General features: G+C 72.0%; 46 protein-coding genes and 2 pseudogenes (1 of these 48 cut by a window edge). 29 read left to right on the forward strand and 19 right to left on the reverse strand.

The annotated features are described in order from the left end of the window. Window positions 1–37 precede the first annotated feature (37 nt). From mshD to pstB, 11 genes are all read left to right on the forward strand, one after another. Complete coding sequence (gene mshD, locus EAO73_RS32260) at window positions 38–883, forward strand: mycothiol synthase (protein ID WP_224756564.1); 846 nt, start codon at window positions 38–40, stop codon at window positions 881–883. 90 nt (window positions 884–973) lie between these two features. Next, window positions 974–1,384: a GntR family transcriptional regulator gene (locus tag EAO73_RS32265; protein ID WP_147975030.1), complete on the forward strand. Its 411-nt coding sequence runs from the start codon at window positions 974–976 to the stop codon at window positions 1,382–1,384. After that, window positions 1,381–2,271, forward strand: a complete 891-nt coding sequence (locus EAO73_RS32270) for an ATP-binding cassette domain-containing protein (protein WP_147975031.1) — start codon at window positions 1,381–1,383, stop codon at window positions 2,269–2,271. Before EAO73_RS32265 ends, EAO73_RS32270 begins: the two co-directional genes overlap by 4 nt. Beyond that, window positions 2,268–3,218, forward strand: coding sequence for an ABC transporter permease (locus tag EAO73_RS32275; protein WP_147975032.1), 951 nt, complete (start codon window positions 2,268–2,270; stop codon window positions 3,216–3,218). The genes EAO73_RS32270 and EAO73_RS32275 overlap by 4 nt, the downstream gene beginning before the upstream one ends. 252 nt (window positions 3,219–3,470) lie before the next feature. Next, a complete protein-coding gene (locus EAO73_RS32280) occupies window positions 3,471–5,726 on the forward strand; it encodes an RNA degradosome polyphosphate kinase (RefSeq protein WP_147975033.1) in 2,256 nt (751 codons plus the stop codon). Then, complete coding sequence (locus EAO73_RS32285) at window positions 5,692–6,732, forward strand: CHAD domain-containing protein (protein ID WP_147975034.1); 1,041 nt, start codon at window positions 5,692–5,694, stop codon at window positions 6,730–6,732. Before EAO73_RS32280 ends, EAO73_RS32285 begins: the two co-directional genes overlap by 35 nt. Beyond that, window positions 6,729–7,142: an NUDIX hydrolase gene (locus tag EAO73_RS32290; protein WP_147975035.1), complete on the forward strand. Its 414-nt coding sequence runs from the start codon at window positions 6,729–6,731 to the stop codon at window positions 7,140–7,142. The genes EAO73_RS32285 and EAO73_RS32290 overlap by 4 nt, the downstream gene beginning before the upstream one ends. Window positions 7,143–7,342: 200 nt before the next feature. Further along, window positions 7,343–8,476: a phosphate ABC transporter substrate-binding protein PstS gene (gene pstS / locus EAO73_RS32295; RefSeq protein WP_147975036.1), complete on the forward strand. Its 1,134-nt coding sequence runs from the start codon at window positions 7,343–7,345 to the stop codon at window positions 8,474–8,476. A gap of 141 nt (window positions 8,477–8,617) precedes the next feature. Beyond that, window positions 8,618–9,604 (forward strand): phosphate ABC transporter permease subunit PstC, encoded by a 987-nt coding sequence (pstC, locus tag EAO73_RS32300; protein WP_147975037.1) that lies wholly within the window; start codon window positions 8,618–8,620, stop codon window positions 9,602–9,604. Then, window positions 9,601–10,686: a phosphate ABC transporter permease PstA gene (gene pstA, locus EAO73_RS32305; RefSeq protein ID WP_147975038.1), complete on the forward strand. Its 1,086-nt coding sequence runs from the start codon at window positions 9,601–9,603 to the stop codon at window positions 10,684–10,686. The genes pstC and pstA overlap by 4 nt, the downstream gene beginning before the upstream one ends. 27 nt (window positions 10,687–10,713) lie before the next feature. Further along, entirely contained in the window at window positions 10,714–11,490 is a 777-nt protein-coding gene (gene pstB / locus EAO73_RS32310) for a phosphate ABC transporter ATP-binding protein PstB (RefSeq protein WP_147975039.1), read from the forward strand. A gap of 119 nt (window positions 11,491–11,609) precedes the next feature. On the opposite strand, the gene EAO73_RS32315 is transcribed toward pstB, so the two are convergent. Together EAO73_RS32315 and EAO73_RS32320 are read right to left on the reverse strand one after the other, a co-directional pair. Then, window positions 11,610–12,608 carry an inorganic phosphate transporter gene (locus tag EAO73_RS32315; RefSeq protein WP_147975040.1) on the reverse strand — a complete coding sequence of 333 codons (999 nt, stop codon included), beginning with the start codon at window positions 12,606–12,608 and terminating at the stop codon, window positions 11,610–11,612. 5 nt (window positions 12,609–12,613) lie between these two features. Beyond that, entirely contained in the window at window positions 12,614–13,234 is a 621-nt protein-coding gene (locus tag EAO73_RS32320; RefSeq protein ID WP_147975041.1) for a DUF47 domain-containing protein, read from the reverse strand. A 200-nt stretch (window positions 13,235–13,434) separates the two neighbouring features. Here EAO73_RS32320 and EAO73_RS32325 point away from each other — a divergent pair, with 200 nt between their 5' ends. Next, window positions 13,435–13,812: a metal-sensitive transcriptional regulator gene (locus EAO73_RS32325; protein WP_147975042.1), complete on the forward strand. Its 378-nt coding sequence runs from the start codon at window positions 13,435–13,437 to the stop codon at window positions 13,810–13,812. 13 nt (window positions 13,813–13,825) lie between these two features. Here EAO73_RS32325 and EAO73_RS32330 read toward each other — a convergent pair whose 3' ends face one another. Together EAO73_RS32330 and EAO73_RS32335 are read right to left on the reverse strand one after the other, a co-directional pair. Then, window positions 13,826–14,020, reverse strand: a complete 195-nt coding sequence (locus tag EAO73_RS32330) for a hypothetical protein (RefSeq protein WP_147975043.1) — start codon at window positions 14,018–14,020, stop codon at window positions 13,826–13,828. Between the two features lie 161 nt (window positions 14,021–14,181). Beyond that, window positions 14,182–15,042, reverse strand: a complete 861-nt coding sequence (locus EAO73_RS32335) for a hypothetical protein (protein ID WP_147975044.1) — start codon at window positions 15,040–15,042, stop codon at window positions 14,182–14,184. Between the two features lie 180 nt (window positions 15,043–15,222). Here EAO73_RS32335 and EAO73_RS36200 point away from each other — a divergent pair, with 180 nt between their 5' ends. Further along, the gene (locus EAO73_RS36200) at window positions 15,223–15,396 is read left to right on the forward strand and encodes a hypothetical protein (protein WP_191134301.1); all 174 of its coding nucleotides are present in this window, start codon (window positions 15,223–15,225) and stop codon (window positions 15,394–15,396) included. A gap of 172 nt (window positions 15,397–15,568) precedes the next feature. Here EAO73_RS36200 and EAO73_RS32340 read toward each other — a convergent pair whose 3' ends face one another. From EAO73_RS32340 to EAO73_RS32365, 6 genes and pseudogenes are all read right to left on the reverse strand, one after another. Further along, window positions 15,569–16,300, reverse strand: a complete 732-nt coding sequence (locus EAO73_RS32340; protein WP_147975045.1) for a phosphatase PAP2 family protein — start codon at window positions 16,298–16,300, stop codon at window positions 15,569–15,571. Between the two features lie 240 nt (window positions 16,301–16,540). Further along, window positions 16,541–17,584 (reverse strand): annotated as a pseudogene (locus EAO73_RS32345) (NlpC/P60 family protein). A 92-nt stretch (window positions 17,585–17,676) separates the two neighbouring features. Beyond that, complete coding sequence (locus tag EAO73_RS32350) at window positions 17,677–18,132, reverse strand: hypothetical protein (RefSeq protein WP_191134303.1); 456 nt, start codon at window positions 18,130–18,132, stop codon at window positions 17,677–17,679. 98 nt (window positions 18,133–18,230) lie between these two features. Then, entirely contained in the window at window positions 18,231–20,045 is a 1,815-nt protein-coding gene (locus tag EAO73_RS32355) for an alpha/beta hydrolase (RefSeq protein WP_147975047.1), read from the reverse strand. Next, window positions 20,042–20,431, reverse strand: coding sequence for a hypothetical protein (locus EAO73_RS32360; RefSeq protein WP_224756536.1), 390 nt, complete (start codon window positions 20,429–20,431; stop codon window positions 20,042–20,044). Before EAO73_RS32360 ends, EAO73_RS32355 begins: the two co-directional genes overlap by 4 nt. A 165-nt stretch (window positions 20,432–20,596) precedes the next feature. Continuing rightward, the gene (locus EAO73_RS32365; protein WP_224756537.1) at window positions 20,597–22,315 is read right to left on the reverse strand and encodes a hypothetical protein; all 1,719 of its coding nucleotides are present in this window, start codon (window positions 22,313–22,315) and stop codon (window positions 20,597–20,599) included. Between the two features lie 172 nt (window positions 22,316–22,487). On the opposite strand from EAO73_RS32365, the gene EAO73_RS32370 reads away from it, so the two are divergent. Beyond that, entirely contained in the window at window positions 22,488–23,654 is a 1,167-nt protein-coding gene (locus EAO73_RS32370; protein WP_147975048.1) for a low temperature requirement protein A, read from the forward strand. A gap of 10 nt (window positions 23,655–23,664) precedes the next feature. Here EAO73_RS32370 and EAO73_RS32375 read toward each other — a convergent pair whose 3' ends face one another. Further along, complete coding sequence (locus tag EAO73_RS32375; RefSeq protein WP_147975049.1) at window positions 23,665–24,828, reverse strand: hypothetical protein; 1,164 nt, start codon at window positions 24,826–24,828, stop codon at window positions 23,665–23,667. 295 nt (window positions 24,829–25,123) lie between these two features. Between EAO73_RS32375 and EAO73_RS32380 the strand changes: the two genes are divergently transcribed. From EAO73_RS32380 to EAO73_RS32415, 8 genes are all read left to right on the forward strand, one after another. Beyond that, entirely contained in the window at window positions 25,124–25,909 is a 786-nt protein-coding gene (locus EAO73_RS32380; protein ID WP_147975050.1) for a DUF4232 domain-containing protein, read from the forward strand. A gap of 90 nt (window positions 25,910–25,999) precedes the next feature. Beyond that, window positions 26,000–26,434 (forward strand): DUF6892 domain-containing protein, encoded by a 435-nt coding sequence (locus EAO73_RS32385; protein ID WP_147975051.1) that lies wholly within the window; start codon window positions 26,000–26,002, stop codon window positions 26,432–26,434. 76 nt (window positions 26,435–26,510) lie between these two features. Next, window positions 26,511–27,176 (forward strand): DUF402 domain-containing protein, encoded by a 666-nt coding sequence (locus EAO73_RS32390; RefSeq protein WP_147975052.1) that lies wholly within the window; start codon window positions 26,511–26,513, stop codon window positions 27,174–27,176. Between the two features lie 279 nt (window positions 27,177–27,455). Further along, window positions 27,456–27,764, forward strand: coding sequence for a hypothetical protein (locus EAO73_RS32395; RefSeq protein ID WP_018101695.1), 309 nt, complete (start codon window positions 27,456–27,458; stop codon window positions 27,762–27,764). A 178-nt stretch (window positions 27,765–27,942) separates the two neighbouring features. After that, a complete protein-coding gene (locus EAO73_RS32400; protein WP_147975053.1) occupies window positions 27,943–28,803 on the forward strand; it encodes a hypothetical protein in 861 nt (286 codons plus the stop codon). A gap of 28 nt (window positions 28,804–28,831) precedes the next feature. Continuing rightward, a complete protein-coding gene (locus tag EAO73_RS32405) occupies window positions 28,832–30,154 on the forward strand; it encodes a hypothetical protein (protein ID WP_147975054.1) in 1,323 nt (440 codons plus the stop codon). Next, window positions 30,151–31,701, forward strand: coding sequence for an SCO6880 family protein (locus EAO73_RS32410; protein ID WP_147975055.1), 1,551 nt, complete (start codon window positions 30,151–30,153; stop codon window positions 31,699–31,701). Before EAO73_RS32405 ends, EAO73_RS32410 begins: the two co-directional genes overlap by 4 nt. Before the next feature lie 39 nt (window positions 31,702–31,740). Beyond that, on the forward strand, window positions 31,741–33,159 hold the full coding sequence (locus EAO73_RS32415; RefSeq protein WP_147975056.1) for an ATP-binding protein: 1,419 nt from the start codon (window positions 31,741–31,743) through the stop codon (window positions 33,157–33,159). 583 nt (window positions 33,160–33,742) lie between these two features. Here EAO73_RS32415 and EAO73_RS37455 read toward each other — a convergent pair. Together EAO73_RS37455 and EAO73_RS32430 are read right to left on the reverse strand one after the other, a co-directional pair. Beyond that, window positions 33,743–33,922 (reverse strand): annotated as a pseudogene (locus EAO73_RS37455) (ATP/GTP-binding protein); the annotation flags it as partial. A gap of 594 nt (window positions 33,923–34,516) precedes the next feature. After that, on the reverse strand, window positions 34,517–35,071 hold the full coding sequence (locus EAO73_RS32430; protein ID WP_147975057.1) for a MarR family winged helix-turn-helix transcriptional regulator: 555 nt from the start codon (window positions 35,069–35,071) through the stop codon (window positions 34,517–34,519). A 156-nt stretch (window positions 35,072–35,227) separates the two neighbouring features. On the opposite strand from EAO73_RS32430, the gene EAO73_RS32435 reads away from it, so the two are divergent. Beyond that, on the forward strand, window positions 35,228–36,523 hold the full coding sequence (locus EAO73_RS32435; protein WP_147975427.1) for an MFS transporter: 1,296 nt from the start codon (window positions 35,228–35,230) through the stop codon (window positions 36,521–36,523). Between the two features lie 9 nt (window positions 36,524–36,532). On the opposite strand, the gene EAO73_RS32440 is transcribed toward EAO73_RS32435, so the two are convergent. Continuing rightward, complete coding sequence (locus tag EAO73_RS32440) at window positions 36,533–38,194, reverse strand: SpoIIE family protein phosphatase (RefSeq protein ID WP_147975058.1); 1,662 nt, start codon at window positions 38,192–38,194, stop codon at window positions 36,533–36,535. A 180-nt stretch (window positions 38,195–38,374) separates the two neighbouring features. Beyond that, the gene (locus EAO73_RS32445) at window positions 38,375–39,691 is read right to left on the reverse strand and encodes an NAD(P)/FAD-dependent oxidoreductase (protein WP_263576321.1); all 1,317 of its coding nucleotides are present in this window, start codon (window positions 39,689–39,691) and stop codon (window positions 38,375–38,377) included. 418 nt (window positions 39,692–40,109) lie between these two features. On the opposite strand from EAO73_RS32445, the gene EAO73_RS32450 reads away from it, so the two are divergent. Together EAO73_RS32450 and EAO73_RS32455 are read left to right on the forward strand one after the other, a co-directional pair. Next, complete coding sequence (locus EAO73_RS32450) at window positions 40,110–40,967, forward strand: TetR/AcrR family transcriptional regulator (protein WP_191134304.1); 858 nt, start codon at window positions 40,110–40,112, stop codon at window positions 40,965–40,967. A 221-nt stretch (window positions 40,968–41,188) separates the two neighbouring features. Next, window positions 41,189–43,048 (forward strand): sigma-70 family RNA polymerase sigma factor, encoded by a 1,860-nt coding sequence (locus EAO73_RS32455; protein ID WP_191134328.1) that lies wholly within the window; start codon window positions 41,189–41,191, stop codon window positions 43,046–43,048. A 51-nt stretch (window positions 43,049–43,099) separates the two neighbouring features. On the opposite strand, the gene EAO73_RS32460 is transcribed toward EAO73_RS32455, so the two are convergent. Both EAO73_RS32460 and EAO73_RS32465 read right to left on the reverse strand, forming a co-directional pair. Beyond that, window positions 43,100–46,561 (reverse strand): AfsR/SARP family transcriptional regulator, encoded by a 3,462-nt coding sequence (locus EAO73_RS32460; protein ID WP_147975060.1) that lies wholly within the window; start codon window positions 46,559–46,561, stop codon window positions 43,100–43,102. A 141-nt stretch (window positions 46,562–46,702) separates the two neighbouring features. Further along, the gene (locus tag EAO73_RS32465; protein ID WP_147975061.1) at window positions 46,703–48,814 is read right to left on the reverse strand and encodes an asparagine synthase-related protein; all 2,112 of its coding nucleotides are present in this window, start codon (window positions 48,812–48,814) and stop codon (window positions 46,703–46,705) included. A gap of 1,174 nt (window positions 48,815–49,988) precedes the next feature. On the opposite strand from EAO73_RS32465, the gene EAO73_RS32470 reads away from it, so the two are divergent. The 4 genes from EAO73_RS32470 (at window position 49,989) to EAO73_RS32485 (ending at window position 55,547) form a co-directional block, all read left to right on the forward strand. Further along, on the forward strand, window positions 49,989–51,563 hold the full coding sequence (locus EAO73_RS32470) for a sporulation protein (RefSeq protein ID WP_147975062.1): 1,575 nt from the start codon (window positions 49,989–49,991) through the stop codon (window positions 51,561–51,563). A gap of 91 nt (window positions 51,564–51,654) precedes the next feature. Continuing rightward, window positions 51,655–52,905, forward strand: a complete 1,251-nt coding sequence (lhgO, locus tag EAO73_RS32475) for an L-2-hydroxyglutarate oxidase (RefSeq protein WP_147975063.1) — start codon at window positions 51,655–51,657, stop codon at window positions 52,903–52,905. 72 nt (window positions 52,906–52,977) lie between these two features. Then, the gene (gene trmB / locus EAO73_RS32480; protein ID WP_147975064.1) at window positions 52,978–53,820 is read left to right on the forward strand and encodes a tRNA (guanosine(46)-N7)-methyltransferase TrmB; all 843 of its coding nucleotides are present in this window, start codon (window positions 52,978–52,980) and stop codon (window positions 53,818–53,820) included. Window positions 53,821–53,936: 116 nt separating this feature from the next. After that, window positions 53,937–55,547, forward strand: coding sequence for a PrsW family intramembrane metalloprotease (locus tag EAO73_RS32485; RefSeq protein ID WP_224756538.1), 1,611 nt, complete (start codon window positions 53,937–53,939; stop codon window positions 55,545–55,547). 62 nt (window positions 55,548–55,609) lie between these two features. On the opposite strand, the gene EAO73_RS32490 is transcribed toward EAO73_RS32485, so the two are convergent. Both EAO73_RS32490 and EAO73_RS32495 read right to left on the reverse strand, forming a co-directional pair. Then, a complete protein-coding gene (locus tag EAO73_RS32490) occupies window positions 55,610–56,554 on the reverse strand; it encodes an aldo/keto reductase (RefSeq protein WP_147975065.1) in 945 nt (314 codons plus the stop codon). A 182-nt stretch (window positions 56,555–56,736) separates the two neighbouring features. Beyond that, window positions 56,737–57,671, reverse strand: the 3' portion of a protein-coding gene (locus EAO73_RS32495) for a M23 family metallopeptidase (protein ID WP_147975066.1). Its footprint extends 235 nt past the window's final position; 935 of the gene's 1,170 nt are visible here — the last part of the coding sequence; its start codon lies off the right edge, out of view; it ends in the stop codon at window positions 56,737–56,739.

Raw genomic sequence — 57,671 nt, forward strand, 5'->3', positions numbered from 1 at the left:
GTGCGGCCCCGAGCGCGCGGCCGTGTCCGTGGCCCCGGTGCGCGGGGTGGACGACCAGCTCGGCGGCCGGTGCCTCCACGGGGTCGGTGTCCTCCAGCTGCGGGGCGGGGAGCGGGAGGGCGTACGGCACTTCCTGCTGTCCGCCGGGGGCGTGCTCGCCGGGTACGCGCAGCTGGAGGACACCGACCCCGTGGAGGCACCGGCCGCCGAGCTGGTCGTCCACCCCGCGCACCGGGGCCACGGACACGGCCGCGCGCTCGGGGCCGCACTGCTCGCCGCCACCGGGAAGCGGCTGCGGGTCTGGGCGCACGGCGGGAAGGCCGCCGCGCGCCACCTCGCCCAGGTGCTCGGCCTCTCCCTGTTCCGTGAACTGCGCCAGCTGCGCCGCCCGTTGAGCCCCCTGAACCTCGCGGAGCCGGCCCTTCCCCCGGGCGTCACCGTGCGCACCTTCGTCCCGGGCGAGGACGACGCCGCCTGGCTCGCGGTGAACAGCGCGGCCTTCGCCCACCACCCCGAGCAGGGGTCGCTGACCCAGCGCGACCTGGACGACCGAAAGGCCGAGCCCTGGTTCGACCCGAAGGGCTTCTTCCTGGCCGAGCGCGAGGACGGCGCGGGCAGCACGGAGCTGATCGGCTTCCACTGGACGAAGGTGCACGCCGATGAACAACTCGGCGAGGTGTACGTGGTCGGCATCCGGCCCGACGCCCAGGGCGGCGGGCTCGGCAAGGCCCTCACCGCGATCGGCCTGCGCCATCTGGCCGCCGAGGGCCTGCCGACCGCGATGCTCTACGTCGACGCGGACAACCCGGCCGCCCTCGCCGTGTACGAGCGGATGGGCTTCGTGACGCACGAGGTCGACCTGATGTACCGCACGGAGTCCTGACCTCCCCTCAACCCGGCCCGGGGCGGCGTCGCTTGACGCCGCCCCTTCCTTACGTCACCCTTTCACTACTCAATTAGTGAAAGGGTGAAGATGGCAGAGTCCGCGGCAGTCGAGTTCCGCATCGACCGGCGCAGCGGCGTCGCCACGTATCTCCAGATCGTCCAGCAGACCAAACAGGCCCTGCGCCTGGGCCTGTTGGAGCCGGGTGACCGGCTGCCCACCGCCCGGGAGGTGGTGGAGGCGACCGCGATCAACCCGAACACCGTGCTCAAGGCGTACCGCGAGCTGGAACGCGAAGGGCTCGTCGAGGGCCGTCGCGGCCTCGGCACCTTCGTCACCGGGACGCTCGGCGGCGCGGCGGCCGCCGACGACTCCCCGCTGCGCGCCGAACTGGCCGGCTGGGCGGGCCGGGCACGGGCCGCCGGTCTGGACCGGGACGACGTGAGCGCGCTCTTCACCGCCGTACTGGACAGCACCTTCGAGGGGGACCAGGACCGATGACAGGAACAGCGCTGGAGGCCGACGGCCTCGGCATGAGATACCGGAGCAGGCGGGGCGGCTGGGCGCTGCGCGACTGCGCGTTCCGGCTCCCGGCCGGCGCGGTCTGCGCGCTCGTCGGCCCCAACGGCGCCGGCAAGTCCACCCTGCTCGCCCTGGCGGCGGGCCTCCTGCGGCCGGCCGAGGGCACGATCCGGGTCCTGGGCTCGGCGCCCGGCGAGACCCGTGCCCGAATGGCGTACGTGGCCCAGGACAAGCCGCTGTACCCGGGGCTGACGGTCGCCGGGACGCTGTGGGCGGGGGCCGAACTGAACCCCGGCAGCTGGGACCGGGACGCCGCCGAACGCATCGCCGGACCGCTGCCGTCCGACGCGAAGGTCCGCGAGCTGTCCGGCGGGCAGCGCACCCGCCTCGCCCTGGCCCTCGCGCTCGGCAAGCGGGCCGAACTCCTGCTGCTCGACGAGCCGATGGCCGACCTCGACCCGCTCGCCCGCCACCAGCTCATGGGCGTCCTGATGGCCGAGGCCGCCGAGCACCGGACCACCATCGTGATGTCCTCGCACATCCTCGGCGAACTGGAGGGCGCCTGCGACCACCTGCTCCTCGTCGACGGCGGCCGCGTCCGCCTCGGCGGCGAGACGGACGACCTCATCGCCGCCCACGCCGTCCTCACGGGCCCGGTCCGCGACCTGGCCCCGCACACGGTGGTCGAATCCCGCACCACGGGTCGCACCCTGACCGCGCTGGTCCGCCCGGAGGGCGCGGTCGACCCGGTCTGGGACCGGGCCGAACCCTCCCTGGAGGAACTGCTGCTGGCCCACCTCCGCTCCCCGGAGGCCCCCACGCTGCTCACCCCGAGCACGACGACCCGTCAGGCGGTGGCGGCATGAGCGCGCTCGCCCTGCGCGCCCCGGCGCGCGTCGTCGCACGCATGCAGCGCCGCTCCCTGTGGGCGGGCGGCATACTCGTGGTCCTGGGCATCGCCTTCGTGATCGGACTGCGGATCTGGGTCGCCTCCGGGCACGAGAACTGCCCGGACGGCGACACCACGCGCTGCGGCGACGGCACCTATCTGCCCACCTACGCCCGCAGCGCGACCCAGACCTACCTGTCGGGCGGGGGGACCGCCCTCCTGGTGCTCTCCGTGCTCATCGGGGTATTCGTCGCGGGCCCGCTGATCGCCCGTGAACTGGAGAGCGGCACAGTCCGCTTCGCCTGGGCCCAGTCGGTCTCGCCCGCCCGCTGGCTCGCGGCACGGCTCGCCCTGCCGGCCGTCCTGGCGACCGCCGGCGTGACCGTGCTGGTGCTCGTCTACCGGTGGGGCCGGTCGGGCGTCCTCGGTGACACCCCCTACGAACTCCACTGGTCCCGGAGCGGCGTCTACCCCGCCCTCGGCCCGGTCGCCCTCGCCTACGCCCTGTTCGCCGTGGCCCTCGGAGCGCTGTGCGCCGTCCTCGTACGCCGCACACTCCCGGCCATGGCCCTCACGGCCGTGGTCCTGGGCACGGTCATGTACGGCTTCGGCAAGCGGCGCTACGAGCTCTGGCCCACCACCCGGGGCCTCGGCCACAACCCGTGGCCCAGCGGCAACGCGTGGCCCATCGAATCGGGCATGCTCACCGCCTCGGGCAAGGAGCTGTACTGGAAGGACTGCTTCGCCAGGGGCACCGCGGGTCCGGACTGCCTGAAGGACCAGGGCGGGGTCACCAGCTTCGTCGACTACCACCAGGCCTCCCATTTCTGGCCCCTCCAGCTCATGGAGACCGGCATCCTCCTCGTCCTCGCCGCAGCCGCCACCGCCGTCGCCTTCCGGGTGCTGCGCCGCTACCACGCCTGAGGCGTTTCCAAACCCGTCCGGGGCCCCGGCCCCGGGCGGGACCGCCACACACGGCCACCCACCGCTTCCCGCACGTCATGTCGTCGTAACCGGGCATTCAGACGGCCTTGCGACCCTCGCAGGATGCAGCCAGCTGTGCCGACCCCCCGCAACGGGCGAAATCCCGGCAGAATGCGCCCCGACCGCGCCCTCCCCGCGATCTCGTCCTCCTCCGACGCGCCCCCGGAGCGCTCCGGGCGGAACAATGGGCTCATGAGCCAGCAGCCCAGCTCCGAGGTCCCGGTCCAGCCCGCCGCCCAGCCGTCCGTCGGCGCCCTCGCCGCACACCGGCCGCATGCCGTCGCCTCCCCCTCCTCGCGGGAGGCGGGTCTGTCCACCGCGGCGGATCTCGATCCCGACATCGACGCGGACGCCGACGCGTACGAGCCCGACGTGGACGGGGACGAGCTGCCTCAGGGCCGCTTCCTGGACCGGGAACGCAGCTGGCTGGCGTTCAACGAACGGGTGCTGGAACTCGCCGAGGACCCCACCACACCCCTGCTGGAGCGGGCCAACTTCCTGGCGATCTTCGCCTCGAACCTGGACGAGTTCTTCATGGTCCGGGTCGCCGGCCTCAAGCGCCGCATCGCGACCGGGGTCGCCACCCGGTCCGCGTCCGGCCTCCAGCCCCGCGAGGTGCTGGACCTGATCTGGACCCGCTCACGCGAACTCATGGCCCGGCACGCCGCCTGCTACCAGCAGGACGTCGCCCCCGCCCTGTCCGACGAGGGCATCCAGCTGATCCGCTGGCCGGAGCTGACCGAGAAGGAACAGGCCCGCCTGTTCACCTTCTTCCGCCAGCGCGTCTTCCCCGTCCTCACCCCCCTCGCCGTGGACCCGGCGCACCCCTTCCCGTACATCTCCGGCCTCTCGCTCAACCTCGCCGTCGTCGTACGCAACCCGGTCAGCGGCCACCGCCACTTCGCCCGGGTCAAGGTGCCCCCGCTGCTGACCCGCTTCCTGGAGGCGTCGCCGCAGCGCTACGTCCCCATAGAGGACGTCATCGCGGCCCACCTGGAGGAGCTGTTCCCGGGCATGGAGGTGCTGGCGCACCACATGTTCCGGGTCACCAGGAACGAGGACCTGGAGGTCGAGGAGGACGACGCCGAGAACCTCCTCCAGGCCCTGGAGAAGGAGCTCATGCGGCGCCGCTTCGGCCCGCCGGTCCGCCTGGAGGTCGAGGAGTCCATCGACCCGTACGTGCTGGACCTGCTGGTCCGCGAGCTGAAGGTGTCCGACGCCGAGGTCTACCCGCTGCCGGGCCCGCTCGACCTCACCGGCCTCTTCGGCATAGCGTCGCTGGACCGGCCCGAGCTGAAGTACCCCAAGTTCATCGCCGGCACCCACCGCGACCTCGCCGAGGTGGAGTCCGCGTCCGCGCCGGACATCTTCGCCGCCGTACGCGAGCGGGACGTGCTGCTGCACCACCCGTACGACTCCTTCTCCACCTCCGTCCAGGCCTTCCTGGAGCAGGCGGCCGGCGACCCGGACGTCCTCGCGATCAAGCAGACGCTGTACCGGACCTCCGGCGACTCACCGATAGTGGACGCCCTCATCGACGCCGCCGAGTCCGGCAAGCAGGTCCTCGTCCTCGTCGAGATCAAGGCCCGCTTCGACGAGCAGGCCAACATCAAGTGGGCGCGCAAGCTGGAGGAGGCGGGCTGCCACGTCGTCTACGGGCTCGTCGGCCTGAAGACGCACTGCAAGCTCTCCCTCGTCGTCCGCCAGGAGGGCGACACCCTGCGCCGCTACTCGCACGTCGGCACCGGCAACTACCACCCGAAGACCGCCCGGCTCTACGAGGACCTGGGCCTGCTCACCGCAGACCCCCAGGTCGGCGCCGACCTCTCCGACCTCTTCAACCGGCTCTCCGGCTACTCCCGCCGCGAGACCTACCGCCGCCTGCTCGTCGCCCCCAAGTCGCTGCGCGACGGCCTGGCCGCCCGCATCACCAAGGAGGTGACGCACCACCGGGCCGGCCGCCCCGCCTACGTACGGATCAAGGTCAACTCGATGGTCGACGAGGCGATCATCGACGCCTGCTACCGGGCCTCGCAGGCCGGCGTCCCGGTCGACATCTGGGTCCGCGGCATCTGCGCGATCCGGCCCGGCGTCACCGGCCTCTCCGAGAACGTCCGGGTCCGCTCGGTCCTCGGCCGCTTCCTCGAACACTCCCGGGTCTTCGCCTTCGGCAACGGCGGCGAACCCGAGGTCTGGTTCGGCAGCGCCGACATGATGCACCGCAACCTCGACCGCCGCATCGAGGCCCTGGTCCGGGTCACCGACCCCGCCCACCGCGCCGCGCTCAGCCGCCTCCTGGAGACCGGCATGGCCGACACCACCTCCTCCTGGCACCTGGGCCCCGACGGCGAGTGGACCCGGCACTCCGTGGACGCGGACGGCCGGCCCCTGCGGCACGTACAGGAAATGCTCATTGACGCCCGGAGGCGCCGGCGTGCGACGCCCTGACCACCCGACCCGGACCACCGCCCCGGCCCACGCCCCCGGCATCACCGGCGTGAGCGCGGGGACGGTACTCGGCCCGTACCTGCGCACCCAGGCCGCGGACTTCCTGCGGAGCCTGCGCCTGCACCGCGAGAACACCGCCCCCACGGACGCCGGCTCCCGCGCCGCCGACCAGGCCGCCACCGCGCTGCGCCGCTCCTCCCGCCGGATCGGCTCCGCCCTGCGCACCTTCCGCACCGCGCTCGACCCGCTCTGGGCCGAGCAGCTGCGCACCGAGCTGACCTGGCTGTCCGGCACGCTGGCCCGCGAGCACGCGTACGCGGACCGGCTGGCCCGGCTCCTCGAAGCGCTGCACGGCCTGTCCGGCGACCCCGTGCTCCCGGCCGCCCGCACCTCCGGGGACTCCGCCGACAAGAGCCGCCCCGTCCTCGGCGTCGGCGCCGCCCGCGCCGGCGCGCTGCTGGAACGGCAGCTGACCCTCGCCCGGACCCGCGCCCACTCCGCCGCGCTCCAGGCCCTCGGCTCCGCCCGCTTCCACGCGGTGGCCGACGCGGTCGCGCTGCTCGCCTCCGAGGTCCCGCTCGCCCCCGCCGCCACCGGCCCCGCCCGCGAACTGCTGGGCGAGCCCGCGGACCGGGCGGAGCAGCGGCTGCTCGGTGCGGTGGCCGCGCTGCCCCCGGACGAGGCGGCGGAGCCGTACAACGAGGCGCGCGACGCGCCCTGGCACCAGGCCCGGCTGCTGCTGCGGCTGCACCGGTACGCCCACGAGGTGGTGCACGGCGCCCCCGACCCGGTCCTGGCCGCCCCGGTCCACGCCCTCGATCTGCACCGGGACGCGGCGGAGGCGGCCGGCGCGGCCGCCACGGCCGCCCGCACCCCGAGGATCGCGCCGGCGACGGCGTACGCCCTCGGTGTGCTGCACGCCGACCAGCGCCACGAGGTGGAGGCGGCGCGCGCCGTCTTCCGCGCGAGCTGGCCGTACGCGACGACGGGCGCGGCCCGGCCGTGAGCGGCACGGTGCGGGCGGCGGGCTGCGTGCTGTGGCGCCGGCCGCCCGCGTCCGCCGGGGGCGTGGAGCTGTGCCTCGTGCACCGGCCGCGTTACGACGACTGGTCGTTCCCCAAGGGCAAGCTGAAGCGCGGCGAGTCCCTGCGGGAGGCGGCGGTCCGCGAGGTCCTGGAGGAGACGGGCCACCACTGTGTGCCGGGCCCCGTGCTGCCCATGGTCCGGTACGACGCGCACGGCCGCCCGAAGGAGGTCACGTACTGGTCCGCCGAGGCCACGACGGGCTCCTTCACCCCGAACGACGAGGTCGACGCGGTGCTGTGGCTCCCGCCGACGGCCGCCCGCGCCCGCCTGACCCAGCCGCGCGACCGCGAGGTCCTGGACGCCGCGGTGGGGACGCTGCCGGAGGCCTAGGCCCGCCCCGGCACCCCCGGCCTCCACGGCACCCCAAGGGCCCCGCACGGTTCACCCCCCGTTCACCCACCCCCGTAAACCACGTCACCTGATCTGCCTAATTTCAGACCTACCGGGTGCAGCGATCAGCCACTGCACCACCCGCGTCGCACGCCGCCCGCAACAGCAGCCGCGGCGGCTCCTGGAAGGAACACCCGAAAGTGAAGCTTCAGCGCAAGAACCGGCTTCGTGCCACCGCGCTCGGTGCCCTCGCCGTCTCCGGCGCCCTGGTCCTCACGGCGTGCGGTTCGGACGACAACAGCGGCGACACCTCCGCCACCGGCGGCAAGACGAAGGCCGCGTCCAACGTCAAGTGCGACGGTGCCAAGGGCCAGCTGCGCGCCTCCGGCTCCAGCGCGCAGAAGAACGCCATGGACCTCTGGGTCAAGGAGTACATGGCCGCCTGCTCCGGCGTGGAGATCAACTACAACTCCTCCTCGTCCGGCGAGGGCATCGTCGCCTTCAACCAGGGCACCGTCGGCTTCGCCGGCTCCGACTCGGCGCTGAAGCCCGAGGAGGTCGCCGACTCCAAGAAGATCTGCAAGACCGGCCAGGGCATCAACCTCCCGATGGTCGGCGGCCCGATCGCGGTCGGCTTCCACCTCGAAGGCGTCGACAGCCTGACCCTGGACGCCCCGACCCTCGCCAAGATCTTCGACACGAAGATCAAGAAGTGGAACGACGAGGCGATCGCCAAGCTCAACCCCGACGCCAAGCTCCCGGACAAGGCGATCCAGCCCTTCCACCGCTCCGAGGACTCCGGCACCACGCAGAACCTCGGCAAGTACCTGGGCGCCGCGGCCCCGTCCGACTGGAAGTACGAGGCCGAGAAGAAGTGGCCCGCCCCCGGCGGCCAGGCCGCGTCCGGCTCCTCCGGCGTCGCCACCCAGGTCAAGCAGGTCGACGGCGCCATCGGCTACTTCGAGCTGTCCTACGCCACCTCGCAGCAGATCTCCACGGTCGACATCGACACCGGCGGCTCCGCCCCGGTCAAGGCGTCCTCCGAGAACGCCTCCAAGGCCATCGCCGCCGCCAAGGTCAAGGGCACCGGCAAGGACCTGGCGCTCGACCTCGACTACACCACCAAGGCCGACGGCGCCTACCCGCTGGTCCTGGTCACGTACGAGGTCGTCTGCGACACCGGCAACAAGGCCGACACCCTCGGCACCGTCAAGTCCTTCCTGACCTACACCGCCTCGGCGGACGGCCAGAAGCTCCTCACCGAGGCCGGCTACGCGCCGATCCCCGAGGAGATCAACGCCAAGGTCCGCGAGACCGTCGCCGGCCTCTCGTAACCAGCGACACACGCCCGACCAGCGACACACGACGCAACCGGCGGCCGGTCCGGAACACCCCTCCGGACCGGCCCGCCCCCAGCCCCTCCGGTGCACCGCCGCCAGGGGAGCCCCGGCTCCCCCACACAGACCGGAAAGACCATGGCTTCCACCACACAACAGATACCGACCCCACCGGCCGGGCGAATCCGCCCCCGGTCCACGGGCCGCGCAGGCGACCGCATCTTCCTCGGCCTCTCCCGCGGCTCCGGCATCCTGCTCCTGGTGATCATGGCGTCCATCGCCGTGTTCCTCACCTACCGCGCCGCGATCGCCATCTCCAAGGACGAGGGCAACTTCCTCACCACCTTCGACTGGAACCCGGCCGGTGACCCGCCCGTCTTCGGCATCGCCGTCCTGCTCTTCGGGACCGTCGTCAGCTCCGTCATCGCGATGGTCATCGCGGTCCCGGTCGCCGTCGGCATCGCCCTGTTCATCTCGCACTACGCCCCGCGCAAGCTGGCCGGCGTCATCGCGTACGTCATCGACCTGCTCGCCGCGGTCCCCAGCATCGTCTACGGCATCTGGGGCGCCCTCGTCCTCGTGCCGTACCTGGAGGGGCTGAACCTCTGGCTCGACCAGTTCTTCGGCTGGACCTACGTCTTCGAGAAGACCGAGATCGGCGTCGCCCGCTCGCTGTTCACCGTCGGCATCCTGCTCGCGGTCATGATCCTGCCGATCGTGACCAGCGTCAGCCGCGAGGTCTTCCTCCAGGTCCCCCGGATGAACGAGGAGGCCGCACTCGCCCTCGGCGCGACGCGCTGGGAGGTCATCCGCCTCTCGGTGCTGCCCTTCGGCCGCTCCGGCGTGATCTCCGCCTCGATGCTGGGCCTCGGCCGCGCGCTCGGCGAGACCATGGCCGTCGCCACGGTCCTGTCGCCGAACTTCCTGATCTCGCTGCACGTGCTCAACCCGGGCGGCGGGACGTTCGCCCAGAACATCGCCGCGAAGTTCGGCGAGGCCGACGCGTTCGGGCGGGACGCCCTGATCGCCTCCGGCCTGGTCCTCTTCGTCCTCACCCTGCTGGTCAACGGCGCCGCGCGGCTCATCATCGCCCGCCGCAAGGAGTACTCGGGGGCCAACGCATGAGCCACGCGACCACCACCGGCGTCCAGGAACGCCCGACGCCCGCACCGTCCGCGCCGACGGGCACCCTCAGCAGCCGCTCGCTGCCCCGCCTCGCCCCGCTCGGCTTCGCCGTCGCCGCGATCGCCCTGGGCGTCGGCCTGAGCCTCGCCGCCGGCTGGCAGAGCCGTGTGCAGTGGGGCCTGGTCTCCGCGCTGTTCTTCCTGGTGATCTCGTACGTCACCACCAGCGTCGTCGAGAACCAGCGCCAGGCCAGGGACCGCCTCGCCACCAGCCTGGTGTGGGTCTGCTTCCTGCTCGCCGTCGTCCCGCTCGCCTCGCTGCTCTGGACCACCATCAGCCGCGGCTCGGAGCGCCTGGACGGCTACTTCCTGACCCACTCCATGGCCGGCGTCCTCGGCCCCGAGGCCAGCGGCGGTGTCTACCACGCGCTGATCGGCACCCTGGAACAGGTCGGCATCGCCACCCTGATCTCCGCCCCGCTCGGCCTGCTCACCGCCGTCTACCTGGTGGAGTACGGCAAGGGCGCGCTGGCCAGGTCCGTCACCTTCTTCGTCGACGTGATGACCGGCATCCCGTCCATCGTGGCCGGCCTCTTCATCCTCTCGATCATGCTGATCGCGGGACTGGAGCCGTCGGGCCTGATGGGCGCGCTCGCCCTGACCATCCTGATGATCCCGGTCGTGGTCCGCTCCACCGAGGAGATGCTCAAGCTCGTACCGAACGAGCTGCGCGAGGCATCGCTCGCCCTCGGCATCCCGAAGTGGCGCACCATCCTGAAGGTGGTCCTGCCGACCGCGATCGGCGGCATCGCGACGGGCGTCATGCTCGCCGTCGCCCGCATCGCCGGCGAGACCGCGCCGATCATCCTGCTGGTCTTCGGCAGTCAGCTGATCAACACCAACCCCTTCGAAGGCGCCCAGTCGTCACTGCCGTTCTACATCTACGAGCAGTACAAGATCGGTGAGGCCGCGTCCTACGACCGCGCCTGGGCAGCGGCCCTGGTCCTGATCGCCTTCGTCATGATCCTCAATCTGGTGGCCCGCGGCATCGCCCGCTGGAAGGCCCCCAAGGCCGGGCGCTAGGCCCGCCGGAAAGCAGCAGTGATTCAGATGGCCAAGCGCATTGACGTCAGCGGACTGTCGGCCTACTACGGCAGCCACAAGGCGATCGACGACATCTCCATGACCGTGGAACCCCGCTCGGTGACGGCCTTCATCGGCCCCTCCGGCTGCGGCAAGTCCACCTTCCTGCGCACCCTGAACCGGATGCACGAGGTCACCCCCGGCGGCCGCGTCGAGGGCAAGGTGCTCCTGGACGACGAGAACCTGTACGGCACCAACGTCGACCCGGTCACCGTGCGCCGCACGGTCGGCATGGTCTTCCAGCGCCCGAACCCGTTCCCCACCATGTCGATCTTCGACAACGTGGCGGCGGGCCTGCGCCTCAACGGCTCGTACCGCAAGAGCGCGCTGAACGACATCGTCGAGAAGTCGCTGCGCGGCGCGAACCTCTGGAACGAGGTCAAGGACCGGCTGAACAAGCCCGGCTCCGGCCTCTCCGGCGGCCAGCAGCAGCGCCTGTGCATCGCGCGCGCCATCGCGGTCGAGCCGGACGTGCTGCTGATGGACGAGCCGTGCTCCGCCCTCGACCCGATCTCCACCCTCGCCATCGAGGACCTGGTCGGGGAGCTGAAGGAGCGGTTCACGATCGTCATCGTGACGCACAACATGCAGCAGGCGGCCCGCGTCTCGGACCGCACCGCGTTCTTCAACCTGGCGGCGGTCGGCAAGCCCGGCAAGCTCATCGAGATCGACGAGACGGAGCGCATCTTCTCCAACCCGTCGGTCCAGGCCACCGAGGACTACATCTCCGGCCGCTTCGGCTGATCCGTCCCGGCCCCCCGTACGGCCTTGGGGTGCTGCATGGCGGTGCCACCACAAGGCGAGAAGGGTCCGCCCCGCACTCCCGAGGGAGTGCGGGGCGGACCCACGTACAGCGGCCGGCGTCAGCCGAACAGCAGGTAGACAACCCCGTAGCTCCCGGCGGCGACCAGCGCAGCCGCCGGCATCGTGATGAACCAGCCGAGGATGATGTTCTTCGCGACACCCCAGCGCACCGCGTTCACCCGCTTCGTGGCGCCCACACCCATGATCGCCGAGGTGATCACGTGCGTGGTCGAGATCGGCGCGTGGAAGAGGAACGCCGAGCCGAACATGATCGACGCACCCGTGGTCTCGGCGGCGAAGCCCTGCGGCGGGTCCAGCTCGATGATCTTCCGGCCGAGCGTACGCATGATGCGCCAGCCGCCCGCGTACGTACCGAGCGACAGCATCAGCGCGCAGACGAGCTTCACCCAGACCGGGATCGGGTCGCTCGGGGACTCCACGTCGGCGATGACCAGCGCCATCACCACGATGCCCATCGTCTTCTGCGCGTCCTGGAGGCCGTGACCCAGCGCCATGCCCGCGGCCGACACCGTCTGCGCGATGCGGAAACCGCGCTTGGCCTTGTGCGGGTTGGCCTTCCGGAACATCCACATGATGGCGACCATCACCAGATAACCGACCACCAGGCCGATCACCGGCGACAGGAACATCGGAATGACGATCTTGTCGAGCACCCCGTCCCAGTGCACCATCGTCCCGCCGGCCAGCGCCGCGCCGACCATGCCGCCGAACAGCGCGTGCGAGGACGACGAGGGCAGGCCGAAGTACCAGGTGACAAGGTTCCAGATGACCGCCCCGACCAGCGCCGCGAAGAGGATGCCCATCCCCTTGTTGCCCTCGGGCGTCGCGATCAGGCCCTCACTGACGGTCTTGGCGACCCCGCTGCCGAGGAACGCGCCCGCGAGGTTCATCACCGCCGCCATCGCCAGCGCCGCACGCGGGGTCAGTGCCCGGGTGGAGACCGACGTGGCGATGGCGTTCGCCGAGTCGTGGAAGCCGTTGGTGTACGTGAAGCCGAGCGCGACGCCGATGGTCACGATCAGTACGAAGGTGTCCACGTGGTTCAGGACTCCTTGACCGCGATGGTCTCCACCGTGTTCGCGACGTGCTCGAACGCGTCGGCAGCCTCTTCCAGCACGTCCACGATCTGCTTCAGCTTCAGCACCTCTATGGCGTCGTACTTGCCGTTGAAGAGGTGGGCGAGCAGCTTGCGGTGGATCTGGTCGGCCTGGTTCTCCAGACGGTTGACCTCGATCCAGTACTCGGTGAGGTTGTCCATGGTGCGCAGACCCGGCATAGCCTCGGCGGTCAGCTCGGCCGCCCGCGCCAGCACCTCGATCTGCTGCTCCACACCCTTGGGAAGCTTCTCGATCTGGTACAGCACGACCAGGTCGACGGCCTCCTCCATGAAGTCCATGATGTCGTCGAGCGACGACGCGAGGTTGTAAATGTCCTCGCGGTCGAACGGCGTAATGAAGGAGGAGTTCAGCTGGTGGAAGATCGCGTGGGTGGCATCGTCCCCCGCGTGCTCCGCTGCCCGCATGCGCTCCGCGATCTCGACTCGGGAGGCAGAATCCGCCCCGAGCAGTTCCATCAGGAGTTTCGAGCCCGTGACGATGTTGTCCGCGGATGCGGAGAACATGTCGTAGAAGCTCGTCTCCCTGGGGGTCAGACGAAAGCGCACGTGGGGTCCTCGGGGTGCTTTGGATTCGGTCAGGCTGATGCTAGGCGCATCATCCGGCCACGGCTAACCGGCATTCTTCAGTGTCGCGCATCAGGCACAGTGATCAGCACGGGACCCCGGTCACGTTTCAGCTGAATTCGTTAGGATATACCCACCAGGGGTATTCAAACGGCAGGGTAAAGGGAAAACGGGAGGCAGCAATGACGACCACCGAGGCCACGGGGACACAGCACGCACCGGAGGCGGCGCCCGGCGCGGCCCCCGTCGAAGCGATCGTGACCGACCACGACCGCGGAATACACGGCTACCACCACCAGAAGACCGAGCACCTCAAACGCCTGCGCCGCATCGAGGGCCAGATCCGCGGCCTCCAGCGCATGGTCGACGAGGACGTCTACTGCATCGACATACTCACCCAGGTCTCGGCGTCCACCAAGGCGCTCCAGTCCTTCGCGCTCCAGCTCCTGGAGGAGCACCTGCGCCACTGCGTCGCCGACGCGGCCGTCAAGGGCGGCGACGAGATCGACGCGAAGGTCGAGGAGGCCACCAAGGCCATCGCCCGCCTGCTGCGCACCTGATCCCCCGCACCCGTCAGCCCTGGCGGTGCCCCTGCCGGGGGACGGTGGTGCGGTCGGTGCCCGCCTTCACGTCGAGCACCTCGTCGATACGGTCCGCGCTGAGCCGTTCCCCGATCGCCGCCGACGCCGCGATCATCAGTTCCCCGCACAGCTCGATCTCGGCGAGCGCCACATGGTCCGATACGGTCGGGGCGCCGAGCGTCACCACGTCACTCACCTCTCACTGCCGTCACCGGCTTTCCAGGGTAGAGAGCCCGATACGTGCCGCGCATGGCACGGACGGACCATTTCGCCGCCACCGGAGGGCTAGGGCGCGTCCGCGAAGTCCCGTCGTACGCCCGGGGAGACGCGGGGCCCGTGCGATTCATCTCACGCCCGCCCCTGCTCGATCTCACCGGTGTAGATGTCCCGCTCGTCCGGCAGCCGTACGGTGACCGGCACGCCGAACCCGTACAGGAGCGTCGTCGACACGACCTCCGCCGCCGGGCCCTCGTTGGCGAAGCTGAACCGGTGGCGCACCTTGCGCAGCCGGCCCTGCTCGTCCAGATACGCGTCGAACGGCACGGCCCGGCTGCGGAACCCTTTCGCCGCCGCCGCCAGCGACGCCCGCGCACCGGGCGCCGCCAGCCGCGCCGCCCGCCCGATGTCCGCGGTGCCCCGGTAGTGCCGTACGGCCACCCCGGCCACATCCGTCTCGCCCACGTACGTCACGGCCCCCGCGCCGCGCAGCAGTTCGGCGGCGGCCATCGGGTCGGTCACCCCGCCGGTGACCAGATTGCCGTCCTCCAGCGCCGTCGTGTCGATCCGCACCCACTTGTCCGCGGGCACCCCGGCGCCCCGGTTCATCATGTACAGCGCGCCCGGGGCCAGCAGCTCCGTGATCGGCCGGTGCTCCTCCTCGCCCGCCGCGTCCGGCGGCAGCACGACCTTCAGCCGGCCGGACCCGGCGCGGAAGTCGTACGCCCCCGTGCCCCTGATCGTGACCCTGGTGCCGCCGGCCGCCGTCTCCATCGACGTGCTCACCTCGGCGCTCGCGACACCCTCACCGGCGAGCACCGCCGCCGCCCGCCGCACCACCTCGACGGCCCCGTCCCGGGCGTCCGCGGCGGCGGCCGCCCGGTCGACGCCACCGCCCCCGGCGCACCCGGCGGCCGTCGCCATCACACCCATCACGGCGAGCGCACGCACAGCGCGCGCCCCGCCCTTGGCCCTGTGCTGCTGCACCACCATCGCCTGCCATCCCCCAACGACGTACCGCTTGCCCGAGGCCCCACCCGCCTCGCATAACGACGACCTCTGTCGCCTGTAACGTCCTGCGCCCCGATTGGCGCCGCGCGGGGGACGGCCGTGCCCCGTTCCCCGCCGGGTGACCCCTCCCGGCCGGGCCGCCCCGGCCAGTACCGTGGTCGCGTGTACGACCAACACGCCGCCGAGGTCCCGCCGGCCCGGCCCGCCCATGAACCCACCACCGTCGAACGCGGCTCGTTCTGCACCGCCCGCTGCGCCTGCGGCTGGTCCGGTCCTGCCCGCCGGTCCCGCGACCGTGCCCGCGCGGACGCCGAGGAACACCGCACCACGGCCTGAGCACCGGCCCTCCACCCCCCCTCTCCCCCACACCGGAGGTCCGATGACCTGCGGGACCGGGGCTCCTGCGGGACCGGGGCCCTTGCGGGACCGGGGCCCTTGCGGGGCCGGGCCCGGGAACGCCGGTGCCCCGGAGGCCGAGGGCTTCCGGGGCACACAGGTCTGCCGGGTCTCAGGCCGCGAGACCCTTCTCGCCGTCGGAGCCGCCGCCGCGCGAACCGGGCCGGGGCTCCGGGATGCCCAGTGCGTCGTCCCGCCCGGAGGCATCGGCCCGGGGCCGGCGCGAACGGACGAGCGGGCCGAGCCGGGGCGACCGCGACACCGCCGCCACCAGGGGCGTCAGCATCATCATGGCCAGCGGGGCCAGGAGCAGCGCGACGGCCGTACCGAGCGCGAAACCGCCGATGACGTCGGTCGGGTAGTGGACCCCCATGTAGACCCGGCAGAAGCCCTCCAGCAGAGCGAGCCCGATGGCCGCGATGCCGAACTTCCGGTGGGCCACGAAGAGCCCGACGCCGAGCGCCATCGCCATCGTGGCGTGGTCGCTGACGAACGAGAAGTCGTTCTTGCCGTCGACCAGGACGTCAAGGCCGGAGTGGTCCTTGAACGGCCGCGGCCGCTCCACGAATCCGCGGATCGGGATGTTGATGAGCAATGCGACGCCCGCCGCGAGCGGGGCCCAGACGAGCCCGGCCACCGCCGACACCGACTCCTCGGCCGTACCGCGCCGGCGGACGCTCCACCAGCACCACAGGACCACGAGGACCATGCCGAGCATGATCCCGTACTCGCCGACGAACTCCATCACCCGGTCGAACCAGGTGGGAGCGGACTTGGCGAGCCCGTTGATGTCGTAGAGCAGGCTGACGTCGGGGTTCGACCCATCCAGTGCGAGTCCAGCCATCTGCTGCGGCCCCTTGCCTTGTCTGCTGCTGCGGCACACGTCCCTGTGCGCCGCGATTCACGAACCCCCGTATTCGGTTCGTCCCCATCGATCACTCATGCGTCCACCAGAGAACGCCGGGCGCCGCGTGTACGTTCCACTCTCCACGGAATGATCACCATGACGTTATCGAAGAGTGACACATCGTCGCAGCTCAGGGCCCAGGCTTCACGGAGAGTTCCGGCCACCGGCACACGGCTTTCAGGCCGCGGGCCGCGCGGTCGGCAGGGCCGCGGCCCCGTCCTTGGTCACACGAGTGGCGCCGAAGTAATCGGGCGTATCGATCTTGTCGAACCGGATGACCGCACCAGTGTACGGAGCGTTGATCATGTATCCGCCCCCGACATAGAGGCCGACGTGATGAATGGCACGCGAATTGGTCAGATCGTCGGAGAAGAACACCAGGTCGCCGGGGAGCAGTTCGTCCCGCGAGGGGTGCGGCCCGGCGTTGTACTGGTCGTTCGCCACGCGGGGCAGCTCGATGTCCACGGAGCGGTACGCGGCCTGCGTCAGCCCCGAGCAGTCGAACCGCCCGCCCTGCTCGGGCGTGCCGTTGCCGCCCCACAGGTACTTGGTGCCGAGCTTCTTCTGCGCGAAGTAGATGGCCCCGGCCGCCTGCTGGGAGGGCTGCACCCGCCCGACGGGCCGGGCGAAACTCTTCTCCAGCGACCGGATGATCTTGACGTAGTTCTCGGTCTCGGAGATGTCCGGAACACCGCCCGCCCTGATCACCCGGTACGCCCCCGCGTTGTAGGCGGCGAGCATGTTGTCCGTGGCGTCCCCGGGCACCTTCTTCACATACCCGGCGAGCTCGCAGTCGTAGGACGCGGCGGAGGGGATGGCGTCGGCGGGATCCCACACGTCCCGGTCCCCGTCCCCGTCCCCGTCGATGCCGTGCCCGGCCCAGGTCCCGGGGATGAACTGCGCGATGCCCTGCGCGGCGGCGGAGCTCTCGGCGCGCGGGTTCCAGCCGCTCTCCTGGTAGAGCTGGGCGGCGAGCAGGGCCGGGTTGATGGCGGAACAGAGGTTGCCCCACTTCTGCACCAGCCCCTGATACCTGGCCGGCACCGCCCCCTTGGCCAGGTATCAGGGGCTGGTGCAGAAGCCCTTGGCCAGGGCCACGGCCCCCCCGCCACCACCACCGGCGAGCCCGGCGGCGGCGGAGTACGTACCGACGACGAGCAACGCCACAAAACACACGGCGGCCCCGACGCCACCCCCCACGGCCCACCAGAATCTGCGCACCCGTCAACCTTCCCCCATCGAGCCCGGGTTCGGCAGTGTTTTCGACGGTGCGTACGAGTCAGTGGGGGGCGCACACTCCCCATCCCCAACGCTCAGGACGCCCCGGCAGACCAGAACGGGTCGCGGACGTTGGGCCTGGGGATGATCTCGGCACCCGCATAGCTGGGCCCGTTTGGTTTGGACGCTGGCCCAGCGACCTCCGATTCTTGGACACATGGGCTATCAACCTCAAAGAACACCTGCCCCTCGCCTCCGACGATGAGACTCACTCCGAAGCCATCCTTCGTCTCCGCGAAAACCGCTGGCACATCCGCATCTCTATTCACAGCCTTGATCTTGTATTGACTCTTATGCCAGAAGCGATCAACCAGGCCCAAAAAGCTTCCACGCCGCTCTGCAGAGATCACCGTCATGACAACCCTCCTTCGAGTCACATCACAACTCCCTGTGGTTGTTGGCCCGTGCGTCCACTGCACCGCAGGCTGAATCGCGGCGAAGACTTCGTCGAGCAACCCGTCTGCACGTTCCGCTGCGTCCTGCATGTTCATGCTTGACATCCCGTCTACACCCACGACTCCGCCACCAGCGCACGCAGTAACCAAAGCACACGAAATCATCACCGCTGCTAGGTTCGCTTTGCGAAGGATCACCGATACTCCTCGGTCTTCAATTTATCCGCCCGTCCGGCCACCACGAGGGCAATATTGTGAGCCGACACCGTGTCTCGTTTAGGATCAGAGACGAAGTAATCGGAATGCGCATCGAGAGACAAGCCTCCGCCGCTGACTAGCCTTGGCCCCTCATTCACTTGGAAGCGCTGAGCACCAAATGCCCTACTGGCAGGATCGCGCCCAAACCACAAGTCGTCATCGCCTTGATCAGAGATTTCACCGAGGGCGCCACCAGCAACAGGCCCACCGACGGCTAGCCCGATTGCACCAATTACCGTCTGCTGCTTCGATGGAATCTTGGTCACAACATCATTTTCTGCCGCACCAACGAATACATGGTCTGCACCTACACCCAGATCCTTGGCATGGTCGACTCCGACGCCAGGACTGCCGACCAGAACGATTTCATCGGCACCTGGAATCCCACCTTCGAACTGCGTGGCAGCCCCCACTGTCCGAGAGCCGTACGAGTGACCGATCACCGTCAGATGGGGGTCCCTATTGTCATTTGTTGCCGAGATTCCTCCCATGAATCCATTCAGCAACTCCCCACCCTTTTCAGCCCTCGCGTCACCGGCAACATCAAGGCTGTTTAGCCAATCCGGCGTCTGCGGCGCGTCGTAACCGAGCCAGGCAACCGTCGAAGTCGAAGAGTCCAGGTAGCGAGCCCCGATGGCGGTGTCCCGAGCTCGCTTCAGGTCACCTTTTGCGAATTCCAAATCCAGCGACGTGTTCAAACCCGGGACATATGTAGCAACGTTTTTAGCCGTGTCTGGGTTGCCGAAGGCAACAATCGCCCGACCGTTCCCCTCGTCCCCTACGCCCAACAAGTACATGCGCGGGTCCCCGGCCTGGCCGCCCGCCGCCAGCTGGCGGTCGATCTCGCGCAGCCCCGCCAACCGCACCTGCGACGTCTCGTCGTCCCGCCCCTCCAGCTTCCCGATCAGAAGCTGGAGGTTGTCGCGGTTGGCCGTGTCGCGGACCAGCGACGGGATGCCGTCCAGGTTGCCGATCTGGTCCGGGTACACCGCGAGGTACTCCTCGCGCTGTTCGTCCGTCAGGTGCTCCCACCACTCCCGCCGCGCCGCCGGCGTCGCGTCACGCGGGATACGGGACTTGAGGTACCCGCGCGCAGCCACCCGTACCGCCGCCGCGTCCCCCGCCGCGTCGGTCCACGTGCGGTCCGGGACCGTCAGGCCCTCCTCCGCCTTGAGCCGGCGCAGCACGCGGGTGAAGCGCCAGTCGATCTCGGACGCCGTGCGGACCGCCTTCGCGACCCGGTCCGCGATGTCCTGCGCCTTCGCCGCGTTCGGGTTCGGGGCGACCAGCCCCGACGCCGGGAAGACGCCGGGCGCCGTGGTCACCCGCGCCGTGCCACCCGGCAACGGCGCCCCGTCGACCAGCCCCGCACCCCCGGCGGGGTACGTCACCGAGCCGTCCGCGTGCACCGTGAACTTCAGCGCCTCCGCATCCTCCAGCGCCCGCCGCAGCACGGTCTGCTGCACCCGCATCTCGTGCGCGAGGCTGTTCAGCGCGGTACGGATCAGCCCGCACTCGGTGTAGACGTACTGCAGGTTCCGGCCCATCCGCCGCAGCCGGCCGACCGCCGCGTCGGCCGCCGCACCGTGCTGGCTCTCGCGCAGACCGGCCAGCAGCTGCTTCTCGATCCGGTCCCGCCCGGCGTCCGCCCGGTTGCTCGCCCGGCCCCAGCCGTCGGCCGCGCCCTCCAGCTCGGCGCACTTGATGTCGCGCAACTGGGCCCACGTCAGCGTGGCGGCCGGCGCCGTCATCGCTCGACCCCGTGGGTCCGGCGCGCGACGGGCGAGAAGGACGACCGCACGGACTCATTGGTCTCGCCCTGCGCCCGCGCCACGGCGCGAAGGTTCCCCGCCAGCGCCCCGCACTCGTGGCGGGCGGTCTCGAAGCGCCGGACCCAGGACTCCTGGACGGCGCCCAGCTCGGCCAGGGCGCTCAGACCGGCGGTGCCGGCGATCAGCCCCTCGTGCGCCGTCGTCAGTTCCGTGCGCACGGGGCCGAGATGGGCCCCCATTCCCTCCGCACCCCCGGCGGCCCGCAGCCACGCGCCGCCGCTGTGCCGCAGCTCCTCCCCGGCGGCGGAGCCGCCCCCGCCCCCGCCACCCGCAAGATCGCTCAGTCTCAGCCGCGCACCGCTCACTGTTCGCCCCGTTCTTGATCGTGAAGATCGTGGAGCGGCACTGTGCCAAACGCGGCAACCGCGACACGCCGGACACCGGCACGCCGGGGAGCGGGGATCACCCCGCTCCCCGGACCTGCCAACGCCTCGCCCCCGCCGACGGATCACCCGAACGGTGGACCGGCGCTACCGTCCGTACGTCCGCGGGTCCTCCCTGGTCAGCCGGTCCAGCGCCGCCGCCGCACGGTCCTCCGGCGAGGTGCCGTCCTCCGGGACGCGCCAGAGGATCTGCCGCGCGGTGCCGTCCTCGGCGTCGTACAAGAGGCTGATCACGGTCACCTCGGGGTCGCTGAAGGCCGTACCGGTCCAGCCGAGCCGGACGTTCCACCGGGTGAGGAGGTCCGGCCGGCCGCGCAGTCCGGCGACGGTCAGCCGGGCGGCCCGGCGGGCGGGCCATGCCCAGCTGTCGTCGCCCTCCGCGCGGGCGATCTCGGCGTCGTACGCGGCGGCCTCGAAGCGGATCTCCGGCATCTCGCGTTTACCGCCGGGCGGGACCGGGCAGCGCCACCCGCCCCAGACGACCTGGTCCCCGTCGCGCCGGACGGTGACATACAGCGCTCCGCAGCAGCCCTCGGTGCAGTACGCCTCCGCGAGCTGCACCTCGCGGGGCTCGTCCGTGGCCCGCAGGAGCCCGGTGTCGAGCAGTTCCTCCGGCGCGTTGGCGGGCCCCCGGCCGAAGTACTCCGGCACGAGCGGGCGCCCGTCGACCAGGATGCGCGCCTCGACCGTCGCCCGGTCGGCGGGATCGCGGTCGTGGATCTCGATGCGCAGCCGCGCAGAAGGGGCGTGCGGGGAGCGCAGCACGTACGCCCGCGTGCGCCGGATCCACGCGAGCCTCCGGCGCACGCCGGGATCGTCGCTCTCCCGGTCCGGCAGCGTCTGCCACGCGGGCCGGTTCAGGACGGCCGTCAGCTCCGACAGCGCCGCCTCCCTCCGCCCCGGCCCCCAGTCGTGGAGCATCGCGGGCCCCGTACGGAGTTCCTGGACGGCGGACAGCAGGAGCGCCTGGTGGTCGGGCGTGGGCGGGAGGAGACCGGCACCCCGCGCGAGTTCCCCGTAGGCGCGAGGGCCGTCGGGATAGGAGAGGATCTCGGGCTGGTAGTCGTGCAGCGTGGTCATGCGGAACAGCAGCCGGCCCGCCTGGGCGACCAGTGCGGCACCCTTCGGGGCCGGCAGCTCATGGACCACCGGCAGCAGCTCCGCCAGCCTGGACGCCTCCGCGACCCTCCGGGCCACCTCGGGCGACACATCCCCGGGCAGCGCGACGACCCGCTCCCGTATGGCGGCACGGTCACCGGAGTCGAGTGCGGCGAGCAGCGGCCGGAGTTCGGGCGCCCCGTTGTGGTCGCGCAGAGCGAGCACTGCGGCAGCCGGTCTGTCGATGGCGTCGAGCGCGTGAACAACGGGACGTACGAGGGTCCGCAGCAGGCCGAGCGTACGGAGATACGGCACATCCTCCGGTTCACCGAGCCCGGCCAGCAGGACGAGACCGGTGCAGACGGCCTGGTAGCCGGTGCCCGTACGCACCAGAACACGCGCCAGGGCCCGCCCCCGCTCCTCGTTCTCCACCGGCAGCCCGGCGACGAGAGGACGCAGGGTGCGGTGCCGGACGGGCGGGTCCATGGCCGCCAGCCGCCGGTGCACCTCCGCCGCCGACTCGACGGCGTCCGGGGCGACCAGCAGCGGACCCAGCAGGCGGGCCAACTCGTCCCTGGTCCGGGTGAAGTCACGGCTCGGCCGGTTGGACGGGACGGGGCGGGGAACGGGTGGTGCCGCGTCCGCCAGGCACCACTCGCCCTCGGGCTCGGCGTTCCGGACGTGCAGCGCGCACGCGTACAGGGACAAGGGCCGGGAAGTGAGCGCTCCACGCTCTTCCTGGGCGCTCAACGGGCGGGGTGGTTCTCGATTCCATAGGTCATGGCCCGGAGTCTGGCAGAGCTCCGCCACGGGTGCCAGCGTTTTCCACCGGGCGCGGTCCGCACCGCTCCGCCCCGCCGAGCCGGAAGAATGCGCACCCATGAGCTCATCGTCCCCCTCCCCCAGCTTCTGGCACCGGCCCATGGTGGCCCGCAGCGCCGACGAGCAGCACCGCGCCTCGACGATGCTGGAGCTGTTCTTCGACCTCTGCTTCGTCGCCGCCGTCGCCCAGGCGGCCTCCGCGTTCGAGCACGAACTCGCCGCGGGCCGCATCGGCCACGGCGTCCTCGGCTACGCCATGGTGTTCTTCGCGATCTGGTGGGCGTGGATGAACTTCACGTGGTTCGCCTCCGCGTACGACACCGACGACGTCCCGTACCGGCTGCTGACGCTCGTACAGATCACCGGCGCGCTCGTCCTCGCGGCGGGCGCGCCCGAGGCACTGGAGCACGAGGACTTCACCGTCATCACCTGGGGCTACGTGATCATGCGGCTCGCCATGGTCACCCAATGGCTGCGCGCCGCACGCGCGGACCGGGAGCGTCGCCGCACCTGCCTGGCGTACGCGGGCGGGATCCTCCTGGTGCAGATCGGCTGGGTCGTACGGCTGGCCCTGCCCGAGGACACCGGGCTCGCCACCTTCGCTGTCCTGGTGGTGGCGGAGATCGCCGTTCCCGCCCTGGCGGAACGCAAAACCACCACCACCTGGCATCCGCACCACATCGCCGAGCGGTACGGCCTGTTCACCCTGATCGTGCTCGGCGAATCCATCACCGCAGCCACCGGAGCCGTCCGCACGGCCCTGGACACCCACGCGGCGCTCGGCGACCTCGCCGCCCTGGTGGCGGGCGGGCTGCTGACGGTGTTCGCCCTGTGGTGGCTCTACTTCGCACAGAGCGCGCCCCGGCTGCTGACGAGCCTGCGCACAGCGCTGCTGTGGGGGTACGGGCACTACCTCGTCTTCGCGTCGGCGGCGGCCGTCGGCGCCGGACTGGCCCTCAACGTCGCGCACACCGAGGGCCACGGCCACATCTCCGACCGCACGGCGGCGGCCGTCTACACCGTCCCTGTCGCCGTGTTCATCGCCCTCGTGTGGCTGCTGCACCACCGCACCGCCGAACTGCGCCGCGCGGCCGACGTCCTGCACCCGGTGGCGGTGCTCGCGGTCCTGGCGGCCACGTTCGCCCCGTCCCCCATCCTGACGACGGGCATCATCACCGCGCTCCTCATCGCGGCGACCCTGCTCCTGGCCGCCAGGAAGCGGTGACCGCGGGCCCTCAGCGGCCGGCCCGCGCCACCTGTCCCGGCAGGACGATTCCCTGCGCGTGGGCGGTCCCTCCCGGCCGCAGCGTCCAGGGCACCGGGGGCGTGGAGGTCAGCCAGCCCTCGGTGATGAGGGTGCTCACGATGACCCCGCGCAGCTCCCTCGGCAGCTTCTTCCACCCCAGCCCCTTGCACAGCTGGCCGTACGACGGCCCGTGGCCGTGCCCCGTACGGAACGCCACGGTGAACAGAGCGGCCTCGCGACCGCAGTCCCGGTGGGCCGCCCGCCAGGTGTCGTAGGCGTCGAGGGCGGACCGGGGCATGGGCAAGGGGGCGGGCGGCGTCATGAACGCGTTCGCGACCCGGCCGAAGGGAAGGCGGCAGAGCCGGCAGTTCTCGACCGCCTCCGCGTGCCGCAGCAGCGCGGGGCTGACGTCCCCCTTCCACGCCGCCCAGCTGTCCGGCGTCGCCTCGCTGACGGTCGCCGTCTCCCGGGCCGCCCGCCGCTCCTCCGCCTCCCGCGCGGCTGCGGCCACCTCCTCCGGGGTACGGAACAGGCCCGCGAGGTGCCCCACCGCAGGACCGAGCCGGTACGACTGACCGCTCACCTCGGCGAGGAACCCCTTCTCCAGGAGCGTGGGCACCGCCCCGTAGCAGGCGACGGGCAGCTCGTCCGGCGCGTGGCCGACCAGCTCGGCGGAGCAGTGGGCCGCCAGGAACAGCGCGGCCAGCCGGACCGCCGACGACCCCTTCCGTACGGGCTTGGCCAGCCTCGTACGCATGGACCAGCCCGACACCCGCGACCGCGCGTCCTTGCCCAGCGGCAGCACATGGCCGGGCCCGGGGGCCATACCCGGCACGACGATGCCGAAGGGCGTGTCCGGGTCCCCGCCGATCAGCTGCCCGGGGACCTCCCACCCGGCCGCGGCCAGTTCGGCCAGGGCGCCCTCCGGGTCCTCCAGCCGCAGCGACCGCAGATCGGTCCCCGTGATGTTGCCCGCCCCCGACCGCGCGGCCCGGACCGCCACGACGACGGCGAGGAGCTGCGCGTCGACGGAGTCCAGCGGCAGGGCCGCCACGTACGAGAGAAGCGCACGGGCGGCCTCCCCCTGGTGCGGTGTGAGCAGGAAGGGCTGCGGCGGAGCGGCGGCACCGTCCCCGGCGGAAGCGGTCGTCACGGGCGGCACGGCGGACACGACAGGCTTGGGCACATCACATCTAACGGTGATCGGACCGCCGAAGTCACGCACGGCCGGAGGTCTTCCCGAAGAGCCACCCGGTCATGCGTGTCCGGTGGCCCGAACCCGGCCCCCAGGGACGTCAGCGGGACGTCAGGGAGGCGTTAGCAGAACATGAGCGGCGGACGAGAAGCTTCCTGTGTCAGACAGTCCGGAGGGGGAGCGGTTCGCCGCAGGTCCCGGGCCCTGACCGCACCGAGCGACCATTCGACCGCCACAGACTTCGGGGATTCCCATGCGTACGATCCGTAACCGCAAGCGCACCGCCGCCCTCGGCGCCGCCGCCACCGCCGTGCTCGCCCTCGCCCTCACCGCCTGCGGCGGCGACGGCGGCGGCACCAAGGCGGCCGGCCCGGCCGACAACTCCGCCTCGACCAAGGCCACGGTGGCCGCCAAGGACGCCACCAAGGACGACGTCCAGGGCGCCGCCTCCGACGGCGCGAAGACGGGCGGCGGCTCCACGGAGGCGGTCAACTCCAGCTCCGGCAAGTCCACGGGCGGCGCCGCGAAGACGGGCGGCTCGACGAGCGCGGCCACCGGCGGCAACACCAGCGACGACTACGCCTACAAGCACCCCTGCAAGAGCTCGGACCTGTCGGTGCGCGTGTACGCCCGCGAGGGTTCGGCCACCCAGCACGTGATCGAGGTCAACAACACCGGCAAGAACTCCTGCGGCCTGAGCTACTTCCCGCGCGTCAGCCTGGGCGCATCGAAGGCCACGGACCACAGCGGCGACATCACCCCGCTGGTCCCCGGCGGCCTGGGCGGCGCCCCGGCGTACCCCGTCAAGCCGAAGACCGCCGCGATCGCCGTGATCGACCTCAACCCGGGCGGCGGCAACGGCGTGACCTGGGTCAACGAGCTGAACGTGCTCGCCGACGGCGACCACATGCCCAACGCCGAGCAGCTCAACTTCCCCCTCGGCCCGGACGTGAAGGTCGGCACCCCGAAGCTCGGCCTGTACGAGCGCTCCGTCGCCGACGCGGTGGCCTCCATGAAGCAGGCGAACACCAAGTCCTGACCCGGACGCGCCGTGGCGGACGGCGACGCAGCACTCGGGCCCTCGGGCGGACCACGACGGTCTGTCCGAGGGCCCCGTTACGATCCCGGCATGCCTGCCTTCCGCGACTTCAACTTCAAGCTGCTCGTCATCGAGAAGCTCATGTACGACGACGAGACGCTCACCCCGGCGTTCCGCATAGCCGACTGCCTGAAGGCGAAGGGCATCGACGACCCGCAGACCTACGCCTACGACAACGACCTCGCGTTCACCGTCCTCGACGAGGCCCGCACCCACTTCGAGGCGCTGGAGATCAGCCCGGAACTGCTGGCGACCGTGGAGACGCTGGACCTCGACGGCGGGCTCCAGGTGTACCAGGAGTGCTCCCCGGTCTGGGACGGCGAGGACGACCTCTACGACGTACGCTCGCTCGACGACCTCGACCTGCTGCCCAACCTGCGCCTGATCAGCGGCGTCGACGACTGCGGCATGGGCGCCGCCTTCGACCCCGACATCCTCGCGAGCCGCGGCATCGCCACCGACTGACGGCCCGTGAGCGGGCCGCGCCCGGCCCTCGCTCCCGTACGTGTCCGGCGTGCCCGCTGCGGGAATGATCACTCGCATGAAAGAGGACAAGAGGGACGTCACAAGCAGCACGCCGGGTCAGATCCTGCACTGGAACTTCTTCATAGGCGGCCACCTCAGCGCCTCCGTACCCGTACGACTCGTCGAGCGCACGGACGCCGGACAGCTGGTGTGGATGAAGTCGGGCACCCCGATGTGGCGCACCGCCCTGCCGCGCGGGGTCAGCCACCTGCGGGACATCGACCCGCACGAACGCCCTCCCGGAGGCTTCCCCGTGGTCGCGGGCCGCTGGCCGATGGGCGACGCCCTCTTCTACCAGCCGCGCGGGGCCGCGCACTCGGTGCTGTGGCTGTTCGGCCGCAGACACACGTTCCGCGGCTGGTACGTCAATCTCGAACGGCGCGTCCATCACGGCGCCGACATCGACATCACCGACCACGAGCTGGACATCAACGTCGCGCCGGACCGGACGTGGTGCTGGAAGGACGAGCAGTCCTTCGCGGAGAAGACCGGCCACCCCGCGTACTGGACGGCCGAGGAAGCGCTCGCCATCCGGTCCGAGGGAGCGACGGTCGCACAGCTCGCCGAGGCCGGAACCTTTCCCTTCGACGGCTCCTGGTGCGACTTCCGGCCACCGTCCTCGTGGAAAACCCCGTCCCGGCCACCGGTCCCGCGCCATCCGCTGCTCCGACCGACGCCCTGAACAGCAGGGTTCGACCACTTTGCGGCATCTCGGCCGGTCTGGCGTGATGACGATCATTGCCCGACGTCACTCTCCGTGATACACAGAGTAACCATACGTATTTCGCCCATACACCGATTCGATCCGCAGGTCAGGGCGGTCAGACCGGTCAAATGTGCGAGATCCGGGTAAAGAGAGCCGTGAAGTCGTCGTACGAAACCAGTTTCATCAGCGAAGATAGAGAGTGACCCGTGCCGTGCGGCACGGGCGCCGAACTACCCAACAGGGGCGGTGACTTACATGATCCTGGCAGCTGAAAAGGGCGACATCACCACCATCATCGGCGGAATCGCCCCGAACTGGGGTCCGTTCGGGACCCTCGGCAACGAGGCCCGCGTGATGATCGAGGTAGTGATGGCGATCGCCATCCTGCTCTGCCTCGGCATCGCGGTCTGGGGAGCGGCCAAGCAGCGGATCGGCGCGACGGCTCTGCGCGACACGTTCAGCGCGGAACAGGGCAAGGGGCTGATCGTGGCCGGCCTGACCGGTGTGTTCATCATCGGATCGCTCGGCACCCTGTTCACCATTGTGTACGGGATGGCCGTCTGACCGCGCGTCACCCCACCCGGGCCGTCCCGCCCCACCCCTCCCATCCGTCCGTCGTGCCCACCGGCAGAGGTTGCGTACCCCTGATGTCGAGTCACCACACCGCGTCCGCGCGGAGAGCAGCACGGCTACCGTCGTACTACGACACGGTCCGAGCAACGGTTGAGGGGGCGTACGCGGCATGAGTCTCGGCGACGAGGACGGCTACGGCAAAGACGCGGGACGCACGAGCGACGCCTACAGCACCATCGGCGGCACCCGTCAGACCCGCACCCGCCTCCCCGACGGCCCCACCGGCGACGGCCCCCGCCGCCCGGCCCGCAACTCACGCTCCCTCATCACGTTCGCCGGCGTGGTGATCCTCCTCCTGGGCGCCATCGCCTTCGCGAACATGGGCGGCGACGACGGCTCCTCCCCCAAGTCGGGCACCGGCACCTCCGACAAGGCCGACGCCGCCCCGACGGCAGCGACGGGCACCAAGCCGGTAACAGGCAAGAACGGCACCATCCCTTCGGGCTTCGCCCACGACGAACAGGGGGCGGCGAGCGCGGCGGCGAACTATTCGGTCGTCCTCGTGTCTGCCGACATCCTCAAGCCCGCACAACGCGGGCAGATCGTGCGCGAGGTCTTCGTCGCGGGGAGAGTCGGAGAACTCGAGAGCAAGTTTGACCAGGCGTACAACAAGGACTTCCTCGACAAGGTCGGCCTGGACGAGAACGGCAATGCCAGCGATGGCATGACCTACGTTTCCAGGACAGCACCTGTCGGAACAAAGGTGACCCAGTTCACCGATACCTCCGCCACTGTGGAGGTCTGGTGCACCGGCGTCTTCGGCACAGCAGGCGTCGGCTCCACCAACCCCGTGAGCAACGACTGGTTCACGATGACGCTGAAGCTCCGCTGGGAGAACAACGACTGGAAGGTCGACAGCTTCTCCCAGAAGGACGGCCCGGCACCCGTCAACGCCGACCGCACTGCCTCCGGTGCCGACGAGATCGCCAAGGCTGTCGAGGAGTACGGAGGGTTCACTTATGCCCGCTAAGTCAGGGCACCTGCTCCGGTTGGGCGCAATGCTGGCGAGCATCCAGGCCACCCTGGTGGTCGTCGCGACGCGTGTCACAGCTGCTCCCAGCCCCTCGCCGTCACCTTCGCCGTCCGACGACGGGAAGTGCTCTCTCATCGTCGGCCCCGCCAAGGACTACTGCGAAGGCGGCAACGCCAGCTCGCACAAGTCCACCCCACCCGCCAACACCGACCCCGCCCTCGACCCGCTCACCTCCCTCGGCCGCGGCTGCGCCGACGCCGCCGCGTGGATCGTGGGCAAGCTCAGCGACGCAGTCAAAAGCACCGCCAACGTCGACTTCACGAACACCCGCTTCCTCCAGCAGTACGCCATCGTCTTCGCCGCCTCCACCGTCCTGACGCTCGTCCTCTGGCTCCTCGCCGTCGCCAAACGCGCCATCCGCGGCGTCCCCCTCACCACCGCCATCTCCGAAGCCATCGGCTTCCTCTGGCTCACCGTCCTCGCCTCCGCGTTCACCCCCCTCATCCTCTACACGATCGTCTCCGCCACCGACGGCGTCACCGAAGTCATCGCCTCCTCCTCCGGCGGCCAGACCGACGTCTTCTTCGGGTCCTTCGCCGAAGCACTCAAGAAGGACTCCGACATCGGCGGCGGCCCGATCATGCTGATCGTCGTCTCCCTCGTGTCGATCCTCGCCGCCGGCATCCTCTGGCTCGAGCTCGTCATCCGCGCCGCCCTGCTCTACGTCGGCGCCCTCCTGGGAACCGCCGTCTACGCCGGGCTCGTCGACAAGAACATGTGGGGACACGTACGCCGCTGGGCAGGCATCATGATCGCGGTGATCATGGTCAAGCCCGTCATCGTCGTCGTCCTCGGCCTGGCCGGCGCCCTGTCCTCCGAGGACGGCCCCGACGCGTTCTCCGCCGTGGTCTCCGGCCTCGCCATCATTCTGCTGGCCATCTTCGCCTCCGGCATGATCTACCGCTTCGTCCCCGGCTTCGGCGACGAGATCCAGGGCGCCCGCACCAACCGCAAACAGGCCACCGACGGCTCCCAGGCCGCCGCCATGATCAGCTCCCCCGCCGCACTCGTCTCCCAGGGCATCAAGACCCACAGCAGCCGCGGCGGCGGCCAGGACAACAGCGGCAACACCAGCGGCGGCCGGCCCGCCAACCCGGTCAGCGGCGGCGTCGCCGCCCACAGCTCCCGCAACAGCGGGAGCGGAGTCGGCGGCGGATCTGTCCCCTCCGCCGCACCTCCGCCCCGCAGCGGCTCCGGCCCCACCTCCGGCACCCCCCACAGCAGCCGCGGCACCCGCGGCGGTTCAGGCAGCACAGGTAACAACCGCACAGGAGGTGGCGGGCGTTGAGCACACAGTCCCATCCGATGACGCCCCGCCGTACGTATCTCATCGGCCGCGCCCGGCCGAACGCGATCGTCGGCAAGAACCGCGAGACCGGCGAGATCGCCCTGATCATCGCGGGCGCGTTCCTCGGCATGATGAGCGGCCTGCTCGTCCCCGTCCTCTCCCTGCGCATCGTGCTGCTCACCGGCTTCCCGCTGCTCGCCATCGCCATGGTGTACGTCCCGTACCGGCACCGGACCTTCTACAAGTGGTTCGAGATCAACCGCAGCTACAAGCGCTCCCTGCGCCGTGGCACCGCCTACCGCTCCTCCGCCATGGAGGCCGGCACCCGCGCCGACGGCCGCGAGGTCGAGATCGGCCCGCCCCCCGGCATCGGCCGGATCAACTGGCTCGCCGCCCCCTTCGGCCCCGACGAGATCGCGGTTCTCCTCCACGCCGACCGGCGCACCGTCACCGCCGCCATCGAGATCGAGGGCCCCGGCGTCGGCCTGCGCGACAGCGAGGACCAGGAAGCCCTCGTCGACCGGTTCGGCACCCTGCTCAAGCACGTCGCCAACGGGGACGGCTTCGTCACGCGCCTCCAGATGCTGGCCCGTACGCTCCCCGCCGACCCGGACGCCCACGCCAAGGACGTCGCCCAGCGCGGCGACAAGTCCTCCCCCCACTGGCTCCAGGACTCCTACGACCAGCTCCAGTCCATGGTGTCCACCTCCAGCGAGCAGCACCGCGCCTACCTCGTCGCCTGCATGCACTTCAACCGCGAGCTCGCCGCCGAGGCCAACGCCATGGCCCGCGCCGCCCGCCCGCACGGCGGCCGCAAGCTCGACCGCGACGCCGGACTCGCCGTCGTCATGGCCCGCGAGCTCACCGACATCTGCGCCCGCCTCGCCGAGGCCGACATCCGGGTCCGCCAGCCCCTCGGCCAGAGTCGGCTCGCCTCCCTCGTGCACTCCATGTACGACCCCGACCACCCCATCGACCACATCCAGGCCATGACGAAGCGCAACGCCTGGCCCGCCGAGCTCGACGCCGTCGAGCCCACGTACCTCCAGGCCAAGACCCGCGAATCCTCCACCCGCGCCCCCTGGTGCCACTCCACGGCCTGGGTGAAGGAGTGGCCGATGACCCCCGTCGGCGTCAACTTCCTGGCCCCGCTCCTCGTCCACACCCCCGACGTCATCCGTACCGTCGCCGTCTGCATGGACCTCGAACCCACCGAGATCGCCATCGAGCGCATGCTGACCGAGAAGACCAACGACGACGCCGAGGCCAGCCGCCAGGCCAAGATGAACCGCACCGTCGACCCCCGCGACATCGCCGCCCACGGCCGGCTCGACCAGCGGGGTGAAGATCTCGCCAGCGGCGCGGCCGGAGTCAACCTCGTGGGGTACATCACCGTGTCCTCGCGCTCCCCCGAGGCCCTCGCCCGCGACAAGCGGACCATCCGGGCCTCCGCCGGAAAGTCGTACCTGAAGCTCGAATGGTGCGACCGCGAGCACCACCGCGCCTTCGTGAACACCCTGCCGTTCGCCACCGGCATCCGCCACTGACGGCCAGTCCGCGACACCGAGAGGGAGGTCAGTCACGCCATGCGAGATCCGCTGTCCGCGTTGTCGGACGCCTTTACCGCCTTCCTCTTCGGGAAGGTGGAGACGACCCGGCTGCCCGTCCGCACCTCGACCGGCCAGGCCCAGGCCGTCTACCTGCCCACCGCCGCCCCCGGCCTCGGTGACTCCGGTGTGATCATCGGCCGCGAGGTGTACTCCGGCAAGGGCTACATCTACGACCCCTTCCAGCTCTACGGACAGCAGCTCCCCGCCCCGCACTGGCTGGTCCTCGGCGAGTCCGGGAACGGCAAGTCCGCGCTGGAGAAGACGTACGTGCTCCGCCAGCTCCGCTTCCGCGACCGCCAGGTCGTCGTCCTGGACGCCCAGGGCGAGGACGGCGTCGGCGAGTGGAACCTCATCGCGCAGGAACTGGGCCTCACCCCCATCCGCCTCGACCCCACCTCCGCCCTCAACGGCGGCATCCGGCTCAACCCGCTCGACCCCGCGATCACCACCACCGGCCAGCTCGCCCTGCTGCGCACCATCATCGAGGTCGCCATGGGCCACGGCCTCGACGAGCGCTCCGGATTCGCGCTCAAGGTCGCCCACGCCTACGTCAACGCGACGACGACCGACCGCCAGCCCGTACTGACCGACATCGTCGAGCAACTGCGCCACCCCGAACCCGAATCCGCGCGGGCGATGAACGTCGACATAGACGACGTACGCGCCTGGGGCCTGGACGTCGCCCTCGTCCTCGACCGGCTCGTCGACGGCGACCTGCGCGGCATGTTCGACGGCCCGACGTCCTTCGGCATCGACCTCGACGCCCCGCTGATCGTCTTCGACCTCTCGCACATCGACCGCAACTCGATCGCCATGCCGATCCTGATGGCGATCGTCGGCGTCTGGCTCGAACACACCTGGATCAGGCCCGACCGCAAGAAGCGCATCTTCCTGGTCGAAGAGGCCTGGCACATCATCAACTCGCCCTTCGTCGCACAGCTCTTCCAGCGCCTGCTGAAGTTCGGCCGCCGGCTCGGCCTCTCCTTCGTCGCCGTCGTCCACCACCTCAGTGACGTGGTCGACGGCGCCGCCGCGCGGGAAGCCGCCGCCATCCTGAAGATGGCGTCGACGCGCACCATCTACGCCCAGAAGGCCGACGAGGCCAGAGCCACCGGCCGGGTGCTCGGGCTCCCCCGGTGGGCGGTCGAGATCATCCCCACCCTCACCCCCGGCATCGCGGTCTGGGACGTCAACGGCAACGTACAGGTCGTCAAACACCTGATCACCGAGGCCGAACGCCCCCTCGTCTTCACCGACCGCGCCATGACCGAGTCGTCCACGAGCGACCTGCTCCCCGACGACGTACGAGCCGCCGACCTCGAAGCCGAGGAGCGCGCGGCCAGAATCGAGAACCAGCAGCGGCTGAACGAGTCGTCCGAGTCAACGGTGGCATGACATGGCAGGCAGCGACGGGGCCCGGCCCGGCGACGGCAAAGGGGGTGGCATCCCCGACGGTCTGCTCATCGGACTGCTGGCCTTCCTCCTCGGGGTGACCCTGATGGCCTGGACGGCCACCGGATTCGCCGGCCTGCTCGCCCACGGTGCCTGGCCCGAGGACGTCACCCTGGCCGAGACACCACTCGCGCTGCGCCGACTGCTGGAGGCCCCGCACGACCTGCCCGCCGCCTGGCCGAGCACACCCCCGGGCGAACTCTCCGGGTACGGCCTGTTCTGGGGCCTCCTCATCGGCGAACTGATGGTGTTCGTGGTGCTGTCGGTGTTCGTGATGGGCGTCATCACCCGCTGGCGGGCCGTGCTGGCCCGCCGCCGCGCGGAACGCATCGAGCGGCTGGCACAGTACGAACAGGTACGCAGGGAGGAACGGGCCCGGCGCCGGATTCAGCAGGGCAAGGGCCGCCCCCGCAGACGGCGGGGCAAGCGCCAGGAGTACGCGTACGAGGCAACGCTCCCCGAACCGGAACCGGGAGCCACCCCCGACGCCCTCCACAAGACGGCCCCCGTTCCCTTGGAGCCCGTCACCGAGACCGTGCCCACGGCGATCGACGGACCGAAGAGCCGCCCCGACGAAGGGCGAGTTGATGATGTGCCAGGCCTCTTCGACCAGGAAGATGCGCTTCTTGCGGTCGGGCCTGATCCAGGTGTGTTCGAGCCAGACGCCGACGATCGCCATCAGGATCGGCATGGCGATTCCACTGCGTCCTCGCTGTGTTTTTGCCTGCCAAACCCGAAGGTTTCGCAGGACTTTCAAAGGAACCACCAACCTGCCGAAGCAGGCCGGGGTATCAACATATCTGGCGTTGACTTTTGGCACGCTGTTGAGTTCTCAAGGAACGGACGCTTCCTTTGTACTCACCCTCTCGGGCTTTCCTCCGGGCGCTTCCCTTCGGTCTTGCGTTTCCGACTCTATCAGACTCTTTCGTGTCCGATTCCCGGCCGAAGCGGGTTTCGCTTTCCAGTTCTTCGCTTTCGCGTTTCCCTTTCCGGCGAGTCCGACTCTATCGGATCCTTTCGGGCCTGATTCCCAGTCAGCGGGGCTTGTCCTCCCGGCCGTTGGGCCGTTCCGACGTCCAAAACTCTAGCGGATTTTCCCGGCGGCTCATAATCGGGCCTTCGAAATGAATTTCGGCATGCCGAAATTCTCCCGAACGGGAGATCGTGCTGAGTTTGGTTTGCCGCAGATGCGGCGGGATCGGTTGCCGCAGAACCCTTCAGGCTCCGTGGCAACCCGAAGAACCTTACGGATCGCGTAGAGGCGTGTCAACCCCCTCCCCGGCCGGCCCGATCGTGCGGTTCAGTCCAGGTCGGTGAGGCGGCCGCCGGCGTCCGGCTGAGCGTGCTCCACCCTGCGCAGCAGCCGCGTCAGCATCTCGCCGAGCACCCCCCGCTCCTCGCTCCCGAGGTCCTGGAGCAGGTCCGCTTCGAAGTCGGTGGCCATCCGCATCGCTTCGAGCCACTTCGTACGTCCCTCGTCCGTCAGCTCGACGATGACGCGGACGCGGTTGTTCTCGTCCCGGTCGCGGGTCACCAGCCCCTCGCCGGCCATGCGGTCGATGCGGTGCGTCATCGCGGCCGGAGTGAGGCCGAGCCGCTTGGCGAGTTCGCCCGGCCCCAGTCGGTACGGCTCGCCACCCAGGACGAGGGTCTTGAGGACCTCCCACTCCGCGTTGCTGATGCCGAGCGCGGCGAGCTGTCTCCCGTACGCGACGTTCATCCGGCGGTTCAGCCGGCCCAGGGCGGAGACGACCTGTTCGACCTGGGGGTCCAGGTCGCGGTACTCGCGCTGGTAGGCGGCGATCTGCTCGTCGAGGCTCGGCTCCTCGAGTCCGGGCTCGGTGGTGTCAGACATGGCGCGCAGTATGACACGCCACCCATAGCCGTCGAAGTCCTTCGAGTCGTAGTGTTCAACATCTAACTTTAGTGATAAAGTCTTCGGGTTCGAGTCGTTCGGTTGGGACGACTCTCAGGCACCGAGAGCTTGAGGAAGGTGAGTGTGACCAGGGAAATGGGCGCAGCACTGCGGCGGATCCAGCTGGGCAGCGCGCTGAGCGCGTTCGGGCTCGGGTTCACCGTTCCGTATCTGTACGTCTACGTGGCGCAGGTACGGGATCTGGGCGCCGGTACGGCCGGGATCGTGCTGGCGGTCTTCGCGATGGCGGCGCTCGCCGTCCTGCCGTTCACCGGCCGGGCGATCGACCGTCGCGGCCCGTTGCCCGTACTGGTCGCCGCCTCTGTCGCCGCTTCCCTCGGTGCCGTCGCGCTCGGGCTGTCCTCGCAGGTCACCGCAGCCGTTCTGTCGGCTGCGGTGCTCGGTGCGGGCACCGCCGTCATGCAGCCGGCACTCGCCACCATGCTCGTCCGGTGCACCGGCGCCGCCACCCGTACGCGGGCCTTCGCCATGCAGTTCTTCCTGCAGAACCTGGGCCTCGGCATCGGCGGGCTGGTCGGCGGCCAGATCGTCGACACCAGCAGCCCGGCGTCGTTCACACTGCTGTTCCTCATCGAAGCCGTGATGTTCCTGGTGCTCGGTGCCATCGCGGCGACCGTGCGCATGCCGCGTACCCCCGTGGTCGCGCCGGAGGCGGCGGCCGGGGCACCGGCCGCGGGGGGCGGGCTGCGGGCGCTGCTCTCGCACCGGGCGATGGTGCAGCTGTGCGTGCTGGGCTTCGTGCTCTTCTTCGCCTGCTACGGGCAGTTCGAGTCCGGGCTCGCGGCCTACGGCACCGAGGCCGCCGGGATCGAGCCCTCCACGCTCGGTATCGCACTGGCCGCCAACACCGCCGTCATCGTCGTCGCCCAGTTCGTGGTGCTGCGTCTCGTGGAGCGCCGCCGGCGCACCCGGGTCATCGCCGCCGTCGGTCTGATCTGGGCGTTCGCCTGGATCGTGGCGGGCTACGCGGGCCTCGGGCACGGCAGCCAGACCATGGCGACGGCCGCGATGATCTCGACGTACGCGCTGTTCGGGCTCGGCGAGTCCATGCTGTCGCCGACCGTCGCGCCGCTGGTCGCGGACCTGGCGCCGGAGTCGATGGTGGGGCAGTACAACTCGGCGTTCGCGCTGTGCAAGCAGCTCGCCCTGGCGGTCGGGCCCGCAGTCGGCGGTCCGATGGGGGCCTCGCTGCACGGTCCGTACATCGTGACGTTCGTGCTGTTCTCGCTGGGCATCACCGCGCTCGCGCTGCGGCTCGGCCGACGGCTCACTCCCGTACAGGACCAGCCCACGCTCGCGCGGGTGCCGTCGCGGGTGGTCGCCGTTTCGGTGCCGGAGAGCGCGCCGGCCCCGGTGGCCGCCGCGCGCTGACCGCGCGCGCTACTGCGGCAGGGCGAACTCGCACCACACCGCCTTGCCGCCGCCCGGCGTGCGGCGGCTGCCCCACGACGTGGCGATCGACTCGACGATGGTGATGCCCCGGCCCGCCTCGTCCGCCGGCTCTGCGCGGCGGCGGCGCGGCAGGTGGTCGTCGCCGTCCGTCACCTCGATGATCAGGCGGCGATCGGTGCGGCGCAGGCCCAGACGCATGGGCGGGGTGCCGTGCTGGAGGGAGTTGGCGACCAGCTCCCCGGCGGCGAGCACCCCGAGATCGCACAGCTCCACCGGGAAACGCCACGAGGCGAGCACCCCCGTCGCGAAGGCACGCGCGCGGGGTGCCGCCTCGATGCCGCCGAGCAGGTCGAGCGAGGCGTTGTGGAACAGCTCGGCGGCGGCGCCCGTGCGGGCGGGATGCTGCACGACCAGGACCGCCACGTCGTCGTCGTGCTCCGCGGTGACGTTGAGGGAGCGGATCAGCCGGTCGCACACGACCTGCGGTGCGCCCTTCGCACCGGACAGCGCACGCTCCAGCGCGGCCACGCCCTCGTCGATGTCCTCGCTGCGGCGCTCGACCAGCCCGTCCGTGTAGAGGACGGCGGTGGAACCCGGCGACAACGGGATCGTGCCCGAGGTGTGGAGCCAGCCGCCCGTCCCCAGCGGCGGGCCGATCGGGTCCTCCGCACGGCGGACCGTGCCGTCCTCGTCGCGCACGAGGATCGGCAGATGGCCGGCGGAGGAGTAGACGAGCAGCCCCTCGTTGGGGTCGTGCACGGCGTACGCGCAGGTGGCGATCTGGCTGGCGTCGATCTCGGCGGCGAGTCCGTCGAGCAGCTGGAGGACCTCGTGCGGCGGGAGGTCGAGGCGGGCGTAGGCCCGTACGGCGGTGCGCAGCTGGCCCATCACGGCGGCGGCGCGCACCCCGCGCCCCATGACGTCCCCGATGACCAGCGCGGTGCGGCCCGCGCCGAGCGTGATGACGTCGTACCAGTCGCCGCCGACCGCGGCGTCCGTGCCGCCCGGCTGGTAGGTGGCGGCGATCCGCAGGTCGTCGGGCTGTTCCAGCTCCTGCGGGAGCAGGGAGCGCTGGAGCGTGACGGCGGTCTCGCGGTGGCGGCCCTCGCTGGTGCGCAGCCGCTCGGCGGCCTCGGCGTGGTCGGTGACGTCGGCCGCGTATACGAGGACTCCGCCGTCGCGGCCCCTCTCCTTGTCGGGGCGCACGGGGGTGCAGGTCACGGTGTACGAGCGGCCGTCGGCGGCCTTGCGGGACTTGACCGTGCGCGGCGTCCCGCTGCGCAGGACCTGGTCCATGAGGGGGAGCAGGCCGATCTCGGTCAGCTCGGGCATCGCGTCGGCCGCCGGGGCGCCGCAGGGGCGGGGGCCGAATGCGGCGGTATAGGCGTCGTTGACGTAGGCGATGTGGTGGCCGGGGCCGTGCACCAGGGCGACGAGGGCGGGCAGCCGGCCCAGGATGTCGCGGGCGGAGAGGTCCTCCAGGTCGGGCGCCGAGGGCAGGGGGACGCCGGCGGGCCCGTCCTGCGACGGGCCTGCGCCCGCTTCGGCCCTGCTGTACTCGGCGCGGGCCGCCGGTACGGAGCTGTGGTCCTCCCGGGCGGCGCGACGCTGCGTACCGGGGAGGCGGGCGCTCCAACGCGTGAAGTTCACGGAATTTCTGGCCTCGTGTGTCGGTCTGGTCCGCTCGGGCGGGTGCTTCGTCTGCCGGGGCGTAGGGCGCGTTACCGCGCTCCTGGGGAGGTCTTCGCTGGTCACTGTCGGTTGCTGCCGGCCGGGTCACTCTGTGCAGATGTGGGCCCACCCATGGTCACACGTCCAGTGTGTCGGACCCTACTGACAGTCGTCCCCGTCGGGCCGGGGCTGCCGCCCCGCGGCGAGTTCGAACTCGGCCCTGGGGTGCTCCAGGGAGCCCAGGGAGACGATCTCGCGTTTGAAGAGGCCGGCGAGCGTCCATTCGGCCAGGACGCGTGCCTTCCGGTTGAAGGTGGGGACGCGGCTGAGGTGGTACATGCGGTGTATCAGCCAGGCCGGATAGCCCTTGAGCCTGCGTCCGTAGATGTGCGCGACGCCCTTGTGCAGCCCGAGCGAGGCGACGGATCCCGCGTAGCTGTGCCGGTATTCGGTGAGCGGAGCGCCGTCGAGCGCGGCGACGACGTTGTCGGCGAGGACCTTGGCCTGCCGGACGGCGTGCTGGGCGTTGGGCGCGGTCGTACGGCCGGTTTCACCGGCGGTGAGGTCGGGTACGGCGGCGGCGTCGCCCGCGGACCAGGCGTGCTCGGTCCCTTCGACGGTCAGCCGGGCCGTGCAGCGCAGCCTGCCCCGTTCGTCGAGGGGGAGGCCGGTGGCGGCGAGCAGCGGGGCGGGTTTGACGCCGGCCGTCCACACGAGGGTGCGGGTGGGGAAGCGGGAGCCGTCGCTGAGGACGGCGATCCGGTCCTCGCAGGAGTCGAGCCGGGTGTCGAGGCGTACGTCGATGTTGCGGCCGCGCAGTTCCCGTACCGCGTACCGGCCCAGGGATTCGCCGACCTCGGGCAGGATGCGGCCGGTGGCCTCGACGAGGATCCACTTCAGGTCCTCGGCCTTGATGTTGTGGTAGTACCGCGAGGTGTAGCGGGCCATGTCCTCCAGTTCCGCGAGTGCCTCCACGCCCGCGTAGCCGCCCCCGACGAAGACGAAGGTCAGGGCGGCGTCACGGACGGCGGGGTCGCGGGTGGCGGAGGCGATGTCCATCTGTTCGATGACGTGGTTGCGGAGCCCGATGGCCTCCTCGATCGTCTTGAAACCCACGCCGTGGTCGGCGAGCCCGGGGACCGGCAGGGTGCGCGAGACGGAGCCGGGCGCGAGGACGATCTCGTCGTACTCGATCTCCAGGGCGCCGGTACCGTCCTCGCCGCTGGCCAGCGTGGTGACGGTGGCGGTCCGCTTGGAGTGGTCGACGCTCCGGGCCTCGCCGATGACGATGGTGCAGTGCGGCAGGACCCTGCGCAGCGGTACGACGACATGGCGCGGTGAGATCGAGCCGGCGGCGGCTTCGGGGAGGAACGGCTGATACGTCATATAGGGCTCGGGCGCGACCACGACGATCTCGGCCTCGCCGCTTCTCAGCCGCTGCTTCAGCTTCCGCTGGAGGCGCAGCGCTGTGTACATCCCGACGTAGCCTCCGCCGACGACGAGAACGCGCGTCGCCGGCGGGGGGCCGGGGGGCGTACCCCCGGAAGCTGAAGCCATCACCACCCCATGACGCAACGTGTACCGGAGTTTGTCCACAGCCCCGGCAAATTGTGTGACCGGAGGTTGGCGACGGGCCGTTGGTGCCGGGTGGGCCATTGATGCGCGAGTCCCGCAGGTCAGGCACTGCGCTTCGGGGCAGGGCCCGGGACCAAGTGGTGATCAACCGGTCCTTGCTCCGATCGGGGGGCGCTCCGGGCGGAACTGCCCCCTTCTGAATTGACCCTCGCTCAACTATGTTCGTATGTCGTCGGGGTGTCGGACGGTGACGATCGGTCCACCTCGACTGACACGGCGGGAGTCTCCGGGGGGAGACGTCATAACCGGGGGAACAGTTATGGATATTCAGGAATCGCATTGGCCGACCACTGCTGTCGCGCCTGAAGGAAACGGACACATCGGGGCAGTTGGCACCCTCAACGGGGTGGCAGGCACCACGGCGCCGGCACCTCAGACCACGGTGGGCGCACTGGGCAACGGCGTCGCGTCCGCGCATGCGCGGTCGGCCCCGCTGCGGGTGGACGCGCAGCGCAATCTGGAACACGTACTGCGCGCCGCGCGCGAGGTGTTCGGGGAGCTGGGGTACGGCGCCCCGATGGAGGACGTGGCCCGTCGGGCCAGGGTCGGTGTCGGCACGGTCTACCGGCGCTTCCCCAGCAAGGACGTGCTGGTGCGCCGGATAGCCGAGGAGGAGACCTCCCGGCTGACCGACCAGGCACGGTCCGCGCTCGGCCAGGAGGACGAGCCGTGGTCGGCGCTCTCGCGCTTCCTGCGGACCTCCGTGGCCTCGGGTGCGGGGCGGCTTCTGCCCCCGCAGATACTGCGGGTCGGTGTGGAGGCCGAGGACTCGGTCGTGGCCGGCGAGACCGAGGAGTCCGTGGGGGACGAGCCGCGGGTGCCCCAGCAGCGGCAGGAGGCAGGTACGGCCGCACGCCGGGTGACCGGGCAGCAGTCCGCCCCGGAGACCGGCGGTGAGGACCTGGGCGCCGGTGCGGCCGAGTTGCTGGAGGTCGTGGGACGGCTGGTCGACCGCGCGCGGACCTCGGGCGAGCTGCGCCGCGATGTGACGGTGTCGGACGTGCTGCTGGTCATCGCGACGGCGGCCCCTTCGCTGCCGGACGCGGCTCAGCAGGCGGCGGCCTCGTCCCGGCTGCTGGACATCCTGCTGGAGGGGCTGCGCTCACGGCCGGAGTGACGGACACCGGGCGGGGGGAGGGGCCGCGGTGCCCCTCCCCCCGCCCGTCGCGTGTCAACGCAACCGCTCGCTCCTTCCCCGAATGAGTGCCCCGTAGTGCTCACGCTCGGAGAGAACGCCCCGGATGAGTGGTTGGCAGGACTGGAGGCCCGCCGCATCGGCGCTCTGTGGCACGCTTGCCCGGTATTCAGGGTCCGATGGCGCATACGGGGGCGTCCGCGATGAGCGGTGACGGGCAGAGGGAAGAGTCGTACGACGGTGTGTCCACCGCCGGCGGCGGTACGGAGCCGGCCGGCTCGTCCGGGCACCAGGTGCCGAGCCAGACCGGTCCCGGCCATCAGGCCGACCAGGACGACGCAGGCGGAACGGTCCTGCCGGGGCCGTGGCCGCCCGCGCCGGTCGAGGACGGCGGTGCGCCGGGGGCCTCCGGGAGCCCCGGAGCGGGCCCCGCCGAGGCGATTCCCTCCGTGCCGATGCAGCGGGCGGGGCGCGGCTCCGGTTCCGTGGACGGTGCCGCCGCCGGTCCGTCGGACGCGCAGCTGATCCAGCGCATGCGCGAGGGCGACGACCTCGCGTACGACGAGCTGTTCCGGCGCCACTCGCAGGCCGTGCGCCGCTACGCCCGCACCTGCTGCCGGGACGCGCACACCGCGGACGACCTGACGGCCGAGGTCTTCGCCCGGACCCTGCAAGCGGTACGGGGCGGCAAGGGGCCCGAGGAGGCGGTGCGCGCCTACCTGATGACGGCGGTCCGGCATGTGGCCGCCGCCTGGACCAAGACCGCGAAGCGCGAGCACCTGGTCGACGACTTCGCCGCGTTCGCCGCCCAGGCCGCGCGCTCGTCGGAGATGTCGGACGCGGACACCCTCGACCTCGGCGCGGATGTGCTGGCGATGCACGAGGCCGAGCAGACCATGGCCATGCGGGCCTTCCGCAGCCTCCCCGAGCGCTGGCAGGCGGTCCTGTGGCACACCACCGTCGAGGAGGAGTCGCCCAGCGACATCGCCCCGCTCTTCGGGCTGACCGCGAACGCCACCTCGGTCCTGGCCAGCCGCGCCCGTGAAGGGCTCAAGCAGGCCTACCTCCAGGCCCATGTGAGCCAGGCGCTCACCGCGGGCGGCGACTGCGCGCGGTACGCCGACCGGCTCGGCGCGTATGCCCGGGGCGGGTTGCGGATGCGGGCGGAGCGCGGGCTGCGGGGGCATCTGGACGAGTGCGCGAAGTGCCGGGTGGCGGCGGGCGAGCTGGCCCAGGTCAACGCCGGTATCCCCGCGCTGCTTCCGGTCGCGGTCATCGGCTGGTTCGCCGCGGGGTACGCCCTCAAGGCCGCCGGGATCGTGGCGGGAGGCGCCGCCGGGGCCGCCGGGGCGGGTGCAGCGGCGGCGGCGACCGGAGGGGGCTCCTCCGCCGGCTCGGCCGGTGGTGCGGCGGCCTCCGAGGGGCTCGGCGCCCCGGCCAAGGCCGGAATCGCCGCGGCGGTCGCCGTCGCGGCGGCGGCCGGGCTCGTCTGGGCGCTGGTGGGCGACGACAGCCCCCGGCCCGAGGCCAAGCCCGCCGCCAAGCCCCCGGCCGTGGCGCCCGCGGTGCCCTCGCCGACACCGCCGAAGCCCACGCCCCCGAAGCCCGAACCGACTCCGCCGGCGCCGGAGGTCTACCAGGTCAGCGAGATGGACTACACCCTCTTCGGCGACCACACCTCGCCCGAGGTGGTGCTCGGTGAGAGCGGCTGGGTCTGGCAGCGCTCCGGCATGTCGATCGGCGGTTCGCGCTACGTCCACGGGGTCACGGTCAACAGCCGTTCCTCGGTGGTCATCCAGCTGAACCGTCAGTGCACCCGGTACGAGGCGATGGTGGGAGTCGACGACCTCACGATGGGGCTCGGCGCGGTGCGGTTCTCGGTGTACGGCGGGGACGGCACACGGCTGTGGCAGTCCCCGGTGGTGCGCGGCGACGACCCCGCCGTGCCGGTCGGCGTGAACGTGGCGGGGCAGAAGCGGATCCGGCTGGTCGTGGAGCCGGAGCAGCCGTTCGGCGGAATCGCCCTCGCGGACTGGGCCGATTCACGCATCAGCTGCCGCTGAGCGCGGTGACCGGGAGCAGCCGAGGCGACCCCGCTGCCGGTACCGCGCGGCTCACGGCAGGTCCGCGACGATGCCCTCCAGCAGACCGATGACGTCGTCGAGGGTCAGCCCGGCGCCCGCGGTCCGCTCCTCCGCGTAGCACGCGGGCCCCAGCGCCTCGCGGCACAGGCGCTCGGCCGCGTCGACCTCGGCCTGCTCCCCCTCGGTCCTCGGGCTCGACGTCCGCCGCCACTCCGCGGCGGCGGCGAGGATACGGACGGCGGCCGCGTGGTGGCCCAGCTCGGCGATGACAGCCGCCGCGCCATCGGCCAGGTTCCCCGTGACGATCTCGGCGCACTGGGCCCCCTTCCCCGTGACCAGGGACGCGGTCAGCTCGCGCGCCCCGGCGACGAGACCGCCGTCCGGTCCGGGTTCGTGCACGGTGATCCGGGCCGAGAGGCCGCTCATCGCCACGGTGAAGTGCGACGGCGGACCGCCGCGACCGGCCTCCTCCAGGGCGTTGCCGAGCAGCCGCCGGGCGTCCGCGATGTCGCCCCGGTAGTACGCCATGGTGGCGCGCAGGTAGTGGACGTACGCGGTGGCGTCGTGCGCCTGGTGACGTTCGGCCTCGGCCTCGGAATGGTCCAGCCGCTGGTGGGCGTCGGCCAGGTCACCGGTGCGGTAGGAGAGTTCGGCGAGCCGGGCGAGGTGGAACGGGGCCTCGGCATGGGCGCCGACCTCGCGGGAGAGCAGCAGCGCCTCCTCGTAGGCGGTGCGCGCGGCGTCGTAGCGACCGCGCATCATGCCCGCCTCGGCCACCGCGCTCGCGACCTGGGCCCGCATCCAGCGGTCACCAACGCGGCGGCTCAGGACGCGCAGCTCGTCGAGATCGTCGTCGATTCCAGGCATGCCCCCCGGCATGTCGACCATCATGTGCGCACGGAACATCAGGATGACGCCGTATTCCCACGGGCCGCCGTGCGCACGGGCGTTGTCGACCGCCCGGTCGATCCTCTCCCGGGTGTCCTCCGACGTGCCGGTGAGATACGCGGTCATCGGCCAGAGCAGCCCCGGGAAACGGACGCCATGAGTCCGGGAGGCGGCGAACGCGTCGGCCACCCGGATCACGAGCGCGTGGAGTGCGGCGTCGTCCTGCGCCGTCGTGACCTGCCCGCTCTCCGCCGCGTAGAAGAACCACAGCAGGTGGAGGTTCATCCGGGGCCAGTACCGGGGGTCCGACTCGTCGGTGGGCTCCGGGCCGAGCGAGCGGGCCTTCAGGGTCCAGGACAGGCCCTCGGGGCGGTAGTTGCGCAGCCACCAGAACCAGCCCATGCCCAGCGCCAGGCGGGCGGCCTCCGCTTCGGAGGGGGACGCGGGCGCGGTGGTGCGCTGGAGAGCGGCCCGGATGTTGTCGAGTTCGGTCTCCAGGCGCTCGATCCACGCGAGCTGGTCGCCGGAGCGCAGGCGGGGTTCCGCCTCCTCGACGAGGGCGAGGAAGTACGCGGTGTGCGCGCTCTCGGCGGCGGCGCACACCTCCGGGGCCTCGGCGCACCGCTCGGTGGCGTACTCGTGGATCGTCTCCAGCAGGCGGTAGCGCATCGCACCGTCCGCCGCCGGGGCCGCTACGACCAGGGACTTGTCGACCAGGGCGCCGAGCAGGTCGGCGGTGTCGGCGGCGGGCCGGCCGGGCGCGGCCGGTGTCCTGATGACGGCTTCGGCGGCGGCCAGGTCCCAGCCGCCCGCGAAGACGGAGACCTGGCGCAGGGCGGTGCGCTCGTCCTCGCCGAGGAGGTCCCACGACCAGTCGACGACCGCCCGCAGAGTCTGCTGGCGGGGCAGCACCGTCCGGCTGCCGCCCGTCAGCAGGCGGAACCTGTCGTCGAGCCGGTCCGCGATCTGACGCGGTCCGAGCAGGCGCAGCCGGGCGGCGGCCAGTTCGATGGCGAGCGGCAGCCCGTCCAGCCGCCGGCAGATCTCCGCGACGGCGTCCGCGTCGTGCGCGGGCCCGTGGCTGGGGTCGAATCCGGGGCGTACGGCTCTGGCGCGTTCGGTGAACAGGCGGTGGGCGGGGTCGGCGGGCAGCGGACCGACCGGCCGTACGGACTCGCCGGGAACGGCGAGCGGCTCCCTGCTGGTGGCGAGGACGCGCAGGTGGGGGCAGCGGGTCAGCAGGCTCTCGGCCAGCGCGGCGGCGGCACCGATGACGTGCTCGCAGTTGTCGAGGATGAGCAGGACGGGCGTGGGGCGGGAGCCGTGCCCCAGCCGGTCGACGAGCAGGTCGACCGGGTCGGTGCGCGGGAGCGAGCCGTCGAGAGTGTTGTCCCGCAGCAGCGTCGTCTCGCGCAGTCCGAGCGCGGACAGCACGGCGCCGGGGACGGCGTCGGGGTCCTCCACGGGTGCGAGTTCGGCGATCCAGACGTCCGGTGGCAGGGTGCCGGGCGCGGACTCCTGGCGCGCCGCGGACTCCTCGGCGAGGCGCGTCTTGCCCGAGCCGCCGGGACCGGTGAGGGTGACCAGCCGTGACCGGGTCAGGTCGTCGTGGATGGCGCGCAGTTCGGGCTCACGCCCCACGAAGGAGGTCAGCCGGGGGCGCAGATTGCTCCGGGCGGGTTTCACGTGAAACAGCCCGGTTTCGGCGGGCGCGGGCGCGGGGGCGAGCAGTTCGCGGTGCAGGGCGGCCAGTTCGGGCCCGGGGTCGGTGCCGAGACCGTCGGCCAGGGCGCGGCGGGCTTCCTCGTATGCGGCGAGCGCGTCGGCCTGCCGGCCGTCGGCGCGCAGGGCCCGTATGAGCTGAACCCGGAAGCGCTCGTCGTACGGGTGGGCGGCGGTCAGCTCCGTCAGCTCGGCGACCAGGGCGGCGGCGGGCAGCGCGGTGGTCTCCGCGGTGCTGCGGCTTGTGGCTCCTGCGGGGGCGGGGGCCTCGGCGGCCGTGGCTCCCCAGGGCCCCGCGACGGACGGCGGCCCGACCGACGCGGCGGCGGTGGCGTGCGTCGGGGCGGGCGCGGTGAGCGCCGCACCGGGAGCGCCGGCCGCGCGGCGCAGGTCCGCCTCGATGCGGCGCTCCAGGGCGGCCAGGCGGTGAGCCTCGGGGCGGAGGGCATGGCCGTGGTCGCCGTCGGGCAGATCGGCCAGGGCGGGGCCGCGCCACAGCGCGAGCGCGGTCCGCAGGGTGCGGGCGGCTTCCTCCGGGGCCCCGGCCTCCAGTTCGGCCGCGCCCTGCCGGGCCAGCCGCTCGAACACGAACAGGTCGACGTCGTCCGGCGCGGCCGTGAGGCGGTACCCGCCCGGTGTACTGGCCAGCGCCTCCCGGCCGAGCACCCTGCGCAGGCGCCCGACGAGGGCCTGGAGCGCGGCGGGCGCGTCCGCCGGGGGGTCGTCCGCCCAGACGTCGTCGACGAGATCGGCGACGGGGACGGGGCGACCCGGCCGCAGGGCGAGGGCGGCGAGAAGGGCACGCAGCCTGCCGCCGCCGAGGGGCAGAGCGCCACCGCTCTCGTCTCGCGCCTCGGTGGCGCCCAGGATCAGATACCGCACGCCACCCATTGTGTCCCGTCGGCACCCCGGTGAGCGGCGGTCGGACGGACCGGGACGCCTCCGGACGATCCCGCCGAACCTGCCGGGAGATCGCGAGGCGCACGGACCCGCCGGAGTCCTGCCGCGCTCGGCGGAACGGGCTCAGCCCTGGAGCGAGCGCCGGGCCGGGACCACGCCGCCGGCGACCGCACGCTGGCGAGGGGCCGCCGTACCCGTCCAGCAGGTGCCGCGCCGTGAGACGAGGCGGCGCAGCCACAGTTCCGTGGAGGCGAGGTCGGCCAGGCCGTCCAGGGGCAGCGGCTCGCCCTCGGAGGCCGCGCGCAGGGCCTTGCGGACGACGCGGGCCTCCACCAGGCCGGCGTCGGCGAGCAGCGGGGCGTCGAACAGGGCGATCAGCTCGGGCAGGGCGGCGCGCAGACCGGTCCGGGTCACCGCGGTCGAGGTGTGCTGCGAGGGCGCTCCCCAGCCGGGGGGCAGCTCGTGGATGCCCGCACCGGCCAGCACGCGGCGCAGGATCGCCGCACGGGCGCCCGGCTGGACCCGCAGGGACTCGGGGAGCGCGCGGGCGGCGCGTACGACCTGGTTGTCGAGGAAGGGGGCGTGGAGCCGCTGACTGCGGATCTCGGCGGCCTGCTCCAGGATGCGGTGGTCGGCGGCGCTGCGGGCGAGGGCGGCCCTGGCGCGGGCCTCGCCGGGGCGCTGGACGGAGGAGGGGCGGATCGCCGCCTCCTGGAGGCGAACCGATACTTCAGCGAGCGCCTCTCCGGTCAGCCACCGGGCGGCCGGCCCCGGTCTCGACCACGCCAGCGCGGCGAGCGAGGCCTCGGCCGGGGTGTCGAGGCCGGGCGCGAGCCGGTTGGCGTCGGGCAGTCGTCCGGCAGCCGTTTCGAGGCCGGTGCGGTAGGACGTACGGGCCAGCTTGCGGGCCGCCCGGTAGACCGTCAGCGGCACGAACAACGAGTGCGCGGAAGGCCCTTCGGCCTTGGCGAGGGCGGCGACCGGGCGCAGCAGATGGCGCCGGCGCCGGTCCATCAACAGGTCGGCGAGGCGGGCCGGGTGGGCGTCGAGCACCTGCCGGGCGCCCGCGCCCACGAAGTGGTCGGCGCTGCCCGCGGAGAGCCGGCGCCGGTGGCGTTCGGCGAGGACGAGGGAGGGGGCGGGCTCGTCGGTGAGCGCGCCGGTGCCCAGTTCGGCGTAGGGCAGGGCCTCTTCGCCCGCCGCGACGACGACGTGGTGGAGCCGGGGGTTGGCCGCGATGGCGCGGGCCCGTTCCAGTTCGGGCTCGTGGGCGCGGGTCGTCAGGTCGTTGAAGGTGACGGCGAGCAGCCGCTCCCCCGCACCGGTGCCGTGGCCCAGGATCGTGCCGGGCAGTCCGGGGAGACCGGCGGCGAGCAGGGCCAGGGTCGCCGACGCGCTGCCGCCGGAGAGGTCGGCGCCGATGCCGGGCACGGGCGCGCCCCGGGCGGCGCGGCGTTCGGCCGGGCCCATGCCGGGGACCGGTCCGGGGTCGGGGGGCAGGGTCTCCGGGGCGTGGCGCGGGGCCAGCAATCGGGCGCGTACCGCTTCGACCAGCGCGTCGCGCACCCCGTCGACGGCGCTCACCGGATCGAGCTCCGGCGCGGCCACGGCGAGGGAGGCCACGGCCTCGTACCCGGTGATCTCCCGCGAGCCCTCGCGGAGGATCAGGGCGTGGCCGGGCGGGATGCGCTTCACGCCCGCGTAGGGGGTGCCGTCGCGCAGCGCCTCGGGTGTCTCGGGGCAGGCCAGCAGCGCGGCCAGGTGGCCGATGTCGAGCTGGGCCTCGATGAGGTCCGCGAGGGGAAGGGCGGCGGTGGCGTACGCCGTGCCGCCGGCCCAGGGTGTGTAGAAGACCGGGCGGGCTCCGGCGAGGTCGCCGACGACGGTGATCCGGCGGCCGATCTGGACGACGGCCGTGTAGCTGCCGGTCCACGCGGTGAGGTGGCGCAGGGCACCGCCCCGGGCGGCGAGCAGCCCGACGCGCAGCTGTTCGTCGGTGGCGCCGCAGCAGCCGAGGACGGCGAGCCGGACCATCGGGGCGCCCTCGGCGGTGTCCACCCGCACGGTGCGGATCTCGTCGGGCCGCCAGTCGCCGACCGCCCAGAGCGGATCGGGGTCGCCCCACAGGAGTTGGGAGCCCACGGGGTGCATCGTGCGCCCGTCGTCGCTGCCGCCGACCGCCCCGGCCGTGCCGAAGCTCGCGGCGATACTGCTCCAACCCACCAACCAACGCATCGCCGCCTCCACAGGCTGTGGACAAAAAAACGGCGCGGCAGGCAAGCACCCGGAGAACTCCGGTGACGATCGGCGCCGTTGCGGACATGCTGCCACGACAACGGCGTGCAGGAGTGGCTACGGACGGCGCACGTCGTGAGCGCATGCGCCCCTGGCAAAGGCCGCAGGGCGGACGCCGGGAATCACATCTCCTCCGCGGCTCGCGCGCGTCGCCCCCGAGGCCAACGGAGTTGTCGATTCCGGGCGTTGCGTTCCCCGCTCCCGCTTCGCGCGAACGGCCCGGTTCCGGCCAGCGCCCGCGCCCGGCCGGCCCGGCCGCGGGGAGGTCCACCCGTCCCCCGGCCCGACCTCGTCCGACCGTCGACATCCGGCCAATCTCGGCGCCACCAGGAACCGTTGGCCCGGTGATTGATTGACCTCTTTCACCCGCATTCATGCTGATTGTGCCGCGGCTTCCGCGGCCGGCCCCCCGGACCGGTCCACCGCCTGCGGGGAATGAGGCGGCGATATCCCCCAGCCCCCTGCGTCCAGCGCAGCGAGCCGATCCACGCAGCACCCATGCAAGCGCCGCCCCCGGGACCGGGCCAGAGCGCACGTACAGGCGCACAGCCACACACCGGGGGGCACGCGCGAGGACCCCGGAGGGACCTCGGACGAGCGGCCACGAGCAACAGGGGCGGCGCCGCGTCCGTATGCCCCGCGCGCCGGTCCGCGCCCGCCGGCGGGCGGAGGCGGGCCGGACGACGAGCCTTTCCCCACGGGGGCGAGGCCGGTCCCCCAAGCCGCCGCGGACGGCCCGGAGTTCCGGACCGACGGCCTCCACGCACCCTCCCCCGCTCCCTCGCCGTTCCCCCGCTTTTCCTTCGCCCTTCCTCCGCCGCGTGTTCGCCCCCACCGCCCCGGACGTCCCTCGCGTTCCCTCCCGCCCCACAGCTCTCCGCGGGCGGCCGGGACGGACAACAATCCCGCCATACGGACGTCCAGCCCTTAACGGTAGGGATGCGACGAACTACGCTGGGTGCACTGATGTTCTCAGCAGGGCGGCATATTCCCCGGGGCACGGCCAAATGCGTGTGCGGGCGGAGTGACAGGGTTCGTCCCTGGGGAGAACACGGTACGAATGCCGCGCGCCGTGACGGTGACGCGGCTGCCGTCTGTGTGTCGAGGGGTGGCCATGTCCAGGGAGCAACGCGGACCGAACGAGAAGCTCGGCACCGTTCTCGCCCTCGCGGGAATCAGTAACGCCGGGCTCGCCCGGCGGGTCAACGACCTCGGGGCGCAGCGCGGTTTGACCCTCCGGTACGACAAGACGTCGGTCGCCCGGTGGGTCTCGAAGGGCATGGTGCCGCAGGGCGCCGCGCCCCATCTCATCGCCGCGGCGATCGGCGCCAAGCTCGGCCGGCCCGTCCCGCTGCACGAGATCGGGCTCGCCGACGCCGATCCGGCGCCGGAGGTGGGCCTGGCCTTCCCGCGCAACGTGGACGCGGCGGTGCGCTCGGCGACGGAGCTGTACCGGCTGGATCTGGCCGGGCGGCGGGCCGGCAGCGGCGGGATCTGGCAGTCGCTGGCGGGCTCGTTCTCCGTGAGCGCGTACGCCACACCCGCGTCCCGCTGGCTGATATCCCCCGCCGACCCGTCGGTGGCGCGGACAGCGGCGACGGCCGGGGGGCAGCCGCCCGGCGCGCAGGGCGCACCGGGGGCGCACGGCCCCGCCGGAGCACCCGCCCCGTCCGCATCGCCCTCCCAGGGACACGGCACCCCGCCGGTCCCCGGCCACAGCCTGCTGATCCCGGCGCAGCCCGGCCCCGAGTCCGGAGGCGACGCCTCCTCGCTGCGCGTGGGACACAGCGACGTCTCCAAACTGCGCGAGGCCGCCCAGGACGCACGCCGGTGGGACTCCAAGTACGGCGGCGGCGACTGGCGTTCGTCGATGGTCCCGGAGTGCTTACGCGTCGACGCGGCCCCGCTGCTGCTCGGTTCGTACAGTGACGAGGTCGGCCGCGCGCTGTTCGGCGCGGCGGCCGAGCTGACCCGGCTCGCCGGCTGGATGGCCTTCGACACCGGCCAGCAGGAGGCGGCCCAGCGCTACTACATCCAGGCACTGCGCCTGGCACGGGCGGCGGCCGACGTGCCGCTCGGCGGTTACGTCCTGGCGTCGATGTCGCTGCAGGCGACCTACCGCGGCTTCGCCGACGAGGGCGTCGACCTCGCGCAGGCCGCCGTCGAACGCAACCGGGGCCTCGCCACCGCGCGCACGATGAGCTTCTTCCGCCTGGTCGAGGCGCGGGCCCACGCGAAGGCGAATGACGCGCCGGCCGCAGGGGCCGCGCTCAAGGCGTCGGAGAGCTGGCTGGAGCGCTCACGCGAGGGCGACGCGGACCCGGCGTGGCTGGGCTTCTACTCGTACGACAGATTCGCGGCCGACGCCGCCGAGTGCCACCTCGACCTGAAGGCGCCCCGCCAGGTCCGCCGCTTCACCGAACAGGCGCTGTCCCGGCCCACCGAGGAGTTCGTCCGCTCGCACGGGCTGCGGCTCGTCGTATCGGCGGTCGCCGAGCTGGAATCGGGCAATCTGGACGCGGCCTGCGCGGCGGGCACCCGGGCCGTGGAGGTGGCGGGCCGCATCTCGTCGGCACGGACCACGGAGTACGTGCGCGACCTGCTGCACCGGCTGGAGCCGTACGGGGACGAGCCGCGCGTCGTCGAGCTGCGCGAGCGCGCCCGCCCCCTGCTGGTCGCCCCGGCATAAACCTCCGCTCCTCGGGAAGCGCCAGGCTCGCCGAACGGGTTTGAGTCCGTTGTCAGTGGGTCAGTGCACTATCGGGGTGGGAGGTGGCGTGATGATGACGCACGCGGCGTACGACTGCGATGTGCTGGTGATCGGCGGCGGGATCGTCGGCCTGTCGGCCGCGTACGCGCTCACGCGCACCGCACCGGGCACCCGCGTGACGGTGCTGGAGAAGGAGGACGCTCCCGCGCGCCATCAGACGGGGCGCAACAGCGGGGTGATCCACAGCGGGATCTACTACCCGCCGGGCTCGCTCAAGGCGCGGTACGCGCTGCGCGGCGGCGCCGAGCTGGTCGACTTCTGCCGGGAGCACTCCCTCGCGCACGCGGTGACCGGCAAGCTGATCGTCGCCACGGACCGCGCCGAGCTGCCCCGGCTGCACGCGCTGGTCCAGCGCGGCCGTGAGCACGGACTGCCGGTGCGCGAGCTGGGGCCCGCGCAGATCGCCGAGTACGAGCCGAAGGTGCGGGGCCTCGCAGCGATCCGGGTCGGCACGACGGGGGTGTGCGACTTCAGGGCGGTCGCCGGGCGGCTCGCCGACGAGGTGCGCGGCGCGGGCGGGGCGATCAGGTTCGGCGCGGAGGTCACGGCGATCGACCGCCGCCCCTGGGGCGTCGCCGTGCGCACGGCCGACGGCCTGGTGGTCAGGGCGAGGGTGCTGGTGAACTGCGCGGGGCTGCACTGTGACCGGATCGCCCGGCTGGCCGGCGACGAGCCGGGCATGCGGATCGTGCCGTTCCGGGGGGAGTACTACGAGCTGGCAAGGCCCGAGCTGGTGCGCGGCCTCGTCTACCCGGTGCCCGATCCGGCGTTCCCGTTCCTCGGTGTCCATCTGACCCGGGGCTTCGACGGTTCCGTCCACGTCGGGCCCAACGCGGTGCCCGCCGCGGCCCGCGAGGGCTACGGCTGGCCGGTCGTCCGGCCCCGCGAACTGATGGACACCCTGAGCTGGCCGGGCGCGTGGCGCATTGCCGGCCGGCACTGGCGGTACGGGGCGGGCGAGGTGCACCGCTCGCTGTCGAAGCGCGCGTTCACCGAGGCCGTCCGGCGCCTCCTGCCCGAGGTCACGGAGGACGACCTGCGCCCCTCGCCGGCCGGAGTCCGCGCCCAGGCCGTGCTGCGGGACGGCACCCTGGTCGACGACTTCCTGATCCGCGAGGCCCCGCACACGGTGCATGTGCTGAACGCCCCGTCGCCCGCCGCAACCGCCTCGCTGCCGATCGGGCGGGAGGTGGCCCGCCGGGCGCTGCTCCGGGCCAGGGCGGCCGGGTGGCGGCCGCCGGCCCCGGCGACGGCGGGCTGACCCGGGCGCCCCCTGGCGCCGGACGCCCCCTGGCGCCCCGCCCCGTAGAATCAGAGCATTGTGTCTGAGCCCATGAACCCCTCCCGTCCGACGCCCGGCGACCCCGCCGAGCCGGACGGCACCGCCCCCACCACCGCGGGAATCCCGGACGACCTGCGGGCCGCGTCGCTGGAGCGCGCGCGCCGGATGCGCCAGGAGCCCCGCTTCCCCGGTGGCCCCGCGGCCGACCCGGCCGGCTCGCACCACGAGCGCCGCATCCGCAGCTTCCAGCCGCGCCGCAGCCGGGTCACGCCGGGCCAGCAGGACGCCCTGGAGCGGCTGTGGCCCCAGTGGGGCCTGGACATCGACGGGCTGAGCGTCCTCGACCTGCCCGCGATGTTCGACGGGCTGCCGGTGGTGCTGGAGATCGGCTTCGGCATGGGCGAGGCCACCGCGCGGATGGCGGCCGACGACCCGGGCACCGGCATCCTCGCCGTGGACGTGCACACGCCCGGCCAGGGCAACCTGCTCGGCCTCGCCGACCGGAACGGCTCGACCAACGTCCGGGTCGCCAACGGCGACGCGATCATCCTGCTGCGCGAGATGCTGGAGCCGGAGTCGCTGGACGGGCTGCGGGTGTACTTCCCCGACCCGTGGCCCAAGACCCGCCACCACAAGCGCCGGCTGATCCAGCCGGAGTTCCTGGACCTGGTCGCGGGCCCGCTGAAGCCCGGGGCCATCGTGCACTGCGCGACCGACTGGGAACCGTACGCCGAGCAGATGCTCGAAGTCCTGACCGCGCACCCCCGCTTCGAGAACACGATGGCCGACGGAGGCTACGCCCCGCGCCCCGGGTTCCGGCCGCTGACCCGGTTCGAGGGCCAGGGCCTGGGCAAGGGCCATGTGGTGCACGACCTGCTCTTCGCCCGCGTCTGACCGGCAGGGCCCCGGCGTCGGCCGGCCGCGCGGGCCCGCCCCCGACCGCGTCCGGACCGGCCCGCAGCGCCGCAGGCGCCATGGCCGTTGTCGGACCCGCTCGTTAGGGTCGAGGGGTGTGCGACGGGTCTGTTCAGCGACAACGGCAGGATCAGCCGGCCGTCCCGGTGCTCCAGGAGCAGCGGGCCGCCGAGATCCTGGCTGCCGTCCCGGAGCGGGCCCACTGGCGCTACCGGCCGCGCCGCGTCGGCACGCTGTGGCGGAACCGGACCTTCCGAGTCGTCGCCGTCTTCACGCTGCTGGCGCTCTGCGGTGTCGTGATCCTCGCCCTCGTCCGCGACGAGACCGGAACCGAGGGCTTCCTCGTCGGTCTGGGCCTGGCCGTGCTGCCGGTCCCGGTGCTGATGACGGCCTTCCGCTGGCTGGACCGGGTCGACCCCGGCCCGTGGCGCAACCTGCTGTTCGCCTTCGCATGGGGCGCGTGCGCGGCCGCGCTGATCGCGATCCTCGCCAACTCCCTCGCCGCCCAGTGGATGGCCGACGCCGATCCGGGGAACGCGGACACCCTGGGCGCCACGGTCATAGCACCGGTCGTCGAGGAGAGCGCCAAGGCGGCGGCCGTCCTGCTGCTCTTTTTGTTCCGCAGGCGGGAGTTCACCGGGATCGTCGACGGCGTGGTGGCCGCCGGGTTCACGGCGACGGGCTTCGCCTTCACCGAGAACATCCTCTATCTGGGCAACGCCTTCGGCGAGGACCGGCAGATGGGCTCCGGCTTCGCGGCGGTGACCGTGATGACGTTCCTCGTCCGGGCCGTGATGACGCCGTTCGCCCACCCGCTCTTCACCGTCCTGACGGGCATCGGCCTCGGCATCGCCGCGAGCGCCGGGCCCGGCCGGCGGGCACGGCGCGTCGTGATGCCGCTGCTCGGCCTGGTCCTCGCGATGGGCCTGCACGCCCTGTGGAACGGCTCGCCGCACCTCGGGCGGTACGGGTTCTACGTCGTCTACGGGGGGTTCATGGTCCCCGTCTTCGGCCTGGTGACCTGGCTGGCGGTCCGGACCCGCCGGCAGGAGCTGCGTTCCCTGGCCGTCGAGCTCCCCGCGTACGCCGACGCCGGCTGGATCTCCCCCGCCGAACCCCACGTCCTCGCCTCGATGCGGGCCCGCGCCCTGGCCAGGACCGCGGCCCGCCGGCGGTACGAGGCGGCGGGCAACGCCTTCGGGTATCCGTACCACCCGGCGCACGCATCGGCCCCGGCCCACGCCCGACGGGTCAAGGAGGCCAAGGAGCAGGGCAGGGCGGCGGCGCGTACGGTCGCCGAGTACGAGGGGTTCGCGACGTCCCTCGCCTTCCTGCGCCGCCAGGCCCGCCGGGGCGCGGCGGACCCGGACTTCGCCGCGCGCGAGCTGGAGCTGCTGCACCACCTGTGGCAGCGCCGGGACATCGCGGCCCCGGCCCTGGCGTACGCGGCCCGCGCCACGCACCGCCGGCCCCCCGGCTTCCCGCCCCCTCTGCCGCACCACGGGTACGGCGCCCCTCGTCCCTACGCGGCGGCCCCGAACCCGTACGCCGCCCCGAACCCGTACAGCAGCCCGCCGCCGTACGCCCCACAGCCGTACGGCCAACAGCCCGCGCAGCCGCACACCGCGGCTCGGCCCTTCGCCCCGCCGCCGTACGGCCCACAGCCCCACACCGGCACCGGCTACGCTGGCCACCCCCCGGCCTGACCCACGGCCGGCGACGGGAGCCGGACCCTGCCGGGGCCGGGGCGGAAGCCGGAAAAGGCCTCCTAGGCCGACGCCTCGGTGAGCACCGACAGCTCCTGGTCCGTCAGGCGGAGGTCGGCGACCGCCAGCAGGGCGGGCAGCTGCTCGACGGTACGGGCGGAGGCGATCGGCGCGGCGACCGTCGGCCGGGACGCGAGCCAGGCCAGGGCCACGGTCGCGATCTCGGCGTCCCGTTCCCGCGCCACCGTGTCGAGCGCGGCGAGCACCCGCCGGCCGCGCTCGGACTCCAGGTGGCGGGCCGCGCTCCCGGCGCGGGCACTGTCCACGTCCGTACCCGGGCGGTACTTGCCGGTGAGGAAGCCGGCGGCCAGCGCGAAGTACGGCACGGCGGCGAGCCCGGCGTCGGCGGCGGTGTCCTGGAGCTCGCCCTCGTAGGTGTCGCGGGAGACGAGGTTGTAGTGCGGCTGGAGCGCCACATAGCGGGCCAGCCCCTCGCGTTCGGAGAACTCCAGCGAGGCGCGCAGCCGCTCCGGGCTGATGTTGGACGCGGCGATCTCCCGCACCTTGCCGTCCTTCACCAGCTGGTCGAGGGCGGTGATGATCTCCTCGACCGGGACGGTCTCGTCGTCGAAGTGCGTGTAGTAGAGGTCGATGTAGTCGGTGTTCAGCCGGCGCAGCGACTCCTCGGCGGCCGCCTTGATCGTGGGCGCCGACAGCCCCTTGTACCCGGGGAGGGCGCCGACCTTGGTGGCCACCACGACGTCGGACCGGTTGCCGCGCGCCGTGAGCCACTTGCCGATGACCGTCTCCGACTCGCCGCCCCCGTTGCCGGGAACCCAGTGCGAGTAGGCGTCGGCGGTGTCGACGAAGTTGCCTCCGGCACCCGTGTACGCGTCGAGCACGGCGAAGGACTGCTCGTCGCCGGCGGTCCAGCCGAAGACGTTTCCACCGAGGCAGAGCGGGAAGACCTGGAGGCCGGACGGGCCGAGGTTGCGCAGTGAAGTCATAGAGGGAACAACGCTTTCCGGCCACCCCGCTATTCCGTGCCCCATACATCCGGTCAGGTGCCCCCACGCAGACCGGCAGCCCTGACGTCGGGGGGTGTGCGTCAGGGCTGCCGGGGTTCGGAAGGCCGCGGACCGGGAACGGTGAAGGCCGTCCCGGGGTCGCGGGAACTACTGCGGAAGAGTCAGACGGTCAGACCGCGGGCATGCAGCCAGGCCATCGGGTCGATGCCGGTGCCGTCCGGGGTGTGGACCTCCAGGTGGAGGTGCGGGCCGGTCACGTTGCCGGTCGCGCCGACGCGGCCGATGGTGTCGCCGGTGGTGACCTTCTGGCCGATGCTGACGTCGATCGAGGACTGGTGGCAGAACCACAGCTCCGTGCCGTCCTCCAGCTCCAGGACCGTGCGGTAGCCGTAGGAACCGGAGTAGCCGGCCGACTTGATCGTACCGGTGTGGATGGCCTTGATCGGGGTGCCGGTCGGAGCCGCGAAGTCGAGGCCCGTGTGATAGCCGGAGGACCACATCGATCCGGCCTGGCCGAACGTCGAGGTGATCGTGTACGACGAGGTGGGAAGGGAGTAGCTGGCGGCGAGCTTGGCCAGGCGCAGCGCCTCGGCCTTCTTCTTCGCCTCCTCCTCCGCCTTCTTCTTCTCGGCGGCGGCCTTGGCCTCGGCGGCGTCCTGCTGCTTCTTCGCCTCGGCGGCGGCCTTCTCGGCGGCGGCCTTCTCCTCGGCCGCCTTGGCCTCGGCGTCGGCGGCGCCCTGCTGCTGCTCCGCCTGCTGGAGGATGCGGGCGCGCAGCGCCTCACCGGCGTCCGTGGTGCCCTGCTCGGCCTCGGTGGTGGTGATGCCGGCGGTGGTCAGCGGGGCGGCGGCGGTGGCGACGGCGGGCGTCTCGGCCTCGGCCTCGCCGGAGAACAGCGCACCCACGCCGGGAAGTGACGCGGCGTCGGGGAGATTGTCCGAGATGGAATCGGGAAGAGAGATGGAGACCGGCGGTTTGCTCTGCGCGGTGGCCATGCCTCCCGCGCCGACGGCCGCGATGACACCGACGCCGAGGACGGTGGAGCTACGGGCCAGACCATTGCGCTGCTTGGCGACTCGGTGCTTGCCGCGGACGG

Source organism: Streptomyces sp. col6 (assembly GCF_008042035.1).
GTDB lineage: Bacteria > Actinomycetota > Actinomycetes > Streptomycetales > Streptomycetaceae > Streptomyces.

What these genes read in the sequence shown, in the direction of transcription:
- trmB (WP_147975064.1), top strand. Translation starts at nt 52,978, where the DNA reads ATGAACCCCTCCCGTCCGACGCCCGGCGACCCCGCCGAGCCGGACGGC.
- pstA (WP_147975038.1), top strand. Translation starts at nt 9,601, where the DNA reads ATGAGCCACGCGACCACCACCGGCGTCCAGGAACGCCCGACGCCCGCA.
- EAO73_RS32355 (WP_147975047.1), bottom strand. Translation starts at nt 20,045, where the DNA reads ATGACGGCGCCGGCCGCCACGCTGACGTGGGCCCAGTTGCGCGACATC.
- EAO73_RS32395 (WP_018101695.1), top strand. Translation starts at nt 27,456, where the DNA reads ATGATCCTGGCAGCTGAAAAGGGCGACATCACCACCATCATCGGCGGA.
- EAO73_RS32415 (WP_147975056.1), top strand. Translation starts at nt 31,741, where the DNA reads ATGCGAGATCCGCTGTCCGCGTTGTCGGACGCCTTTACCGCCTTCCTC.
- EAO73_RS32470 (WP_147975062.1), top strand. Translation starts at nt 49,989, where the DNA reads ATGTCCAGGGAGCAACGCGGACCGAACGAGAAGCTCGGCACCGTTCTC.
- EAO73_RS32435 (WP_147975427.1), top strand. Translation starts at nt 35,228, where the DNA reads ATGGGCGCAGCACTGCGGCGGATCCAGCTGGGCAGCGCGCTGAGCGCG.
- pstB (WP_147975039.1), top strand. Translation starts at nt 10,714, where the DNA reads ATGGCCAAGCGCATTGACGTCAGCGGACTGTCGGCCTACTACGGCAGC.
- EAO73_RS32445 (WP_263576321.1), bottom strand. Translation starts at nt 39,691, where the DNA reads ATGTACACAGCGCTGCGCCTCCAGCGGAAGCTGAAGCAGCGGCTGAGA.
- EAO73_RS32350 (WP_191134303.1), bottom strand. Translation starts at nt 18,132, where the DNA reads ATGAACATGCAGGACGCAGCGGAACGTGCAGACGGGTTGCTCGACGAA.
- EAO73_RS32270 (WP_147975031.1), top strand. Translation starts at nt 1,381, where the DNA reads ATGACAGGAACAGCGCTGGAGGCCGACGGCCTCGGCATGAGATACCGG.
- EAO73_RS32405 (WP_147975054.1), top strand. Translation starts at nt 28,832, where the DNA reads ATGCTGGCGAGCATCCAGGCCACCCTGGTGGTCGTCGCGACGCGTGTC.
- EAO73_RS32430 (WP_147975057.1), bottom strand. Translation starts at nt 35,071, where the DNA reads ATGTCTGACACCACCGAGCCCGGACTCGAGGAGCCGAGCCTCGACGAG.
- EAO73_RS32335 (WP_147975044.1), bottom strand. Translation starts at nt 15,042, where the DNA reads ATGGTGGTGCAGCAGCACAGGGCCAAGGGCGGGGCGCGCGCTGTGCGT.
- EAO73_RS32490 (WP_147975065.1), bottom strand. Translation starts at nt 56,554, where the DNA reads ATGACTTCACTGCGCAACCTCGGCCCGTCCGGCCTCCAGGTCTTCCCG.
- EAO73_RS32455 (WP_191134328.1), top strand. Translation starts at nt 41,189, where the DNA reads ATGAGCGGTGACGGGCAGAGGGAAGAGTCGTACGACGGTGTGTCCACC.
- EAO73_RS32450 (WP_191134304.1), top strand. Translation starts at nt 40,110, where the DNA reads ATGGATATTCAGGAATCGCATTGGCCGACCACTGCTGTCGCGCCTGAA.
- EAO73_RS32465 (WP_147975061.1), bottom strand. Translation starts at nt 48,814, where the DNA reads ATGCGTTGGTTGGTGGGTTGGAGCAGTATCGCCGCGAGCTTCGGCACG.
- EAO73_RS32275 (WP_147975032.1), top strand. Translation starts at nt 2,268, where the DNA reads ATGAGCGCGCTCGCCCTGCGCGCCCCGGCGCGCGTCGTCGCACGCATG.
- EAO73_RS32325 (WP_147975042.1), top strand. Translation starts at nt 13,435, where the DNA reads ATGACGACCACCGAGGCCACGGGGACACAGCACGCACCGGAGGCGGCG.
- EAO73_RS32390 (WP_147975052.1), top strand. Translation starts at nt 26,511, where the DNA reads ATGAAAGAGGACAAGAGGGACGTCACAAGCAGCACGCCGGGTCAGATC.
- EAO73_RS32385 (WP_147975051.1), top strand. Translation starts at nt 26,000, where the DNA reads ATGCCTGCCTTCCGCGACTTCAACTTCAAGCTGCTCGTCATCGAGAAG.
- EAO73_RS32340 (WP_147975045.1), bottom strand. Translation starts at nt 16,300, where the DNA reads ATGGCTGGACTCGCACTGGATGGGTCGAACCCCGACGTCAGCCTGCTC.
- EAO73_RS32400 (WP_147975053.1), top strand. Translation starts at nt 27,943, where the DNA reads ATGAGTCTCGGCGACGAGGACGGCTACGGCAAAGACGCGGGACGCACG.
- EAO73_RS32370 (WP_147975048.1), top strand. Translation starts at nt 22,488, where the DNA reads ATGAGCTCATCGTCCCCCTCCCCCAGCTTCTGGCACCGGCCCATGGTG.
- lhgO (WP_147975063.1), top strand. Translation starts at nt 51,655, where the DNA reads ATGATGACGCACGCGGCGTACGACTGCGATGTGCTGGTGATCGGCGGC.
- EAO73_RS32265 (WP_147975030.1), top strand. Translation starts at nt 974, where the DNA reads ATGGCAGAGTCCGCGGCAGTCGAGTTCCGCATCGACCGGCGCAGCGGC.
- EAO73_RS32380 (WP_147975050.1), top strand. Translation starts at nt 25,124, where the DNA reads ATGCGTACGATCCGTAACCGCAAGCGCACCGCCGCCCTCGGCGCCGCC.
- EAO73_RS32280 (WP_147975033.1), top strand. Translation starts at nt 3,471, where the DNA reads ATGAGCCAGCAGCCCAGCTCCGAGGTCCCGGTCCAGCCCGCCGCCCAG.
- pstC (WP_147975037.1), top strand. Translation starts at nt 8,618, where the DNA reads ATGGCTTCCACCACACAACAGATACCGACCCCACCGGCCGGGCGAATC.